The 55761-nt window shown below is 62.3% G+C and carries 54 protein-coding genes (1 of these 54 only partly in view); 29 read left to right on the top strand and 25 right to left on the bottom strand.

What is annotated here, in order from left to right; all coding sequences use genetic code 11:
- Positions 1-394 precede the first annotated feature (394 nt).
- The 3 genes from ACVWVP_RS28400 (at position 395) to ACVWVP_RS28410 (ending at position 2841) form a co-directional block, all read left to right on the top strand.
- Positions 395-529: a hypothetical protein gene (locus ACVWVP_RS28400; protein ID WP_457409322.1), complete on the top strand. Its 135-nt coding sequence runs from the start codon at positions 395-397 to the stop codon at positions 527-529.
- Between the two features lie 61 nt (positions 530-590).
- Positions 591-1208: a ParB-like protein gene (locus ACVWVP_RS28405; RefSeq protein ID WP_457409324.1), complete on the top strand. Its 618-nt coding sequence runs from the start codon at positions 591-593 to the stop codon at positions 1206-1208.
- Complete coding sequence (locus ACVWVP_RS28410; RefSeq protein ID WP_457409326.1) at positions 1198-2841, top strand: SulP family inorganic anion transporter; 1644 nt, start codon at positions 1198-1200, stop codon at positions 2839-2841. The genes ACVWVP_RS28405 and ACVWVP_RS28410 overlap by 11 nt, the downstream gene beginning before the upstream one ends.
- A gap of 51 nt (positions 2842-2892) precedes the next feature.
- Here ACVWVP_RS28410 and acnB read toward each other — a convergent pair whose 3' ends face one another.
- Positions 2893-5502: a bifunctional aconitate hydratase 2/2-methylisocitrate dehydratase gene (gene acnB / locus ACVWVP_RS28415; protein WP_259171710.1), complete on the bottom strand. Its 2610-nt coding sequence runs from the start codon at positions 5500-5502 to the stop codon at positions 2893-2895.
- 394 nt (positions 5503-5896) lie between these two features.
- Between acnB and ACVWVP_RS28420 the strand changes: the two genes are divergently transcribed.
- Positions 5897-6367 carry a DUF1289 domain-containing protein gene (locus ACVWVP_RS28420; protein WP_457409328.1) on the top strand — a complete coding sequence of 157 codons (471 nt, stop codon included), beginning with the start codon at positions 5897-5899 and terminating at the stop codon, positions 6365-6367.
- Positions 6368-6414: 47 nt separating this feature from the next.
- Here the strand turns inward: ACVWVP_RS28420 and ACVWVP_RS28425 are convergent, their stop codons facing one another.
- Positions 6415-7278 carry a universal stress protein gene (locus ACVWVP_RS28425; protein WP_178924743.1) on the bottom strand — a complete coding sequence of 288 codons (864 nt, stop codon included), beginning with the start codon at positions 7276-7278 and terminating at the stop codon, positions 6415-6417.
- 153 nt (positions 7279-7431) lie between these two features.
- Here ACVWVP_RS28425 and miaE point away from each other — a divergent pair, with 153 nt between their 5' ends.
- Positions 7432-8034, top strand: coding sequence for a tRNA-(ms[2]io[6]A)-hydroxylase (miaE, locus tag ACVWVP_RS28430; protein WP_105697059.1), 603 nt, complete (start codon positions 7432-7434; stop codon positions 8032-8034).
- Here the strand turns inward: miaE and ACVWVP_RS28435 are convergent.
- On the bottom strand, positions 7990-9189 hold the full coding sequence (locus ACVWVP_RS28435) for an MFS transporter (protein ID WP_457409331.1): 1200 nt from the start codon (positions 9187-9189) through the stop codon (positions 7990-7992). The genes miaE and ACVWVP_RS28435 overlap by 45 nt on opposite strands.
- A gap of 157 nt (positions 9190-9346) precedes the next feature.
- On the opposite strand from ACVWVP_RS28435, the gene ACVWVP_RS28440 reads away from it, so the two are divergent.
- Both ACVWVP_RS28440 and ACVWVP_RS28445 read left to right on the top strand, forming a co-directional pair.
- The gene (locus tag ACVWVP_RS28440; RefSeq protein WP_178924747.1) at positions 9347-10054 is read left to right on the top strand and encodes a response regulator; all 708 of its coding nucleotides are present in this window, start codon (positions 9347-9349) and stop codon (positions 10052-10054) included.
- A complete protein-coding gene (locus tag ACVWVP_RS28445) occupies positions 10055-11332 on the top strand; it encodes an ATP-binding protein (protein ID WP_178924749.1) in 1278 nt (425 codons plus the stop codon).
- A 112-nt stretch (positions 11333-11444) separates the two neighbouring features.
- On the opposite strand, the gene ACVWVP_RS28450 is transcribed toward ACVWVP_RS28445, so the two are convergent.
- The 4 genes from ACVWVP_RS28450 to ACVWVP_RS28465 form a co-directional block, all read right to left on the bottom strand.
- Positions 11445-12236 carry a MipA/OmpV family protein gene (locus ACVWVP_RS28450; protein WP_178924751.1) on the bottom strand — a complete coding sequence of 264 codons (792 nt, stop codon included), beginning with the start codon at positions 12234-12236 and terminating at the stop codon, positions 11445-11447.
- A gap of 17 nt (positions 12237-12253) precedes the next feature.
- Positions 12254-14077 (bottom strand): serine hydrolase domain-containing protein, encoded by a 1824-nt coding sequence (locus tag ACVWVP_RS28455; protein ID WP_457409334.1) that lies wholly within the window; start codon positions 14075-14077, stop codon positions 12254-12256.
- Between the two features lie 94 nt (positions 14078-14171).
- Positions 14172-14660, bottom strand: coding sequence for a GFA family protein (locus tag ACVWVP_RS28460; RefSeq protein WP_178924755.1), 489 nt, complete (start codon positions 14658-14660; stop codon positions 14172-14174).
- Between the two features lie 32 nt (positions 14661-14692).
- Positions 14693-15583, bottom strand: coding sequence for a LysR family transcriptional regulator (locus ACVWVP_RS28465; RefSeq protein ID WP_176995816.1), 891 nt, complete (start codon positions 15581-15583; stop codon positions 14693-14695).
- Between the two features lie 266 nt (positions 15584-15849).
- On the opposite strand from ACVWVP_RS28465, the gene ACVWVP_RS28470 reads away from it, so the two are divergent.
- The 8 genes from ACVWVP_RS28470 to dctM all read left to right on the top strand — a co-directional run bounded on the left by ACVWVP_RS28470 (position 15850) and on the right by dctM (position 24532).
- Positions 15850-16668 carry an FAS1-like dehydratase domain-containing protein gene (locus ACVWVP_RS28470; RefSeq protein ID WP_178924757.1) on the top strand — a complete coding sequence of 273 codons (819 nt, stop codon included), beginning with the start codon at positions 15850-15852 and terminating at the stop codon, positions 16666-16668.
- Between the two features lie 28 nt (positions 16669-16696).
- On the top strand, positions 16697-17860 hold the full coding sequence (locus ACVWVP_RS28475) for an acyl-CoA dehydrogenase family protein (RefSeq protein WP_176995818.1): 1164 nt from the start codon (positions 16697-16699) through the stop codon (positions 17858-17860).
- A 10-nt stretch (positions 17861-17870) separates the two neighbouring features.
- The gene (locus ACVWVP_RS28480; protein WP_457409338.1) at positions 17871-19220 is read left to right on the top strand and encodes an MmgE/PrpD family protein; all 1350 of its coding nucleotides are present in this window, start codon (positions 17871-17873) and stop codon (positions 19218-19220) included.
- 9 nt (positions 19221-19229) lie between these two features.
- Positions 19230-20423, top strand: a complete 1194-nt coding sequence (locus ACVWVP_RS28485; protein WP_259171613.1) for a CaiB/BaiF CoA transferase family protein — start codon at positions 19230-19232, stop codon at positions 20421-20423.
- 69 nt (positions 20424-20492) lie between these two features.
- Positions 20493-21308, top strand: coding sequence for an HpcH/HpaI aldolase/citrate lyase family protein (locus ACVWVP_RS28490; RefSeq protein WP_259171612.1), 816 nt, complete (start codon positions 20493-20495; stop codon positions 21306-21308).
- A 153-nt stretch (positions 21309-21461) separates the two neighbouring features.
- Positions 21462-22445, top strand: a complete 984-nt coding sequence (locus ACVWVP_RS28495) for a TRAP transporter substrate-binding protein (RefSeq protein ID WP_457409340.1) — start codon at positions 21462-21464, stop codon at positions 22443-22445.
- A gap of 174 nt (positions 22446-22619) precedes the next feature.
- Positions 22620-23252: a TRAP transporter small permease gene (locus tag ACVWVP_RS28500; RefSeq protein WP_259171608.1), complete on the top strand. Its 633-nt coding sequence runs from the start codon at positions 22620-22622 to the stop codon at positions 23250-23252.
- Positions 23252-24532, top strand: coding sequence for a C4-dicarboxylate TRAP transporter large permease protein DctM (dctM, locus tag ACVWVP_RS28505; RefSeq protein ID WP_178924767.1), 1281 nt, complete (start codon positions 23252-23254; stop codon positions 24530-24532). Before ACVWVP_RS28500 ends, dctM begins: the two co-directional genes overlap by 1 nt.
- A gap of 64 nt (positions 24533-24596) precedes the next feature.
- Here the strand turns inward: dctM and ampC are convergent, their stop codons facing one another.
- Entirely contained in the window at positions 24597-25739 is a 1143-nt protein-coding gene (gene ampC, locus ACVWVP_RS28510; protein ID WP_457409343.1) for a class C beta-lactamase, read from the bottom strand.
- A 129-nt stretch (positions 25740-25868) separates the two neighbouring features.
- On the opposite strand from ampC, the gene ACVWVP_RS28515 reads away from it, so the two are divergent.
- Both ACVWVP_RS28515 and ACVWVP_RS28520 read left to right on the top strand, forming a co-directional pair.
- Entirely contained in the window at positions 25869-26747 is an 879-nt protein-coding gene (locus tag ACVWVP_RS28515) for a LysR family transcriptional regulator (RefSeq protein WP_178924771.1), read from the top strand.
- Between the two features lie 73 nt (positions 26748-26820).
- On the top strand, positions 26821-28005 hold the full coding sequence (locus ACVWVP_RS28520) for a DUF2252 family protein (protein ID WP_457409345.1): 1185 nt from the start codon (positions 26821-26823) through the stop codon (positions 28003-28005).
- Positions 28006-28130: 125 nt separating this feature from the next.
- Here the strand turns inward: ACVWVP_RS28520 and yghX are convergent, their stop codons facing one another.
- Together yghX and ACVWVP_RS28530 are read right to left on the bottom strand one after the other, a co-directional pair.
- Positions 28131-29018: a YghX family hydrolase gene (gene yghX, locus ACVWVP_RS28525; RefSeq protein ID WP_457409346.1), complete on the bottom strand. Its 888-nt coding sequence runs from the start codon at positions 29016-29018 to the stop codon at positions 28131-28133.
- A gap of 44 nt (positions 29019-29062) precedes the next feature.
- On the bottom strand, positions 29063-29557 hold the full coding sequence (locus ACVWVP_RS28530) for a PaaI family thioesterase (protein WP_259171605.1): 495 nt from the start codon (positions 29555-29557) through the stop codon (positions 29063-29065).
- A gap of 134 nt (positions 29558-29691) precedes the next feature.
- Here ACVWVP_RS28530 and ACVWVP_RS28535 point away from each other — a divergent pair, with 134 nt between their 5' ends.
- Entirely contained in the window at positions 29692-30246 is a 555-nt protein-coding gene (locus ACVWVP_RS28535; protein WP_178924779.1) for a YceI family protein, read from the top strand.
- Here ACVWVP_RS28535 and ACVWVP_RS28540 read toward each other — a convergent pair.
- Positions 30243-31133 (bottom strand): DMT family transporter, encoded by an 891-nt coding sequence (locus tag ACVWVP_RS28540; protein WP_259171604.1) that lies wholly within the window; start codon positions 31131-31133, stop codon positions 30243-30245. The genes ACVWVP_RS28535 and ACVWVP_RS28540 overlap by 4 nt on opposite strands.
- A gap of 91 nt (positions 31134-31224) precedes the next feature.
- On the opposite strand from ACVWVP_RS28540, the gene ACVWVP_RS28545 reads away from it, so the two are divergent.
- Positions 31225-32550: an aminotransferase-like domain-containing protein gene (locus tag ACVWVP_RS28545; RefSeq protein ID WP_457409349.1), complete on the top strand. Its 1326-nt coding sequence runs from the start codon at positions 31225-31227 to the stop codon at positions 32548-32550.
- 28 nt (positions 32551-32578) lie between these two features.
- Here ACVWVP_RS28545 and ACVWVP_RS28550 read toward each other — a convergent pair whose 3' ends face one another.
- Positions 32579-33010 (bottom strand): nuclear transport factor 2 family protein, encoded by a 432-nt coding sequence (locus ACVWVP_RS28550; protein ID WP_176995833.1) that lies wholly within the window; start codon positions 33008-33010, stop codon positions 32579-32581.
- A gap of 260 nt (positions 33011-33270) precedes the next feature.
- On the opposite strand from ACVWVP_RS28550, the gene ACVWVP_RS28555 reads away from it, so the two are divergent.
- Genes ACVWVP_RS28555 through ACVWVP_RS28565 form a run of 3 tightly spaced genes read left to right on the top strand, consistent with a single transcriptional unit; the run spans position 33271 to position 34713 of the window.
- Complete coding sequence (locus ACVWVP_RS28555; RefSeq protein WP_178924785.1) at positions 33271-33489, top strand: DUF6434 domain-containing protein; 219 nt, start codon at positions 33271-33273, stop codon at positions 33487-33489.
- On the top strand, positions 33486-33956 hold the full coding sequence (locus tag ACVWVP_RS28560) for a RidA family protein (RefSeq protein WP_457409352.1): 471 nt from the start codon (positions 33486-33488) through the stop codon (positions 33954-33956). Before ACVWVP_RS28555 ends, ACVWVP_RS28560 begins: the two co-directional genes overlap by 4 nt.
- A gap of 19 nt (positions 33957-33975) precedes the next feature.
- Positions 33976-34713, top strand: a complete 738-nt coding sequence (locus ACVWVP_RS28565; RefSeq protein WP_457409354.1) for a CPBP family intramembrane glutamic endopeptidase — start codon at positions 33976-33978, stop codon at positions 34711-34713.
- Positions 34714-34811: 98 nt separating this feature from the next.
- Here ACVWVP_RS28565 and ACVWVP_RS28570 read toward each other — a convergent pair whose 3' ends face one another.
- On the bottom strand, positions 34812-36521 hold the full coding sequence (locus ACVWVP_RS28570; protein ID WP_457409356.1) for an amidase: 1710 nt from the start codon (positions 36519-36521) through the stop codon (positions 34812-34814).
- 55 nt (positions 36522-36576) lie between these two features.
- A complete protein-coding gene (locus ACVWVP_RS28575; RefSeq protein WP_457409358.1) occupies positions 36577-37365 on the bottom strand; it encodes an MmyB family transcriptional regulator in 789 nt (262 codons plus the stop codon).
- A gap of 83 nt (positions 37366-37448) precedes the next feature.
- Between ACVWVP_RS28575 and ACVWVP_RS28580 the strand changes: the two genes are divergently transcribed.
- Positions 37449-37754 carry a DUF2834 domain-containing protein gene (locus ACVWVP_RS28580; RefSeq protein WP_259171599.1) on the top strand — a complete coding sequence of 102 codons (306 nt, stop codon included), beginning with the start codon at positions 37449-37451 and terminating at the stop codon, positions 37752-37754.
- Entirely contained in the window at positions 37747-38169 is a 423-nt protein-coding gene (locus ACVWVP_RS28585) for an MAPEG family protein (protein ID WP_457409360.1), read from the top strand. Before ACVWVP_RS28580 ends, ACVWVP_RS28585 begins: the two co-directional genes overlap by 8 nt.
- Positions 38170-38278: 109 nt before the next feature.
- Here ACVWVP_RS28585 and ACVWVP_RS28590 read toward each other — a convergent pair whose 3' ends face one another.
- Genes ACVWVP_RS28590 through ACVWVP_RS28600 form a run of 3 tightly spaced genes read right to left on the bottom strand, consistent with a single transcriptional unit; the run spans position 38279 to position 41224 of the window.
- A complete protein-coding gene (locus ACVWVP_RS28590) occupies positions 38279-39202 on the bottom strand; it encodes a sugar ABC transporter substrate-binding protein (RefSeq protein ID WP_259171597.1) in 924 nt (307 codons plus the stop codon).
- Positions 39203-39245: 43 nt separating this feature from the next.
- Positions 39246-40379 (bottom strand): phytanoyl-CoA dioxygenase family protein, encoded by a 1134-nt coding sequence (locus tag ACVWVP_RS28595; protein ID WP_457409362.1) that lies wholly within the window; start codon positions 40377-40379, stop codon positions 39246-39248.
- Entirely contained in the window at positions 40379-41224 is an 846-nt protein-coding gene (locus tag ACVWVP_RS28600; protein WP_457409364.1) for an SDR family oxidoreductase, read from the bottom strand. Before ACVWVP_RS28600 ends, ACVWVP_RS28595 begins: the two co-directional genes overlap by 1 nt.
- 124 nt (positions 41225-41348) lie before the next feature.
- On the opposite strand from ACVWVP_RS28600, the gene ACVWVP_RS28605 reads away from it, so the two are divergent.
- Positions 41349-42374, top strand: coding sequence for a LacI family DNA-binding transcriptional regulator (locus ACVWVP_RS28605; protein ID WP_178924804.1), 1026 nt, complete (start codon positions 41349-41351; stop codon positions 42372-42374).
- A gap of 34 nt (positions 42375-42408) precedes the next feature.
- Positions 42409-43413 (top strand): inositol 2-dehydrogenase, encoded by a 1005-nt coding sequence (gene iolG / locus ACVWVP_RS28610; RefSeq protein WP_457409366.1) that lies wholly within the window; start codon positions 42409-42411, stop codon positions 43411-43413.
- A gap of 860 nt (positions 43414-44273) precedes the next feature.
- On the opposite strand, the gene ACVWVP_RS28615 is transcribed toward iolG, so the two are convergent.
- From ACVWVP_RS28615 to ACVWVP_RS28625, 3 genes are all read right to left on the bottom strand, one after another.
- Positions 44274-44993 carry a M12 family metallopeptidase gene (locus tag ACVWVP_RS28615; RefSeq protein ID WP_457409367.1) on the bottom strand — a complete coding sequence of 240 codons (720 nt, stop codon included), beginning with the start codon at positions 44991-44993 and terminating at the stop codon, positions 44274-44276.
- A 160-nt stretch (positions 44994-45153) separates the two neighbouring features.
- A complete protein-coding gene (locus ACVWVP_RS28620) occupies positions 45154-46323 on the bottom strand; it encodes a GGDEF domain-containing protein (RefSeq protein ID WP_178924810.1) in 1170 nt (389 codons plus the stop codon).
- Positions 46324-46431: 108 nt separating this feature from the next.
- A complete protein-coding gene (locus ACVWVP_RS28625) occupies positions 46432-47643 on the bottom strand; it encodes an MFS transporter (RefSeq protein WP_178924812.1) in 1212 nt (403 codons plus the stop codon).
- Between the two features lie 98 nt (positions 47644-47741).
- On the opposite strand from ACVWVP_RS28625, the gene ACVWVP_RS28630 reads away from it, so the two are divergent.
- Positions 47742-48563, top strand: a complete 822-nt coding sequence (locus ACVWVP_RS28630) for an AraC family transcriptional regulator (RefSeq protein WP_176995848.1) — start codon at positions 47742-47744, stop codon at positions 48561-48563.
- Positions 48564-48566: 3 nt separating this feature from the next.
- Here ACVWVP_RS28630 and ACVWVP_RS28635 read toward each other — a convergent pair whose 3' ends face one another.
- Entirely contained in the window at positions 48567-49070 is a 504-nt protein-coding gene (locus ACVWVP_RS28635) for a GAF domain-containing protein (protein WP_178924814.1), read from the bottom strand.
- Between the two features lie 150 nt (positions 49071-49220).
- A complete protein-coding gene (gene proP, locus ACVWVP_RS28640; RefSeq protein ID WP_178924816.1) occupies positions 49221-50723 on the bottom strand; it encodes a glycine betaine/L-proline transporter ProP in 1503 nt (500 codons plus the stop codon).
- 244 nt (positions 50724-50967) lie between these two features.
- On the opposite strand from proP, the gene ACVWVP_RS28645 reads away from it, so the two are divergent.
- Together ACVWVP_RS28645 and ACVWVP_RS28650 are read left to right on the top strand one after the other, a co-directional pair.
- Complete coding sequence (locus ACVWVP_RS28645; RefSeq protein WP_457409372.1) at positions 50968-51498, top strand: GNAT family N-acetyltransferase; 531 nt, start codon at positions 50968-50970, stop codon at positions 51496-51498.
- A 143-nt stretch (positions 51499-51641) separates the two neighbouring features.
- Complete coding sequence (locus ACVWVP_RS28650) at positions 51642-53045, top strand: MFS transporter (RefSeq protein ID WP_176995852.1); 1404 nt, start codon at positions 51642-51644, stop codon at positions 53043-53045.
- Positions 53046-53082: 37 nt separating this feature from the next.
- Here the strand turns inward: ACVWVP_RS28650 and ACVWVP_RS28655 are convergent, their stop codons facing one another.
- The 3 genes from ACVWVP_RS28655 to ACVWVP_RS28665 form a co-directional block, all read right to left on the bottom strand.
- On the bottom strand, positions 53083-54003 hold the full coding sequence (locus ACVWVP_RS28655) for a bifunctional helix-turn-helix transcriptional regulator/GNAT family N-acetyltransferase (protein WP_457409376.1): 921 nt from the start codon (positions 54001-54003) through the stop codon (positions 53083-53085).
- A 70-nt stretch (positions 54004-54073) separates the two neighbouring features.
- Complete coding sequence (locus ACVWVP_RS28660; RefSeq protein ID WP_259171588.1) at positions 54074-55366, bottom strand: PQQ-dependent sugar dehydrogenase; 1293 nt, start codon at positions 55364-55366, stop codon at positions 54074-54076.
- Positions 55363-55761 carry the 3' portion of a DUF2231 domain-containing protein gene (locus ACVWVP_RS28665; RefSeq protein ID WP_218172601.1) on the bottom strand. The gene runs 15 nt beyond the window's last position, so only the last 399 of its 414 coding nucleotides appear in the window; its start codon lies off the right edge, out of view; its stop codon occupies positions 55363-55365. Before ACVWVP_RS28665 ends, ACVWVP_RS28660 begins: the two co-directional genes overlap by 4 nt.

Below are 55761 nucleotides of genomic sequence, written 5' to 3' on the forward strand. Positions count from 1 at the left end.
CTGACACCCCACATTCCAACTGTGGGAGCGGGCTTGCTCGCGAAGGCGGCCTATCAGGCGATTTAGTGTTATTGGATGTACACGGTTCTAATGTGGGAGCTGGCTTGCCTGCGATGACTGTGGGCTGGGCGCTATAGATTTTTGGTCGGAGTACATATCCGTTGCTGCGGTCACGGCGGCTTAGGGTTCCGCCCTTACGGCGGGTCACTTTTGGCAAACGCCCCAAAAGTAACCAAAAGGTCTTTGCCCCACCACTCGGCACCTCGCCTAGGCTCGGTGTGCCCGAACGAAGGCTTGAATCCGTGGGCCGCCGTCATGGGCCATCCCTGGCCCAGGACGGCTAACCCGGCGTCCTGCCGGGTTACCCACGGATTCAAGCCTGCGTTCGGCCAGCGTGGTTAACGGGGCGCCTCAGATCAAGATCAAGATCAAGATCAAGATCAAGATCAAGATCAAGATCAAGATCAAGATCAAGATCAAGATCAAGATCAAAAGCCAAAGCCAATGGCTGGGGCCGGAGTGTCTGTAGATACCTGCGTTGCAATGAGGGCTAAGCTTGTCGGCTTACAGGTTCCTTTTTGGAGTTGTCCATGGCTCGGCCCCGCCCGCAACTGGTCACCGGCAAGCTGGAAAAGCTGCACCCCACGCAACTCACTGTCGGCCTGGCTGAGGTCGCCGCCAAGCGCGAAGCCTGGACCAAGCTCAAGCGCAAGGAGCGCGCCGCTGCGCTGGATAAACACTGGTTCCCCTGCGTGTTGGGGCCGGACGAGCGTTATTACATCACCGATCACCACCACTTTGGCCTGGCCCTGCTGCTGGAAGAGGTCAAGAGCGTGTCGTTGCTGATGCTCAAGGACTTGTCGTTCGTCGAGCGCAGCACGTTCTGGAATGTCATGGCGTTCAACCAGTGGGTTCACCCTTATGATGCCCGGGGGCTGCGTCGTTCCTACGAGGCTATCCCCCGAAAGATTACCGACTTGCAGGATGATCCCTATCGCAGCCTGGCGGGCCTGCTGCGTACGGCGGGCGGTTACGCCAAGGACGCTACGCCGTTCAGCGAGTTTCTCTGGGCTGATTTTTTCCGCTCCCGTATCGGTAGCGATGTGGTCAGCCAGCCGAGTGCCAAGGTGTTGGCCAAGGCTATGGTCCTGGCGCGCAGCCAGGAAGCACGTTATTTGCCGGGATGGGTAGGGCCGATTGAAAACTGAAACCAATGCCCCGTTTGTTGCATCACCCAACCGTATCCAGGACCTGCTTGCCGGGTTGTCCATTGCCGGGTTGTTGCTGCCCGAAGCGGTGGCGTATTCCAGCATCGCCGCATTGCCACCCCAGGCTGGGGTGATTGCCCTGTTTGCAGGGCTGCTGTGTTACGGCCTGTTCGGCACCAGTCGCTTTGCGATTGTTTCGGCCACCTCGTCTTCGGCGGCGGTATTGGCGGCGGCTACGGCCAGCCTGGCCGGTGGTGATCCGGCGTTGAGGCTGTCCCTGGCGTTCGGCCTGGTGCTGATCACTGCGGTGCTGTTCCTGCTGGCGGGGTTGTTCAAGCTGGGGGGTGTGACGTCGTTCATCGCCAAACCGGTGTTGCGCGGCTTTGCCTTCGGATTGGCGCTGACCATCATCCTCAAGCAGTTGGCCAGCGTGGTCGGCGTGCACCTGACCGACAACAACCTGATCCGCTTCCTGCCGCAATTGCTCGAGCAGTTGCCTCGCTGGAACTGGCCGGCCGCGACGGTGGCCGGGGTGGCGTTGCTGGTGCTGTGGGTGTGTGCGCGGATTCCTCGCTTGCCGGGCGGGCTGTTGGTGGTGGTGCTGGGCATCGTTGCCGGGCAGTACCTGGACTTGCAGGCCCACGGCGTTGCCCTGATCGGTTTGATCGATCTGCGCCTGGCGTTGGGGCACTTCCCGGATTTGCCGTTCGCCGACTGGCTGCGGTTGGGCGAACTGGCGTTTGCCTTGGTGATGATCCTGTATGCAGAGTCGTACGGCTCCATCAGCTCGTTTGCGCTTAAACACGGCGATCATGTGTCATCCAACCGCGACCTGCTGGCCTTGGGCGCGGCCAACCTGGTATCCGGGTTGTTCCACGGCATGCCGGCCGGTGCCGGGTATTCGGCCACCTCGGCCAATGAAGCGGCGGGGGCCAGCTCGCGTCTGTCGGGCATTGTCGCGGCCTTGGTGGTGCTGCTGATCGTGCTGACCGTGCTGCCGTATGTGGCGCTGACCCCGGAGCCTGTGCTGGCGGCCATCGTCGTGTATGCCTTGGCGCGGGGCTTGAGTCTGCAGCCCCTGGGGCGTTATTTTCTGTGGCGGCGCGACCGTTTGCTGGTGGTCTGTGCTGTGGCGGCGGTGCTGGTGTTGGGCGTGCTGGATGGTTTGCTGCTGGCGGTAGCGATCAGCGTGGTGTTGATGCTGCGGCAGATGTCGTCGGCCGACATACAAGTGCTGGGCCGCCTGGGCGATAGCCATGACTTTGTCGACTGCCAGCACCACGCCGATGCGGTGGCAGTGCCCGGTGTGTTGATCGTGCGGCCCAGCGAGGCGCTGTTCTTCGCCAATGCTGAACGTATCCTCGGCGCCGCCTTGCGCTTGATGCGCCAGTCGCCGGTGGACGCAGTGGTGTTGAGCCTGGAAGAGTCGCCGGACCTGGATGGCACCAGTATTGAAGCTCTGGCGGCGTTCTTTGCCCAAGTGCGCGGGGAGGGCAAGCGCCTGGTGCTGGCGCGTGTGCGGCATCCGGCGATGGACGTGTTGCAGGCATTGCCCGAAGCGCAGGCGCCGCAGGTTCAGCTCTGCGCCCTGAGTGTCGATGGTGCCGTGCAACTGGCCAAATCCCAGGCATAAAAAAACGCCGCGTATCGTGGAATACGCGGCGTCCTTTTACGTCAACACACCTTAGGCTTGAATCACCGGGATGTTGGCGCTTGCTGCGATTTTACGGAACTCGGCGATCTGGTCGAAGTTCAGGTAGCGGTAGACGTCACTGGCCATGGTGTCCAGTTTCGCTGCGTAGCCCATGTACTCTTCGACGGTCGGCAGGCGACCCAGAGTGGAAGCAACAGCCGCCAGCTCAGCCGAGGCCAGGTAGACGTTCGCGCCGTCACCCAGGCGGTTCGGGAAGTTACGGGTGGAAGTCGACACAACGGTCGAGTTCGGCTCTACACGTGCCTGGTTACCCATGCACAGCGAGCAGCCCGGCATTTCCATGCGCGCGCCAGCCTTGCCGTAGATGCCGTAGTAGCCTTCTTCGGTCAGTTGGTGAGCGTCCATCTTCGTCGGCGGCGACAGCCACAGACGGGTTGGCAGCTGACCCTTGACCTGCTCCAGCAGCTTACCGGCAGCGCGGAAGTGACCGATGTTGGTCATGCACGAACCGATGAACACTTCGTCGATCTTCTCGCCTGCAACGCTCGACAGCAGACGGGCATCGTCCGGGTCGTTCGGTGCGCAGAGGATAGGCTCGTTGATTTCCGCCAGATCGATCTCGATGATTTCGGCGTATTCCGCGTCGGCATCGGCTTCCATCAGCTCAGGGTTCTTGACCCAGGCTTCCATCGCTTGAGCACGACGTTCCAGGGTACGTGCATCGCCGTAGCCTTCACCGATCATCCAGCGCAGCAGGGTGATGTTGGAGTTCAGGTACTCGGTGATGGACTCTTTGGACAGCTTGATGGTGCAACCGGCAGCCGAACGTTCCGCCGAGGCGTCGGACAGTTCGAACGCTTGCTCCAGCGTCAGGTCGTTCAGGCCTTCGATCTCCAGGATGCGGCCGGAGAAGGCGTTCTTCTTGCCTTTCTTCTCTACGGTCAGCAGGCCCGACTGGATCGCGTAGTAAGGAATGGCATGAACCAGGTCACGCAGGGTGATGCCAGGTTTCATCTTGCCTTTGAAGCGCACCAGGATCGATTCCGGCATGTCCAGTGGCATCACGCCAGTGGCTGCGGCGAACGCGACCAGGCCAGAACCGGCCGGGAACGAGATGCCCATCGGGAAACGGGTGTGGGAGTCACCACCGGTACCCACGGTGTCCGGCAGCAGCATGCGGTTCAGCCAGCTGTGGATGATGCCGTCGCCTGGACGCAGCGATACACCGCCACGGGTCATGATGAAGTCAGGCAGGGTGTGGTGGGTGGTCACGTCGATCGGCTTTGGATAGGCCGCGGTGTGGCAGAAGGACTGCATCACCAGGTCGGTCGAGAAGCCCAGGCACGCCAAGTCTTTCAGTTCGTCACGGGTCATCGGACCGGTGGTGTCCTGGGAACCCACGGTGGTCATCTTCGGCTCGCAGTAGGTGCCAGGACGAACGCCTTTGCCTTCCGGCAGGCCGCACGCCTTGCCCACCATTTTCTGTGCCAGGGTGTAGCCCTTGCCAGTGTCGACAGGTGCTTCAGGCAGCTTGAACAGGTCGGTTGGGCCCAGGCCCAGTTCGGCACGTGCCTTGTCGGTCAGGCCGCGACCGATGATCAGCGGGATACGGCCGCCGGCACGGACTTCGTCCAACAGCACCGGGGTCTTCATTTCGAAGGTGGTGATGACTTCGTCGGTGCCGTGTTTGCAGACTTTGCCAGCATGTGGGTACAGGTCGATCACGTCGCCCATGTTCATGTTGGTAACGTCGAATTCGATTGGCAGTGCGCCGGCATCTTCCATGGTGTTGTAGAAGATTGGAGCGATCTTGCTGCCGAAGCAGAAGCCGCCGGCGCGCTTGTTCGGCACGTATGGCACGTCGTCGCCGAAGAACCACAGCACGGAGTTGGTGGCCGATTTACGCGACGAACCGGTACCGACCACGTCGCCCACGTAGGCGATCGGGAAGCCTTGGCCGCGCATTTCTTCGATCTGCTTCATCGGGCCGGTCTTGCCTTGCTCGTCCGGCACGATGCCTTCGCGCGCCATTTTCAGCATGGCCAGGGCGTGCAGCGGGATGTCCGGGCGGGACCAGGCGTCAGGCGCAGGGGACAGGTCGTCGGTGTTGGTTTCGCCGGTGACCTTGAAGACGCGCAGGCTGATCTTGTCGGCCAGGGTAGGGCGGTTGCGGAACCACTCGCCGTCAGCCCAGGACTGGATCACGGCTTTGGCGTGTTCGTTGCCGTTACGGGCTTTTTCAGCCACGTCGTGGAACGCATCGAACATCAGCAGGGTGTGCTTGAGTTGGGCGGCGGCGACAGGAGCCAGGGTGGCGTCGTCCAGCAGCTCGACCAGGGTCACGATGTTGTAGCCGCCTTGCATGGTGCCAAGCAGTTCAACGGCGCGCTGTTTGCTGATCAGGGGGGAAGTGGCTTCGCCCTTGGCCAGGGCAGACAGGAAACCGGCCTTGACGTAGGCAGCTTCGTCAACACCTGGTGGAATGCGGTTGGTGATCAGGTCAACGAGGAATTCTTCTTCGCCAGCCGGAGGATTTTTCAGCAGCTCGACCAGGCCTGCGGTTTGTTCGGCGTTAAGCGGCTGGGGAACGATACCCAGTGCTGCACGCTCTTCGATATGTTTGCGGTAGGCTTCAAGCACAGTTATTACCCTCATCAGTGGTCCCACGGGACGCTCATCCAGAAATGAACGGCACGCATGCGCTCGGGGGCTTTTTGGGCCGCAAAGCCAGCGCTGCCGGCATTCCTCACAGAAGCTGCTTTCAAAGTTTTACGCCTGCAGAGCGGAGCTGATGAGGGTTGGCGCTGGCTATTTACCGCGTAAATAACCGTCGCCAACACCGCTCTGAAGGAACGACTGTGCTCGTGACGCTTTGAAAACAGCTTCCAATGGACTATTGGCGCCTTACAAGGCCGGATGATTCTACGGCAAAAAATTTCTAAAGGTAAGTTGCCTAACCAAGTTTGCGGGGTGATAGCCGTTAGACAAAGGGCTAACATGGCGCATTGTTTCGCTGATCGGCGTGTTGTTGCCCATGTCCAACCAAACCATCAAGACCCCCTGCGTCGGCCTGTGCTCCACGGTTTACGGCGATCTGGTGTGCCGTGGCTGCAAGCGCTTCCATCACGAGGTGATCCAGTGGAATGGCTATAACGAGGAAGAAAAACGAGCGGTCTGGCTGCGCCTGGAGCAACTGCTGGTGCAGGTGATGGCCGGCAAACTGGAGGTGTTCGACCCCAAGGCCCTGCGCGGGCAGTTGGAGCAACGCAAGATCCGCTTTGTGCCGCACCAGTCCGAGTACTGCTGGGCCTACCAGTTGATCGCCCGGGGCGCGCGGGTGATTTCCAACCTGGAGGCCTATGGCATGGTGCTATTGCCGGAGTTTCGCGGGTGGGCGTTGCCGGATTTGCGCGATGCCATTGATCGAGAGTTCTTCATCCTCTCCGAGGCGCATTACCAGCGCTACATCGCCCCCGGGTTTCTCAAGGATGTATTTTCCACCTGACACCACACAAAACACCTGTGAGAGCTTCACGGTTTGAAAGGGCAGTGTCAGGGCTTGCTGGCCAGTTCTTCCAGATGATCCATCAACTCCTGCGGCTTGAGCACCAATACATCGCTTTCCAGCGTATCCAGCACGACCTCTGCGGTGTTGCCGATCAATGCCCCGGAAATACCCGTGCGGCCCACGGTGCCGATGATAGTGACCGCCGCCTGCAGCGTGTGGGCGAGATGCGGTATCAACACGTCCGCCGGCCCTTCCTCGATATGCAGATGTTTGTCATCCACATCGAACTCCGCCTGAAACGCCCTGCATTGCTCGCGATAACGCGCCTCGATGGTCTCCTTGAGCTGGAAGGTCGGGTCGGCCGCTGACAGCATCGGTGACGGGTGGGCGCTGATCACATGCAGCTGCGCCTTGGCCAAATGCGCGATATCGAAACCGTGATCGATGATCGAATTATGCAGTGAGCGGTGCTCACCGTCGTTGTTGCCCACGTCGATGGCCGCCAGGATCACCCGGCCCGCCCACGGTGTGGCGGTCTTGACCAACAGCACCGCAGTCGGGCAATAACGCAGCAACTTCCAATCCGCAGGCGTCAGCAGGGCCTTTTTCAGCGCGCTGTCAGGGAAGTGCTGCTTGATCACCAGCCCGCAGCCCTCGGCCTGCTGCACATCGATGATGGTTTCATGCAGGCTGTCATTCCAGGCCTGCTCGGTGGTGACGCTGTAGCCGTCCTCCTGCAAACCGGCCTTGAGCAGGCTCAGCAGCGCCGAGTGCTCGTGTTTCTTGTCGCACACCAGTAAATGCAAGTGCGCGCCGGTGACCCCGGCGATCAGCTTGGCACGCTTGAGGGCCAGGCTTTCCGAATGCTCGGGCTCGATGACCACCAGGAGGCTGCGGATGGCTTGCATGGTCGGGAACTCCAGGAAGAGGGTGGGCGTGCAACAACTATAGTTGCTGCCACGCTGCCGTCATGTTGATGCACATCAAGGGCGGTGGCTGGTGGTCTGCGGCGTGGTCGGTATAATCGGCGCCCTTTTGTGATCCTTTTGCCCGTGAGCCCGATGAACCTGCCCGAAATCCACGAATTCCTCGGCTGCCGCACCCCCGACGCCTGGGTCCAGGCCGCACTGGCCGATCAGGAAACCCTGCTGATCGACCATAAGAACTGCGAATTCAAAGCGGCCAGCACCGCCCTGAGCCTGATTGCCAAGTACTACAGCCATGTCGACCTGATCAACATGATGTCGCGCCTGGCCCGGGAAGAACTGGTGCACCACGAACAGGTCATGCGCCTGATGAAAAAACGCAAAATCGAGCTGCGCCAACTGAATGCCGGGCGTTATGCCTCGGGTTTGCGCAAAGTGGTGCGCACCCATGAGCCGGTCAAGCTGGTGGACACGCTGGTGGTAGGCGCGTTCATCGAAGCGCGCAGTTGCGAGCGTTTCGAAGCACTGGTGCCGCATTTGGACGAAGAACTCGGCAAGTTCTACTTCGGCTTGCTGAAAAGCGAAGCCCGGCATTTCCAGGGCTACCTGAAACTGGCCTACCAGTACGGTGACGCCAAGGATGTCGCCCAAGTGATCGAGCGGGTGAGGGCGGCCGAGCAGGAGCTGATCGAGTCACCCGACGTCGAGTTCCGCTTTCACAGTGGCGTGCCAGCCTGACGCCACGGCCACGCCGATCAGCGCGGTGATTCCGGTCAGCAGCAGGATCACCGTCTGCGTGCCCAGGGGCGCCGCCGCCACGGCGATCAGCAAACCGGCCAAGGGCTGGGCCAGGTTGTTGAACAGGGTGATCACGCCCACCGTCTTGCCAAAATCCTGCACCGGGATCACCCGCTGCCGGGTGCTGCGCATGTACACGTTGAACATCTTGTCGAAGCCGGTCACCAGCAGGAACCCCAGGGTGTAGGCCCAGAGATTGGGGCTGATCGCCATGATCAGCGCGCCCACGGCAATCATCGAATACGACAGGCCGCCCAGCACCTTCAGGGGCAATGTGGCACGCGCCAGGTAAAACAGGATGGCGATGGTCACCCCGGCACCGGCCGCCTGCAGCACGGCATAGCCATCCTTGCCCGCGCCAAACTGGCCGGTGACCATCGCCGCCGAAGTCGCCAGGGTCACGCCGATGATCAGGTTCACGCCCACCGCCAGGATGATCACGCGTTTCAACTCCGCCAGGTTGCGGATATGCCCCAGCGCCGTGCGCAGCGGCTGCAGCCAGATATCCCGATGCTGCACAAAGACTTGCAGGTTCACCGTGCTGTTGCGTTGCCACACGCGCATCGCCACGTCGGCCATCACAAACAACCCGGCCACCCCCAGTACCACGAGGTGCCAAGGCCACACCTCCAGCATCAGCGCCGCCACCAGCGGGCCCAGCACCAGCCCGCTCTGGTCGGCGATTTGCGAGTAGGACAGGGTCTTGGCATAGCTGTATTGCGGGAATACATGGGGCATCAGCACTTCTCGGGCCATGATGCCCTGGGTGGTCAACACCCCGCACAGCGCCGAGAGCAGCACGATCCAGTGGATCCCCTCGAACAGGCCGTACAGCGTCACCGCCATCACGCAGGCCAGTGCCCGATACACCTGGCTGATATGCAGGATGCGCGCGGGCGGGTACTTGTCGCACAATGCCCCGCACACCGGAAATGCCAGGTAGCGCGGCAGCGACTCGACAAAAAATGCCAGGCCGGCCCAGGAAACGCTCCCGGTACTCTGGAACACGATCAACGGCACGATAAACAGCAGAATCTGGTCTGCCAGTCGCGACAAAAACAGCGAAACAAAGAACGCCAGGTAATCCTTGCGCATACAACTCCCTGTGAATGGCGTTAAAGAGTGCGGGGTATTTGTTAAAAACTCTTAAAAGCATGAAGCTTCGTCGGCGCGTAATGGCCAACCGCTTCAGTGCACCGGCTTGCCACCTATAATGCGCACACTTCAATTCGCGCATCCACACTGAGAATTTATGGAAAACCTGGGTCTGGGCAAGGTTCTGCTCGTCGAGGACGATGAAAAGCTGGCGGGGCTGATCGCGCACTTTCTGTCGCAACACGGTTTCGAGGTGCGTGTGGTGCACCGGGGCGATGAAGCCTTGGCAGCCTTTCTCGATTTCAAGCCGAAAATCGTCGTGCTCGACTTGATGTTGCCGGGCCAGAGCGGCCTGCACGTGTGCCGCGAAATCCGCAATGTGTCCGACACGCCCATCGTGATCCTCACCGCCAAGGAAGATGACCTGGACCACATCCTGGGCCTGGAGTCCGGTGCCGACGACTATGTGATCAAACCCATCAAGCCACCCGTGCTGCTCGCCCGTTTACGTGCCTTGCAGCGTCGCCAAGTGCCCGAGCCCACCGTGCGCGGCTTCCTGGAGTTCGGCCGTTTGTCGATTGACCGCAGCTGCCGGGTGGTCAGCCTGGGCGACGAGAAGGTCGACCTCACCACCATGGAGTTCGAGCTGCTGTGGTTGCTGGCCAGCCACTCCGGCACCATCCTGTCGCGCGACGACATCCTCAACCGCATGCGTGGCATCGCCTTCGACGGCCTCAACCGCAGCGTCGACGTTTACATCAGCAAGCTGCGCGGCAAGCTCAACGACAACCCACGGGAACCGGTGTGCATCAAGACCATCTGGGGCAAGGGCTACCTGTTCAATCCGTTTGCGTGGGAGGCCTAGATGCTACGGCTGTTTTTGCGCCTGTACGTCATCCTCGCGCTGGGGTTGGCCGGGGCGATCTGGCTGGTCAACTACACCTTCGACGAGCTGCTGCCCGAAGCCAACGAAGTCTATAACCGCGAAGCGCTGCGCGGCCCGGCTTATGGCGTGGTGGAGCAACTGCGCCCGGTGCAGGGCGCGGCCCGCGAGGCGCGCCTGGCCGAGCTGCAACCCCATTACGGCTTGCACCTCAAGCTGGTGGAGCGCGATGCCATGGCCCTCAACGAGCGCGAGCAAAAGCTGCTTGCCGACGGCCAGTTGGTGGTGCGTGGCGACTTCATGGAGTTCATCACCAATATCGACGGTGGCCCGCAACTGCTGGACATCAAGTTGCCGGAAGAACCCAAGTGGTTGTACCTCTGGGCCTATAGCTTCCTCGGGGTGAGCCTGGCGATCGTGTTGTATTTCTGGGTACGCCCCCATTGGCGCGACCTGGAGCATATCCGCCTGGCCGCGCAGCGGTTTGGCGATAACGACCTGGGTTCACGCATCCTGCTGCCGCGCCGCTCCACCGTGCGCGAACTGGCCGGGCACTTCAACCAGATGGCCGAGCGCATTGAAAGCCTGATCGCCAACCAGCGTGAGCTGACCAATGCTGTCTCCCACGAGCTGCGCACGCCGATTGCGCGGTTGTCGTTCGAGCTGGACCAGCTCAAGCAACAGGCCGACCCGCGCCAGAGCCGCGAGCTGATTTCCGATATGTATGCCGACCTCGGCGAGCTGGAGGAAATGGTCTCGGAACTGTTGACCTACGCCAGCCTGGAGCGCGGCGCCACCCAGGTCACCCGCGAAAGTATCGAGGCCCACAGCTGGCTCGACAGCGTGATCGGCAGCGTGGCGCTGGAGGCCGAGGCGGCCGGTGTGCAGTTGTCGTTACGCACCTGCGAGGTGGATTTCATCCAGATCGAGCCGCGCTTCATGGCCCGTGCGGTGATCAACCTGCTGCGCAATGCCATCCGCTATGCCGAGCGCCGCGTGGAGGTGTCGCTGGTCAAGTTCGGCAGCGGCTACGAAGTGCGGGTCAACGACGATGGCCCGGGCGTACCGCTGGACGGCCGGGCCAAGATCTTCGAACCCTTCATGCGCCTGGACGCCAGCCGCGACCGCCGCACCGGCGGCTTCGGCCTGGGCCTGGCGCTGGTGCAGCGTGTCAGCCAGTGGCACGGCGGGCAGGTGGAAGTGCTGGATTCGGAGTGGGGCGGGGCATCGTTCCGCATGACCTGGGCATATGCCGAGTGAATGTGTAGACGTTCTAATGTGGGGCGGGCTTGCTCGCGAATGCGGCCGATCAGTCGAAATATCTTTGCCTGACCCACCGCCTTCGCGAGCAAGCCCGCTCCCACCTATCAGGTCAGAAGGTGTACTCGACCATCCCCATCACCGACGTCTGCAACCGCCGCTCCACAATCGGGCTCTTGCCCGCTTCATCTGCCAGGTACTGCACGTCCAGCAAGGTCGAGAACTGGGTGTGTTCGCTGATTGGCACGCTCCAGGTCAGGTTCATGCCGTTGCTGATGTTGCCCGCGCCAGCCTTGTAGGCCTTGAAGCGGCTTTGCGCGGCCTGGCCGGTGGTCACGCCGTACCAGGTCTGCAAGTACTCACGGTCGCCGAAGTGGCTGCTCAGGCCTGCATCGACTGAACCATAGCGGCCTTCATACAGGTTGGTACCCAGGCTCAGCTCCAGGTGGGTATAGGCCTTGCCGGTGTCCTTGTGATCGTTTTCCTTGAGCGCATGCTCCAGAGTCGCCCCCGCGATCACGCCGCCCAGGTTGTAGCTGGCACTGACGCCCAACTGCGGGCGTGACTTGATCTCGCCCATGCCCTTGAGGCGTTTGGAGCCTGCATGCAGGCTGTCATTTTTATCTTTGCGTGAACCGCTGGCGCCCACGTAGGCGCTGAAGCTAAGGGCATTACCTTCATAACCCCAACCCAGGCCTTTGTCGGTGTCGAGGAAGATGCCCCAGGGGCTGACGACTTTGCCGCCCAGCACTGGCGCGGTCATGCGTTCATCGCTGCCGCTGTAGCGCGGCGCATTCGCCACGCCCGCCTTGAGGCTGTATTCCCAGTCGTCGGCGAATGCCGTGTTGGCGCCCGCAAGCAGGCACAGCGAGGTCATCGACAGGCAAAGGTTTCTTGAGCGCATCAGGGTGGTCTTCCGTATTAAAAAATCAGAGGGTTATTGGGGGAGTGCGTGCGTTTGAAGGAGTAGCCCGAAGCGCTCAAGCCGTTGACCTGGCGGCTCACGGTGTCGCCCAGGCCATAGCCGTTCCCGGCCAATACCGCGTGGGCGTTGTCGACGGGGAGCAGGATGTAGTCGGTCAGTGGCTCGTCATGCAGTTGGCCGCGAATCACCAGGAAACCTTCTTCCAGGCGCACGCTGATCCCGCTCAAGGGCGCGTCGGGCTCATGGGTATTGAGCACTTGATAGGTGCCGATGGTGTCGGCCCAGGCCAGGGGCAGGGGCGGCGGGTCGATGCGTTCGCCAATGGCAATGCGCTGGCCGTGGCTGCGGGCGGTAAGCATCTGGCGGCCCTGTACCGTCACCACATCCAGCTGCACGCGGCCCAGTTCGCCGAGGTCCTTGAGCCAGAAGCCGAGGATTTTCTTCTGCGCACGCAGCCAACCGTGATCGTCACGCAGCAGTTCGAAATCGTACCCGGCCAACTCGCCGGTCAAGCGATCAGGCTCATCCTTGATCCGGAACACCCCCCAAGCCGTCGCATAAAACCCGGCCAGGCGCTTGCGGTCGACGGCGGCCGGCACATGGCGCAGCTTGAGGCCGTGGGTGGGCGCCTGGCAGTCGTCGGCGCACACCGGGTCGCCGGTCTGGGCCTGGAGCATCAGGCGCAGGGCGTCGGTGGACAACGACACCACCATGTCCTCAGCGTTGCTGTCGTTGGCCATGATGATCACGGCCAGTTGCTGGTCGGGCAGCAGGGTCAGTTGCGCGGCAAAGTCATCGCCACCGCCGCTGTGCTGGTAGGTGCGTACGCCTGCGCCAATAGGCTCGTCACCGCAGGGCGCAAGGAACCAGGCCAGGCCCACCTGGCAATCGAAATCCAGGGCGTTGCCGGTGTTTTGCTGGGTGAACATGTCGTCGATCGAGGCGCGGCTCAGCACGCGATTGCCCTTGTAGGTGCCCTGGGCGAACAGCATCTGCACGTAGTGGGCGAGGTCTTTGGGGCTGGTCCACAAACCGCCCGCAGCGAGGTCGCGCACTTGGGCGTCGGTACTGGCGACGCCATCCTCGTAACCCAACGCGCGATAGCCGAGTTCGGCGCGGGTGCCGACAAAACTCGACTGCTTCATCTCCAGCGGCTTGAGCAGGCTGTTTTGCAATTGGGCCTCAAAGCTTTTGCCGCTGCTGCGCTCGATGGCGGCGCCGACCAGCGAGTACCCGAGGTTGGAATAGGCTACCTGGGAGCCGGGTGGGCTGCTCAGCCACACCCCTGATATGCGCGCCGGCATCTGGCCCATGGCAAAGCTGCTGCGCAGGTCACGCAGGTGTTCGCTGGGCAAGCCGGATTGGTGGCTGAGCAATCGGCGCAGGGTGATATCGCGGTCAGCGGCAGCCTGGTCGGTGTGAAAGCGCGAACGCACGTAAAACTCGCGTAGGGTTTGCTGGATCGGCGCGTCCAGCGCCAGGCGTTGCTGCTCCACCAGTTGCAGGGCCGCCGTGGCGGTCAGCAGCTTGGAGATGCCCCCGGCACGAAACGCCGTATTGGGCGTGACCGGTACACCCTGGCTTTTGTCAGCCAGGCCAAAGCCACGGGCCCAGATCAGCTCCTGGCCATTGACCAGGGCAATGGACAGCCCGGGCACATTCTCCCGGGCCATGTCCCGGGGAATGCGGGTTTGCAGGTAACGGATGATCGCGCTGTAGTCACCCTTGGGAATCGGCGGCGGGGCAGGCGGTTGCCCATGGCACCCGATACTGCCCAGCAGGCAACCCAGCAGTGGAATACCGCGCAATGTGCGAAACATGAAGAGCACCCGGATGGTGATGTGGATGCTCGAATGCTAGGGCCGTGCCCGCCCACAATCTTTGAGAGCTTTGTCGGGAAACTGTCAAAGACTGTTAACGGGCCAATCCCAATCGCGCATGCCACTGGGCGATGGACTCCTCGGGGTATTCGTCGAATTGCAGGTCGCCCTTGCGCACGCTCACTTCAACCCAGGGTGCCTTGGAGCCCAGCATCAAGTGGGTGTGCTCCGGCGGCACCGGCAACGGCGTGTCGATGGCCGAGGCAAACGGGTGGATCAGCTCCGGCCACTCGGGGCTGAACAACCACAAGGCACTGGCGCACTGCGAGCAGAAGTGTCGCTCGGCCGTGCTCGCATGGGCGCGGCTGGCGCCGTCTGGCTTGAGCTTGGCGTGGTAGATCGAAATGTATTTGCGTCCGCGTACTTTCAGGCTTGAGGCGTCGCCGCCCAGGTTGATCGCGTAGCCGCCACCGCCCCCGGTCTTGCGACAGATCGAGCAATAGCAACGCTGGTAAGGGTAGGGGTGGGCGCTGGTGAGGCTGAACGTCACGGCGCCGCAATGGCAGGATCCTTCTAAATGCATGGCTGTCTCCTTTGGCAAGGTGACTGTTGAGCTTAGGCGCTCTCGGGCATCAAGGTGGCGATCAACGCGCGGATCGTCCCCGGCAAGGCTTCCAGCTCGCGCACCAGGATGCTGCGCTCGCGAATCGCCCAGGGCTCATCCAGCTTGACCGCCACCAGTTGCATGGTCCGGCTGTGCCGCACGGCGGCAGACTCCGGAATGATCCCGATGCCTACACCGGCCTCGACCATCCGGCAGATCGCCTCGAAGCTCGACACCTGGATACGCAGCGACAAATGCTTGCCGATACGCTCCACGTGTTCACGCAAAAAACTCAACAGCGTGCTGCCTTCATGCAGGCCGATGTGCTGGTAGGCGAGGGTCTGTTCCAGGGTGACTTTAGCGTGGCCAGCCAAGGGATGGTCCACGGGTACCATCAGCACCAGTTCGTCGGTGCTGAAATGCAACACCTGCAAACCTGCCGCTTCCACGGGGCCGGCGATGATGCCCATGTCGCTGGTGCCGTCCAGCACGCCGCGCACGATATCTCGGGACAGGCGCTCCTGCAGGTCCACTGTCACCCCGGGGCGCTTGGACAAGAAACCCGCCAGCACTTCCGGCAGGAACTCGGTGACGGCCGTGGTGTTGGCGAAGATGCGGATGTGCCCGGCCGAATCCACGCCGTACTGGGTGAACTCGCTTTTGAGGTAATCCACCTGGCGCATGATCAACCGCGCATGGTGCAGCAGCCGCTCGCCGGCCGGGGTGATCTCCACGCCCCGGCTGTCACGGTAGAGCAGGCGCGTGTCCAGCTGGCCTTCCAACGCCTTGATCCGCGCACTCGCGGCGGCCGGTGAAAGAAACGCCCGCTTGGCGCCCTGGGTGAGGCTGGGGGATTCGGCGATATGGATAAACAGGCGCAGGTCAGCAAGATCGAAGTGCATGGCGGCTCCAGGTTGAACATGACTCTCATCACAATGGAGATCTCATTGTGGGAGCGGGCTTGCTCGCGAAGGCGGTGTCTCAGTCAATGAATGTGTATCGGGCAAACCGCTTTCGCGAGCAAGCCCGCTCCCACAGGGAATCGCCCCGTACATAAGAGTGGCGTTCAGCATAACCGAACGCTGGTTTATTGAAATGCAAATTCTCAGAACGGGCACGCGCTTGCATGATCCGGGGCAGACACCCACTGCCAGAGGACCTGCACCCGATGAGCGCCACAGACTGGATCGGCCGAAGCGAAACCGCCCACGACCATTTGAGCCATAACCTGCTCAAACGCATTGCCGCCACGTTCGGTGAGCCAGTGCCTGAAGACGGTGCGCCCGTGCCCCCGCTGTGGCAGTGGTGTTTTTTCCAGGATCCAGTGCCAGAAGCAGCGCTGGGCAGCGACGGCCATCCGGCCCGAGGCGGCTTCCTGCCACCGGCTGACAACCGCAACCGTATGTGGGCCGGTGGGCGCCTCGAATTCCTGCACCCCCTGCGTGCCGGCGAAGCGGCCACCCGCGTATCCACCATCACCCAGGTCGAAGAAAAGGCCGGTCGCAGCGGTTCACTGTTGTTCGTCACCGTGCGCCACGACTACTCCCAGCAAGGTCGCCTGGCCATCCGCGAAGAACAGGACATCGTCTATCGCGAGCCCACGCCACCCAAGCAGGGCAGCGGTGAGGCGCTGGCGGCCGGCGAATGGCGTGAAGCCGTCGAGCCCACCCCCACCTTGCTGTTTCGCTACAGCGCCGTGACCTTCAACGGCCACCGCATTCACTACGACTACCCCTATGTCACCGGCACCGAAGGCTACGCCGGGCTGGTGGTGCACGGGCCGCTGATCGCTACCTTGAACCTGCGTGCCTTCTGCCGTGCCCACCCCGACAAGACCTTGCGCCGTTTCGCCTATCGCGGTGTGCGCCCGCTGATCGCGCCGCAGGCTTTTGAAGTGGGTGGGCGCCTCACTGAAACCGGCGTTGCCGAGCTGTGGGCCGGTAACGGCGATGGCCTGGCGCAGACCGCACACGTGCATTTCGAATAATCAAAGAACAACAGGCGGAGAGCCGTTAATGAACCCCCATGACAATGAAGAACTCAACGCCATCCGAGAAGGCGTGCGCGCCTTGTGCGCCGAATTCGATGCCGCCTACTGGCGTAAGATCGATGAAGAAAAAGGCTTCCCGGAAGCCTTCGTCAAGGCCCTGACCGATGCGGGCTGGCTGTCGGCGATGATCCCCGAAGCGTACGGCGGTTCCGGCCTGGGCTTGGCCGAAGCCTCGGTGATCCTTGAAGAGGTCAACCGTTGCGGCGGCAACTCCGGCACCGTGCATGGCCAGATGTACAACATGTTCACCCTGTTGCGTCATGGCAGCGAAGCGCAAAAAAGCTTCTACCTGCCCAAGCTGGCCAGCGGCGAACTGCGCCTGCAATCGATGGGCGTCACCGAGCCTACCACCGGCACCGACACCACCAAGATCAAGACCACCGCGATCAAGCGCGGCGACAAGTACGTGATCAATGGCCAGAAGGTGTGGATCTCACGCATCCAGCATTCCGACCTGATGATCCTGCTGGCGCGCACCACGCCGTTGGCCGAGGTGAAGAAAAAGTCCGAAGGCATGTCGATCTTCCTGGTGGACCTGCGCGAGGCCATCGGCAACGGCCTCACCGTGCAACCCATCGCCAACATGGTCAACCATGAAACCAACGAGCTGTTCTTCGACAACCTGGAGCTGCCCGCCGACAGCCTGATTGGCGAGGAGGGCAAGGGCTTCAAGTACATCCTTGACGGCCTCAATGCCGAGCGCACGCTGATCGCTGCCGAATGCATCGGTGACGGCCGCTGGTTCATCGAAAAAGCCAGCGCCTATGCCCGCGACCGCGTGGTGTTTGGCCGGCCCATCGGGCAGAACCAAGGCGTGCAGTTCCCAATTGCCGAAGCCCATATCGAAATCGAGGCGGCCGACCTGATGCGCTGGCGTGCCTGCGAGGAATACGACAGCGGCCGCAATGCCGGAGCCAGCGCCAATATGGCCAAGTACCTGGCGGCCAAGGCGTCGTGGGAAGCGGCCAACGCCTGCCTGCAAACCCACGGCGGCTTCGGGTTTGCCTGCGAGTACGACGTGGAGCGCAAATTCCGCGAGACCCGCCTGTACCAGGTGGCGCCGATCTCCACCAACCTGATCCTGTCCTACGTGGCCGAGCACCTGCTCGAACTGCCACGCAGTTTCTGAGGGCCCGACCATGAGCCATACCCAAGCGCTGTGCCGGTTCCTCGCCGCATTGAATTATGAGCAATTGCCTGACGCCGTGCTGGCGCGCACCGAAGACCTGTACCTGGACTGGTTGGCCTCGGCCCTGGCCAGTAAAGGTGCGCACCCGATCCCGTTGTTCGAACGTTATGCGCAGAAGATGGGCCCTGCCAGTGGCCCAGCCCAAGTGATCGTCAGTGGCGGCAGCAGCAGCGCCTATTTCGCTGCGCTGGTCAACGGTGCGTCGTCCCACCTGGTGGAGCAGGACGACCTGCACAACAGCTCGGTGCTGCACCCGGCCACCGTGGTGTTTCCGGCGGCGTTGGCCGCAGCACAAGACCTCGGCAAATCCGGCCGCGACCTGCTGCTGGCATCGGTAGCCGGCTATGAAGCGGGCATTCGCATCGGCGAATTCATGGGGCGTTCCCATTACCGCATCTTCCACACCACGGCCACCGTCGGCACGCTCGCAGCTGCCGTGGCCGTGGGCAAGCTGCTGGGTTTCAACGAAGAACAATTCATCAACCTGCTCGGCAGCGCCGGCACCCAGGCCGCAGGGCTGTGGGAGTTCCTGCGCGATGCCGCCGACTCCAAGCAACTGCACACGGCCAAGGCGGCGGCGGATGGGTTGCTGGCCGCTTACCTGACGGCCGACGGGCTGACCGGTGCGCGCAATATCCTCGAAGGTGACCAGGGCTTGGCGGCGGGCATGTCCACGGATGCCGAACCCGCCAAGCTGTCCGCCGACCTCGGTAGCCGTTGGGCGCTGCTGGAAACCTCGTTCAAGTTCCACGCCTCGTGCCGCCACACCCACCCGGCCGCCGATGCCTTGCTCGGCCTGATGCAACGCGAAGGCCTGCACGCCGAGCAGATTGCACGCGTGCAAACCCATGTGCACCAAGGCGCCATCGACGTGCTGGGCCGCGTGAAGGTGCCGGCCTCGGTGCACCAGGCCAAGTTCTCCATGGGCACCGTGCTCGGCCTGATCGCTGTGCATGGCAAGGCGGGCCTCACTGAGTTTCACGAACTGGCGTTGAACGACCCGGCTGTCGCTACCTTTCGCGACAAGGTCAGTATGACCCTCGACCCCGAAGTCGATGGCGCCTACCCGCAGCGCTGGCTCGGCCGCGTCACCGTCACCACCACGGATGGCCGCACGCTGCGTGGTGCCATCGACGAGCCCAAGGGCGACCCGGGCAACACCCTGAGCCGGGCAGAGCTGGCGGACAAATTCCAGCGACTCATCCACTTCAGCGCTGCCCGCACCCCGGCCCAAGCCAACGCCCTGATCGAGAAGGTCTGGGACTTGCGCAACGCCGCGTCCATGGCCCACTGGCTTTGAGGGATCATCATGACTAACCAACGACCACTGGACGGCATCACCGTCATCAGCCTGGAACATGCGATTGCCGCGCCATTCTGTACCCGCCAATTGGCCGACCTGGGGGCTCGGGTGATCAAGGTGGAGCGCCCGGGCGCCGGCGATTTTGCCCGAGGCTACGACGAGCGCGTGCGCGGCCTGGCCTCGCATTTCGTGTGGACCAACCGCTCCAAGGAAAGCCTGACCCTTGACCTCAAGCAGGACGAGGCGGGCGCGATTCTCGAGACCCTGCTGGCCGACGCCGACGTGCTGGTGCAGAACCTGGCGCCCGGCGCAGCGGCGCGCATGGGCCTGTCGTTCGAGGCGCTGCATGAGCGTTTTCCACGGTTGATCGTCTGCGACATTTCCGGCTATGGCGAAGGCGGGCCGTATGAAAAGAAGAAGGCCTACGACCTGCTGATCCAGAGCGAAGGCGGCTTTCTGTCGGTGACGGGCGGGCCGGGCGAAGACCAGATGGCCAAGGCCGGCTGCTCCATCGCCGACATCTCGGCGGGCATGTACGCCTACAGCGGCATCCTCTCGGCCTTGCTGTTGCGCGGCAAAACCGGCAAGGGGAGTCGTATCGACGTGAGCATGCTGGAAAGCCTGGTGGAGTGGATGGGCTACCCGATGTACTACGCGTTCGACGGCGCGCCCCAGCCACCGCGTGCGGGCGCCGCGCATTCGACGATCTACCCCTATGGGCCGTTTCCTACCGGTGACGGTGGCACGGTGATGCTCGGTTTGCAGAATGAACGCGAGTGGGCGGCGTTCTGCGACAAGGTGCTGCTCACGCCGGAACTGGCGACGGATGAGCGTTTTTCGGCGAACTTCAAGCGCTCGGCCAACCGCGAGGTGCTGCGCCAGATCATCGTCGACCGCTTTGCGCAGCTCGATGCCGAGGCCGTGATCCAGCGCCTGGAGGAGGCGCAGATTGCCAGTGCACGGGTCAACGACATGCAGGGCGTGTGGGAGCACCCGCAGCTCAAGGCCCGCGACAGCTGGCGTGAGGTTGATAGCCCGGCCGGGCCGTTGCCTTCGCTGCTGCCGCCGGCACGCAACGCGGCGTTCACCCCGCGCATGGACGCCGTACCGGCACTGGGGCAACACAGCCAGGCCATCCTCGACAGGCTCGGTTACAGCGCCGACGCCATCGAAACCCTGAAAACCCGCGGCGTCATCTGACCCGCATCCCCTTTGTAGGCGCCGGCAAGCCGGCTCCTACGGGGGCTGTGATAACAAGGAAATTCTGTGATGCCCAAGCCATTAGTGCGCTCTGCGCTGTTTGTACCCGGCAGCCGCCCGGAACGATTTTCCAAAGCCTTGGCCAGTGGTGCCGATGCGGTGATCGTGGATTTCGAAGACGCGGTGGAAGAACCCCTCAAGCGCCAGGCACGGGACAATCTCGGGGCCTTTCTCAGCGCCAACCCGGCGGCCCAGGTCTGGGTGCGCATCAACGCGCCGGAACATGCCGAGCACTTTGAGGACGTGGCGTTCTGTAAAGCCCACCCGAATGTGGCGGGTGTGCTGTTGCCGAAGGTCGAAAGCGCAGCCCAGGTGGCGGTGGTGGCCGCCACCGGCAAAGTGATCTGGCCGATCATCGAAAGTGCACGGGGCTTGCTGGCCGTGGCCGAGATCGCCCACGCCCCTCAGGTGGAACGCCTGTCGTTCGGCGGCCTGGACCTGGCGCTGGACCTGAACCTGAGCAGCCATTCACCGGCCGCCCAGTTCGCCCTGGACCAGGCGCGCCTGGCGCTGATCGTACATTCCCGCGCAGCCGGGTTAGTGGCGCCGCTGGACGGCGTGCACCCGGCCATCGACGACCCCGAGGGCCTGCGCCGCTCGATCCGGCATGCCTATGAAATGGGCTTCGCCGGGGCGCTGTGTATTCATCCCAAGCAGGTGGCGGTGATTCATGAGGCGCTGGCGCCCAGTGCCGAGGATCTGGCCTGGGCTAAGCGCGTGGTGGAAGGCGGCGCCAGCGGGGCAGGCGCCTACCAGATCGATGGGCAGATGGTGGATGCACCGGTGTTGCTGCGTGCCCAAAGATTGCTGGCCGCCCAGATCTGACTGACACCACCTACTCAAAAACTGTGGGATCTCCATTGTTCTTTGGATTGGTGTTCGGCCAGGCCGAACGCAGGTATCAAAAAATCGAAATTCACTACACGCGCCACATCAGGCACCTTGCCCTACAACACAACAATAAGAAGGTGATTTCCCATGCTCAAGCTTTCCCGGGCGCTGCTGTGCGCCGCCACCTTGTTTGCCGCGGGCCTGTCCCAGGCGGCGGACCCGATTGTCATCAAGTTTGCCCACGTCGTCGCCGAAAACACCCCTAAAGGCCAAGGTGCGCTGCTGTTCAAAAAGCTGGCGGAAGAACGCCTGCCGGGCCGAGTGAAAGTCGAGGTGTACCCCAACTCGTCGCTGTTCGGCGATGGCAAGGAAATGGAAGCGCTGCTGCTGGGGGATGTGCAGATGCTGGCGCCGTCCCTGGCCAAGTTCGAGCAATACACCAAGCAAGTGCAGATCTACGATTTGCCGTTCCTGTTCAACGACCTGGCGGCCGTCGACCGCTTCCAGGCGGCCCAGGGCAAGGCGCTGCTGACCTCCATGCAGGACAAGAACATCCTCGGCCTGGCCTATTGGCACAACGGCCTCAAGCAATTGTCGTCGAACAAGGCCCTGCATGAACCCAAGGATGCCCGGGGCCTGAAATTCCGCGTGCAGGCGTCCAGCGTGCTCGAAGAACAGTTCAAGGCGATCCGCGCCAACCCGCGCAAGATGAGCTTTGCCGAGGTGTACCAAGGCTTGCAGACCGGCACCGTGAATGGCACCGAGAACACCTGGTCGAACTATGAAAGCCAGAAGGTCAACGAAGTGCAGAAGTACTTCACCGAGTCCAACCATGGCTTGATCGACTACATGGTGATCACCAACGCCAAGTTCTGGAACGGCCTGCCACCGGATATCCGCACCACCCTGGAGCAGATCATGGCCGAGGTCACCGTCGAGGTGAACAAACAGGCCGAAGCGCTGAACCAGTCGGCCAAGCAAAAGATCATCGACGCCAAGACCAGCGAAATCATCGAGCTGACCCCCGAGCAACGCCAACTCTGGCGCGAAGCCATGCGCCCGGTGTGGCAGAAGTTCGAGGGTGAGATCGGCGCTGACCTGATCAAGGCGGCGGACGCCTCCAACCAGTGATTCCGGGTTGTACCGAGATCCCATGTGGGAGCGGGCTTGCTCGCGAATGCAGTCTGTCAGTTGATAGAACTGGTGACTGACACACCGCTTTCGCGAGCAAGCCCGCTCCCACATTTAGCTCCGGCTTACACCCTGAGCCTTGCACAACCCATCTCTTTTACGCGAGGTTTTGCCATGCAAACGCTAAGGCGCGTCTGGGAGCACCTGGAGGAAGGTTTTATCGCTTTCCTGCTGGCCGCCATGACTCTGGTGACGTTCGTCTACGTCATGCTCAACAACATCTACACGCTGTTCTTTGCCCTGGCTGACAAGTGGGCGTTCAGCAGCGGCTTCTTCAACGCCCTGGGCGACGGCACCATGACCTGGGCCCAGGACATGACCTGGAGCGTGGCACTGACCAAGGCCATGTTCGGCTGGCTGATTTTCTTTGGCATTTCCTACGGCGTGCGCACCGCTGGCCACCTGGGGGTGGACGCGCTGGTCAAGCTGACCAAGCGCCCGGTGCAGCGCATCCTCGGCATGCTCGCCTGCCTGTGCTGCCTGGCCTATGCCGGGCTGTTCATGCTCGCCAGTTACAAGTGGGTGAGCGCCGTGATGACCGCCCACATCGGCGCCGAAGACCTCGACCAATACGGCATCGACGTCGGCGACATCGTGGTGATCGTGCCCATCGGTTTTGCCATGGTGTTCATCCGCTACCTGGAAATTTTCTACCGCATCTTCACCCACCGTCAGGTCGGGTTGGGGCTGGCCGATGAAGCCGGTGAGGCCAGCAAGTTGGCCGGCAGCCATGAGGAGCGTCACTGATGGCCGTGCTCTGTCTGTTTCTGCTGTTGTTCGTGTTCATGTTCCTCGGCGTGCCGATCGCGATTTCCCTCGGCTTGTCCGGCGCGGTGTCGATCTTGATGTTCAGCCAGGACTCGGTGAGTTCCCTGGCGATCAAGCTGTTTGAAACCTCTGACGCCTACACCTTCCTGGCGATTCCGTTCTTCCTGCTGTCCGGTGCGTTCATGACCACTGGCGGCGTGGCGCAGCGGCTGATCGACTTTGCCAACGCCTGCGTCGGGCATATTCGCGGCGGCCTGGCGATTGCCGCGGTGCTGGCGTGCATGCTGTTTGCGGCGCTGTCCGGTTCGTCACCGGCGACGGTAGCGGCGGTGGGCTCGATTGCCGTGGCGGGCATGGTGCGTTCCGGTTACCCGAAGGAGTTCGGCGCGGGGATCATCTGTAACGCCGGTACTTTAGGCATCCTGATTCCGCCGTCGATTGTGATGGTGGTGTATTCGGCGGCCACCGAGACCTCGGTGGGCAAGCTGTTCATGGCGGGTGTCATCCCGGGGCTGTTGCTGGGCTTGATGCTGATGGTGGCGATCTACATCGTCGCGCGCATCAAGAAATTGCCGGCCCAGCCACGGGCGACCTTCCGCGAGTGGCTGACCTGCGCACGACGGGCGTTCTGGGGCTTGCTGCTGCTGGTGATTATCCTCGGCGGTATCTACAGCGGCATGTTCACCCCGACCGAAGCAGCGGCGGTGGCGGCGGTGTACTCGGCGTTCGTGGCCTTGTTCATCTACAAGGACATGAAGTTCCGTGACTGTCCCAAGGTGCTGTTGGAGTCCGGGCGCCTGGCGATCATGCTGATGTTCATCATCGCCAATGCCATGCTGTTTGCCCACGTACTGACCACCGAGCAGATCCCTCAGGAAATCACCGCGTGGGTGATCTCCGAAGGGCTGACGCCGATCGGCTTCCTGATCATGGTCAACGTGGTGCTGCTGGTGGCGGGCAGCTTCATGGAACCGTCCGCCATCGTGCTGATCCTGGCACCGATCTTCTTCCCGATTGCCATGAAGCTGGGCATTGACCCGATTCACCTGGGCATCGTGATGGTGGTGAACATGGAGATTGGCCTGGTACACCCACCGGTGGGGTTGAACCTGTTCGTGACATCCGCCGTGACCGGGCTGAGCCTGGGGCAGACCATCCGTGCGGCGCTGCCGTGGCTGATGATTTTGCTGGTGTTCCTGATCATGGTCACCTACCTGCCGTTCATCTCGCTGGCGTTGCCGCACTGGCTCGGCATGTAACTCGCGCCCCAAACAATGTGGGAGCCGGGCAAGCCCGGCTCCCACATTTAGTTGTTGTTCGACGTTAGTGGTCGAGCGCGCTCAAGATCGCATGGGCCAACTTCACCCGCTCCGCATTCGGGTAGTTCTTGTTCGCCAGGATCACCACACCTATATCCTTGCTCGGCACAAACGCCACGTACGCACCAAAGCCTGAGGTGGAACCGGTTTTGTTGTACAGCACGTTGGCGGGTTGCACCTGCGGTGTCGCGAGCCAATTGGCCTTGTGCGGCTCCATGGCCATCGGCGTGGAGTTGCCATCGATCAATGCCTGCAGCGTGATCGGATAGGCGTAGTACTCCCAGCCGAGACCCTGGGTCATGTCGTTGACGGTGTAGTAACCGGTATGCGTGGTGGCGATGGCTTGTTGCAGAGGTTTTGCCAGCGTCTCAGTGTGCATGTTGACCATCACGTAGCGCGCCATGTCTTGGGTGCTGGTCTTGATGCCATAGGCTTCACTGTCCAGCGCACCGGGCCCGACACGTACAGGTTTGTGCTGCTTGTCGTAGCCCTGGGCATACTGGCCGGCCTTTTCGGCGGGGACGCTGACATGGGTGTTCTTCAGGCCCAGCTTCGGCAACAGGGTGCGTTCCATGGCCACGTTGAATGGCTGATGAAGGCTTTGCGCGGCAAGGTAGCCGAACAAGCCGATGCTCGGGTTGGAGTACAGCCGCTGGACGCCGGGTGCGTAAGTGGGTTTCCAGTGCTGGAAGTAGCCGAGCATGGCGCCCGCATTGTCGGCGGCATCCGGAAACTGCAGTGGCAGGCCCCCGGGCGTGTAGGTGGCCAGTTGCAGCAGGCTGATACGGTCAAATGCGCTGCCATAGAGGGTGGGCAGGTACTGGCTGGCGTTGTCGGTCAATTTGAGTTTGCCCGTGGCCTGGGCATAGCCGCCGAGGGTGGCGGTAAAGGTTTTGCTGACGGAACCGATTTCAAACAGGGTGTTCTCGGTGACAGGCTGTTGGGTGCTTTTAGAGGCCACGCCGTAGTTAAAGTATTGCGCCTGCCCATTTTTCACCACCGCCACCGACAGGCCGGCAATGCCTTGTTGCTGCATCAGCGGTTCAACGCGGCTGTCGACGACCTGGCGCAGGCCCGTGTCCGCCATGCAGCTGCCGCTTGCGAGCAATAACGCCGAAATCATTAAGGCGTGTACGTTACGATTCATGCTGATTCGCTTCCCTATAAAAACGCAATGAGAGGATGGCCTGCGCAGGCGCCGCAAATCTAGGTAGATTTCAGCCGTGGGGCAAACGATGATATCTCGCACCAGCCATTAGATAAATTTGGGTCAGACATGCTGCGTTCCCATCTTCCCCTCAACGCCCTGCGTGCCTTTGAGGCTTCCGCCCGGCATTTGAGCTTCACCCGGGCCGCCATCGAGTTGTGCGTCACCCAGGCCGCGGTCAGCCATCAGGTCAAGAGCTTGGAGGCCCAGTTGAACGTCACCCTGTTCAAGCGCCTGCCCCGAGGCTTGATGCTGACCAGCGAAGGCGAAACCTTGCTGCCGGTGGTGCGCGAGTCCTTCGACCGCATTGCCCAGACCCTCAGCCAGTTCGAAGGCGGCCACTACCGCGAAGTGCTCACCGTGGGGGCGGTCGGCACCTTTACCGTGGGCTGGCTGCTGCCGCGCCTGGCGGATTTCCAGGCGCGCTACCCCTTTATCGACCTGCGCCTGTCCACCCACAACAACCGCGTCGACGTCGCCGCCGAAGGGCTCGACTACGCCATCCGTTTCGGCGCCGGTGCCTGGCACGGCACAGACGCCTGCCAACTGCTCGAAGCCCCGCTGACCGTGCTGTGCGTCCCTCAATTGGCCGAGCAGCTGCACACGCCCGCCGACCTGTTGAAGCATACGCTGCTGCGCTCCTACCGTGCCGATGAGTGGACCCAATGGTTCCACGCCGCCGGCTTGCCCGCCGACACGCCTGTGCCGCGCAGCATCATGTTCGACTCCTCCCTGGCGATGATGGAAGCCGCGCTGCAAGGCATCGGCGTGGCCCTGGCCCCGGCGATGATGTTTTCGCGGCAGTTGGAAAACGATGCGATCCGCCAGCCGTTCGACGTGGGCATCACCACCGGCAGTTACTGGCTGACGCGTTTGCAGTCACGGGCAGAGACGCCGGCGATGTCGGCCTTCAAGGGCTGGCTGACGGAAGTCATCGGGCAGGCATGAAATTTTATTCGTGAAACAAAATGAAACATTTGTGCCGGGCTAACCTCTACCGTACCCCGACCTGAGTGCATTCATGAAAAGTCCGCGTCCCTCCGCCCGCATCCCTCACCTCACTCAACTGCGTAACCTGAAAATGGCGCGTTCCGCCCACGCCTACGTGCGTGGCAGCACCGTGCAGTTCTACGAGTGGCTGCACAGCCAGCGCGGCCGGCGCTTGCCCCATGGCCCGGCGATCTGGATCTGCGGCGATTGCCACGCGGGCAACCTGGGGCCGACCGGGGACACCAAGGGTCGTATCGACATGCATATCCGTGACCTTGACCAGACCGTGATCGGTAACCCGGCCCATGACCTGGTGCGCCTGGCGCTCTCATTGGCCACGGCGGCGCGTGGCTCGGACCTGCCCGGCGTGACCACCGCACGCATGCTTGAAGAAATGATGGTGGGTTACGAACAGGCTTTCAAAGACAAGCCTGATGAAGTGCCACCGCGCCCGTCCCAGGTCAAGGCGGGTATGCGCAGTGCGGTAGAGCGCACCTGGAAAAACCTGGCGCGTGAACGCATCGAAAATGCCCGGCCGACGATTCCGTTGGGCAAGCATTTCTGGTCGTTGTCGCGGGCAGAAAAAAGCGCGCTGGCCAGCGTCTGCGCTTCGGACGAGATCCACCAGTTGGTCACCTCTCTCAAGGGCCGCCCCAAGGACGCCAAGGTCGAACTGCTGGACTCGGCCTATTGGGTCAAGGGCTGCAGCTCCCTGGGCCTGTTGCGGTATGCCGTGCTGTTGGGCGTGGGCGACAAGGACGATCAAGAATACTGCCTGATCGACATCAAGGAAGCCGTCGGCGCCGCTGCGCCCCGTGCCCCGCGCGCGAAGATGCCACGGGACAATGGCCGTCGCGTGGTGGAGGGCGCCTGCCAGCTGTCCCCCGGACTTGGCGAGCGCATGGTAGCCACGCGGTTCCTGGACCACGGTTTTTTCATCCGCGAACTGCTGCCCCAGGACATGAAGTTGGAGCTCGATGAGCTGAGTGAAATCGATGCCATGCACGCGGCCGGTTACCTGGCGCGTGTGGTGGGGATTGCCCATGCCCGGCAGATGGACCGCGACACACGCAAGGACTGGATGGCAGTGCTGCAGGAAAACCGCTCCAAACAGCTGGATGCGCCGTCGTGGTTATGGACCAGCGTGGTGCAGTTGGTGGGCAGCCATGAGCAGGGGTATCTCAACCATTGCCGGCGGTATGCCCTGGAACACTAATCTTGAGGACAACGACGTTCAAATGTGGGAGCGGGCTTGCTCGCGAATGCGGTTCGTCAGTCACTGAAGATGCAGCTGATCCACCGCATTCGCGAGCAAGCCCGCTCCCACATGTTTGATTGCAACTAGGCCAGGTATTTGCGAAACCAGCCCAAAGTGCGTTCCCACGCCAGGTTTGCCGCCGCTTCGTCATAACGCGGCGTCGAGTCGTTATGGAAACCGTGGTTGGCCCCCTTGTAGATAAACGCCTCGTACGTGGTGCCTGCCGCCTTCAAGGCCTTTTCATAGGCCGGCCAACCTTCATTGATCCGTGTATCCAACTCGCCGTAGTGCAGCATGATCGGCGCTTTGATGCGTGGCGCGTCCTTGGCCGCTGGCTGGCGCCCGTAGAACGACACCGCGGCGCCCAGTTCCGGGTAGGCCACCGCCGCCGCATTGGTCACGCCGCCGCCATAGCAAAAGCCGGTGATGCCGACTTTGCCGGTGCTGCTGTCGTGGTGCATCAGCCATTCGATGGCGGCGAAAAAGTCGTTCATCAGCTTTTCGGGGTCGACTTTCTGTTGCAGTTCCACGCCTTTTTCATCGTTGCCAGGGTAGCTGCCCACCGAGGTCAGCCCATCCGGCGCCAGGGCGATGAACCCGGCCTTGGCCAGGCGCCGCGCCACGTCTTCGATATAGGGATTCAGGCCACGGTTTTCATGCACCACCACCACGGCCGGCAGCTTGCCGCTGGCCTTGGCCGGGCGCACCAGGTAGCCGCGCACCGTGCCGTTGCCCTTGGGCGAGGGGTAGGTGATGTAGTCGGCGACGATGTCCGGGTCGGTGAACTTCACCTGTTCGGCCAGGGCGTAGTTGGGGCTCAGGGCGGCGAGCAGGGCCGAGGCGGTGAGGCCGCCAAAGGTGAACAGCGCAGCGCGGTCGAGAAATTCACGGCGGTTGATCTTGCCGTGGGCGTAGCCGTCGTAGAGTTCCAGCAATTCGGGGGCAAAGTCTTTCGCGGTAAGACGAGTCATCGGTGCAATCCTCGATTAGCGGTGGCCGTCAATGTAGACCAGGTTCAACCCTCGCGGCCATGGGCAGCGGCGGCCAACTGCGCGGTGTCGACGCGCACGAACACCGAATCGCCAATGGCCGTCAGCACGTCACCGGCGTACACCTCGCAGACCACGCGGCTCTTGCGCCCCACATCGCCTTCGACGCGGGCGCGCAAGGTCAGCGTAATGCCCATGGGTGTCGGCTTGATGAATTTGATGCCGAGGTTGCCGGTCACGCAGTCGATGCGCGGCGCACTGCCGGGCTCGCGCCCTTCGGCGCGATAGTGGTAGGCCATCGCGGTCCAGTTGGAATGGCAGTCCACCAGCATGGCGATCAGGCCGCCGTAGACCAGGTCGGGCCAGCCGGTGAATTGAGCGTCGGGCAGATGCTCGGCGATCACGTGAACGCCGTCGGCATCCCAACGGCTCTTGATGTGCAGGCCGTGCGGGTTGCTGCCGCCGCAGCCGTAGCAGATGCCTTCGGGTGCGGTGGTGTCCTGCAGGGAAGGGGCGTGCATGAGAGGTCCTTATCTTTCTGGGGCGACTACTCTGTTTAGCAGGACACGCGCCGGATGGGAATAAATCCATGACATGGGGTGTTAGCTCAGCACGTGTGTCCTTTTCTCTTGTGGAGTGCTCCCTGATGCGTCGAATGGCCCCAGTCGTCCTGCTGGCTCTTGTCTTCGGCTGGTTGTCCAGTGCCCAGGCCGTGGAGTACCAGGACGTCAACCGCACCGCCAGCCAGATCAGCTTCACCTTCCAGCAGTTTGGCCAGCGGGTGTACGGCACCTTCAGCCAGTTCGAAGGCACGTTGACGTTTGACACGCAAAAGCCCGAGGCGGGGCATGCCTTGCTCAAGATCCAGCTGGCCAGCATCGACGCCGGCAGCCCCGATGCCAATGACGAGTTGCAACGCGCCTCATGGTTCGACACCGCGACCTATCCGGTGGGGGTCTACGAGTCCACCGGCGTCAAGGCCTTGGGCGACAACCGCTTCAAGATCAGCGGCAACCTGACGATCAAGGGCATCACCCAGCCGGTGGATATCGATGTGCTGCTCAAGGAGCAGAGCGGCATCGGCGTGTTCGACGGTGAGTTTGTGCTCAAGCGCGGCGACTTCAAGATCGGCGAGGGTGAATGGGCGGGGAACAGCGTGGTGTCCGACGCCATCAACATCAAGTTCAAGATGGTTGCGCCTCAGCGCTAGCGCGCAAACTTCTTGGCCCCGGCCACGCAGCCGATCACCGCAACGGTCACCAGCACCATGCCCAGGCTGACCTGCTCATGCAGCAGGCCGGCGGCCAGCGCCAGGCCAAAGAAGGGTTGCAGCAACTGCAACTGGCCAACGGCGGCAATGCCACCCTGGGCCAGGCCGCGGTACCAGAACACAAAGCCGATCAGCATGCTGAACAGCGACACGTAGCCCAGGCTGAGCCAGGCGGGCAGGCTGATGCCGGTGAGGCTGTGCGGCGCCAGCACCAGGCTGAACGGCACCACTATCGGCAGCGACACCACCAGTGCCCAGCAGATCACCTGCCAGCCACCCAGGCTGCGCGACAGCTTGGCGCCTTCGGCGTAACCCAGGCCGCACACCAGCACGGCCAGCAGCATCAACAGGTCGCCGGCCGGTGCCGCGCTCAGGCCCTGGGCCAAGGCGTAGCCCATCACCAACAGGCTGCCGAGGACTGAAAACAGCCAGAACACCGGGCGCGGGCGTTCGCCACCGCGCAGCACGCCGAACACGGCGGTGGCCAACGGCAGCAGGCCGATAAACACGATGGAGTGCGCCGAGGTCACGTATTGCAGCGCCAAGGCGGTGAGCAGTGGAAAACCGATCACCACGCCCAGGGCTACCACTGCCAGGGGTACCCACTGGTGGCGTGCGGGGCGTTTTTCCTTGAAGGCCTTCAACAGCAGCAGTCCCAGCACAGCGGCGAGTGTGGCGCGGATCATGGTCAGGAACACCGGGTCGAACTCCATCACCGCCAGGCGCGTGGCCGGCAATGAGCCGCTGAAAATCACCACGCCGATAAAGCCGTTGATCCAACCCTGGGTGCGGGTGTCCAGGGTGCTGAGTCGTGAAGTACGTTCCATGGGGAGAGGCCCGAAAAAAGAAAGGTTGCGTGGCGCTCATCCTAGGATTGAAGATAAAGACAATCAAAGAATTGTCATGGATACATCGCCCATGCCTCGCGCTCGCTACAAGTCCTTGGTCGACGCCTTTGCCCAGAGCATTCGCTCCGGCGAAATGCCCCCCGGCACGCGCTTGCCCACCCATCGCCAATTGGCTGCCGACCACGGCCTGGCGCTGGTCACCGCGAGCCGGGTGTACACGGAATTGGAAGCCATGGGCCTGGTCAGCGGTGAAACCGGGCGCGGCACTTTCGTGCGCGAAATCGCCTTGCCGCCAGGGCAGGGCAGTGGGCAGATGACCTTGGCCACCGGCATGCTTGACCTCAACTTCAACTACCCCTCGCTGCCAGGCCAGGCGGATCTGCTGCGCAGCGCCTTGCGCCAATTGGCGTTGTCCGGCGACCTGGAAGCGCTGTTGCGATACCAGCCCCACGCCGGCCGCTTGCATGAGCGCGCAGCGGTGGCGCGTCATCTGGTGAGTCGGGGGTTGGTGGTGGAGGCCGAGCAGGTGCTGGTGGTCAGTGGCGCCCAGCATGGCTTGGCAGTCACGATGATGACGTTGCTCAAGCCTGGGGACGTAATCGCGGTCGATGCCTTGACGTATTCGGGGTTCAAGGTGCTGGCCGAAACCTTGCACCTGGAAATCGTCGCCGTCGCGGTGACGCCCCACGGCCCGGACCTGGACCATCTGCACAGCCTGTGTCGCAAGCGCCCGGTGCGGGCGATCTACAGCATTCCCACCCTGCATAACCCGCTGGGCTGGGTGATGAGCCTGGAACAGCGCGAGCGGTTGGCGGCAATTGCTCGTGAACATAACGTGACGATCATCGAAGACGCGGCTTACGCCTTCCTGGCGGAGGATGCGCCGCCGCCGATGGCGACGCTGGCACCTGAGCGCACGGTCTATATCGGTGGGTTTTCCAAAAGCGTTGCCACCGGTTTGCGGGTCGGTTTTATCGCCGCGCCTTCAGCCTTGGTGAAGGGCCTGGAACGCACCATCATGGCCACCACCTGGAACGTGCCGGGGGTGATGAGTGCGATTGCCGTAGGCTGGATCGAAGACGGCACCGTCGCGCAGTTGGAAGCCCAAAAGCGCCAGGACGCTCAGGCTCGGCAAGCGCTGGCGGCGCAGGTGTTGAAGGGGGTGGATTACATCAGCCATCCGTCGTCGTACTTTTTATGGCTGCCGCTGGCGGAAGACATGCGTGCCGATCAGATCACCATGGCGCTACAACGGGAAAACATTTCGGTGTCCACTGCCGAGCCGTTTGCGGTGTCGGCGACGGTGCCTCATGCGCTGCGCTTGGCATTGGGGTCGGTCACGATGCCGGCGCTGCGCGAGGCACTGCTGGCGGTGCGCAAGGTCGTGGTGTGGTGAGCCGACGGGCGCGGCTCACCCACAGGCCTCAGTACTTGTAAGCCTGACGGCCGATCAGCAGCCATTTGCCTTTCTGTTTCTGCCAGACCTGGAAGTTGTCGATGTCAGTCGGCACTTCGACGCCGCTGTTCACCGCCAGGGCGTGGAAGTGATTGCGCACCAGGGCGGTGTCGCCATCCAGGGTGATGGTCTGGTTCTGCATCTCAAGGGTCTTGAATGCGCTGGTGTGGGTTTCCAGGTCGGCGATGAATTGCGCCTTGTTCTGCACCTTGCCGCTGGAGTGGCCATAGGTGAGTTTGTCGGAGGTCAGCGCGTGCAGTTGCTTGAGGTCCAGGTGCAGCATGGCTTGGGTCAGTTGGTCGACCGCTTGGGCCACATCCTTTTCGGCAGGGGCAGGCGCTGCTGCGACGTAGCCGGTGAACAGGCACAGAAAACCGATCAGCACTTTGACATTTTGCATGGGTGTTTCCTTATTGTTGTGGGGGGGCGACACGACGGCTTAAGTCGTCGTACAACCATGCAATATTTACCGGCGATAAGGAAAGTGAAATTTTGAAATATCTCGAAAATATTCAGCGATAAGCTGTTCTAAGCGAAGTTTGATCTTGTACGACGTCCCAACACATTGAGTTTTTCAGACGTGCAGTGTGTGCGGCTTCCTGCGCCAGTAGCACATCGCTATGCTATGGCCGAAATAACAAACCACCTCCGAGGGACAGAATGGATTTTGACTGGCACAGCGGTTCCATCACCCGCGCCACCCCCGTGACCCCGCGCTATAAAAACACCCAGAATGTTCGCCGCTTCATGCTCGAACACTGCGGCCCCGGGTTCAAATTCGACCGGCCATTCATGGCCTGGATTCGCAACGGCCAGCCCAAGACACTGGGCGATGTGGTGCAAGAATGGCAACGACGAAACCCGGAGATACGCCCATGACACGCGACGAAAAATACCAGGCCGCCCAGCAACGTATCGGCTATTTGCTGGAGGCGTTCAAGGTCGGTGGCAACTACACGCCGTTGGTGCGCGACGGCAACCACCTGTACATCAGCGGCCAGATCCCCCGCGTCGGCGACACGATTGTGCTGCCGGGCAAGGTCGGCGAAAGCCTGACTCTGGCCCAGGCCCAGGTGGCTGCCGGTATCAGCGCGTTGCGCTGCCTGGGGCTGCTCAAGCAGGCGCTGGGTTCGCTCGACCGGGTCAAGGCGATTCCGCGCATCGGCGTGTATGTGCGCAGTGCCGAGGACTTCGACCAGCAAAGCGAAGTGGCCAATGGCGCCTCGGACCTGCTGCATGAAATCCTTGGCGAGGCCGGGGTGCATACGCGTACCTCGGTCGGTGTGTTCCAGTTGCCGAAATCGGCCGCCGTCGAAATCGAAATGCTCGCCATCGCCCACGCCTGACCCCAAGGATTGATAACCGATGATCACCGAAGGAATGGTGGTGCTGGTGCGGTACGCGGCTCATCTGGCCCCGGGGCTTGCGCTGTTTGGCCTGTGGTTCGCGCTCACGCCCAGGGCGCTGACCGCGATGCGCATCCTGATTGTGCTGGCGGCGTTTGTGCTGATGCGCGACGCGATGACACCTTTGGGCATGTGGCGGCTGGGCAGCGAGGTGCAGATCGCGTTCACCGCCAATGCGTTTGTGTTGGCGGCGCTGGGTGGTTTGTCGGTGCTGTTGATCCTGCTGCTGTCACGTGTGGCGCCGGAGCTGTGGCGGCTGATTCGCTGGTCCATTGGCAACCCGGTTGCCGGTCTGGCGGTCGGGTTGGCGGTGGGTGGCTTGATTGGCGTGCCGTTGCGGATTTACCAGGGGATCGACGCTGCCGATTTCCACGGTTACTGGGTGTGGTTGCCGGGCATGGTGGTGTTGGCCTATGGCGCCAATGCATTGGAAGAAGTGCTGTTTCGTGGGTGCCTGCAGGGCTATCTGGAACAACAGGTCTCACCCCTGCGGGCGGCGTTGATCAGTGGTGTGGCCTTTGCGGCCTGCCATGCATTCCTGGCGTTGAGCGTGACCCAGTTGGGCTGGCCGATATTGGCCTTCACCCTGATCGAAGGCCTGGCCTGCGCACTGGTACGCCTGCGCTACGGCGTGCTACCCGCCACCGTGGCCCATGGCACGGCAATCCTGCTGATCGCCGTGCCGTACATGGCTTGAGGTGAAACCCGACCCAACTGTAGGCGCTGGCTTGCCAGCGATGGCGGTGAATCAGACAGACCGCAATCGCCGGCAAGCCGGCTCCTACAGGGACCGTGTTAGTCCGTGGTCAGCGCCGGGGTGCGGGGTGGGATCTGGCGTTTGCTGCCGGTGGCTTCATAGGCGGCCGCGAGGCGCAGCAAGGTGGAGTCGTCATAGGCACGCCCCGCAAACGTCAGGCCTACCGGCATGCCAATGTCCGCCATCACGCCCATCGGCACGGTCACAGTCGGCACGCCCAGGTGGCGAATGGCGAGGTTGCCGTTGGCCACCCAGATGCCGTTGCTCCAGGCGATGTCGGCGGAGGCTTCGTTGACGTCGGCGTCGGCCGGGCCCACGTCGGCCACGGTGGGGAACAACACGGCGTCCAGCCCCAGGGTGTCCATCCAGTCTTCCAGGTCCAGGCGGCGGGTTTGTTCCAGGCCGCGCAAACCGTCCGGCACGGAGCTGATTTCATTCCAGGGGGTGATGCCGCGCTGGGCCATGCGTACGTATTCGTCCATGCCCGCGGCCAGGTCGTCTTCACGGTTGGGTAGGGTGCCCGGGTCGTGGGGGAAGATCTTCGGCCCGTCCACATCCGCCAGGCGGTTCAAGGTCGGGTCGCCGTTGGCCCGCAGGAAATCATCGAACGCCCAGGCCGACAGTTCCCACAGCTCATCGTGCAGGAACTCCTTGGACACCAGGCCACGGGTGAACACCGTCGGCGCGCCGGGGCGGTCGCCTTCGCAGTTGGACACCAGCGGGAAATCCACCTCGATCACTTCGGCACCGGCCGCTTCCAGTGCCTGGCGTGCGCCTTGCCACAACGCGATCACCGATGCGCGGGTGTTGATCTTTTGCCCGGTCGGCCCGCCGATACCCGGCTTTTCGCTGGTGCCGGCTTCGGGGTCGGCATTGATGTACATGCGCGGCACGCCGAAACGCTTGCCGGCCAGGGCGGCGCTGCCAACGGCCAGTTCGGCGTAGGACGCCGGGCGTACCGAGGCCACGCTCGGGATCGGTACCCAGGGTTGCAGGCGCCACAGGTCGCCACGGGTGTCGGGGTCTTCGGCGACCACCACGTCGAGCACTTCCAGCAGGTCGGCCATGGTGCGAGCGTAGGGCACCACCACGTCCATGGTCGGCGTCAGTGGCCAGTTGCCGCGTACCGAAATCACCCCACGGGACGGGGTGTAGGCGCACAGGCCATTGTTGGAGGCCGGGCCGCGACCGCTGGACCAGGTTTCTTCAGCCAGGCCGAACGCCGCAAAGCTGGCGGCGGTGGCGGTGCCGGCGCCATTCGAGGAACCGGAGGCAAATGGTGCGGTGAGGTAATCGGCGTTGTACGGGCTTTCGGCGCGGCCATAGACGCCACGCTGCATGCCGCCATTGGCCATCGGCGGCATGTTGGTCTTGCCCAGGCAGATGGCGCCACCGGCGCGCAGGCGTTCAATGGTGAAGGCGTCACGATGGGCGGTGAGCTTGGCAAATGCTGGGCTGCCCGAAGCGGCCGTGAGGCCCTTGACCAGGTAGCTGTCCTTGGCGGTATACGGGATACCATCCAATGGCCCGAGGGTTTCGCCCTTGGCCCGGCGCGCGTCGGAAGCCTGGGCCTCTTCCAGGGCCTTGGGGTTGCGCACCACCACGGCGTTCAGTGCGGTCGCGGTCTGCGGGCCATCGTAGGCATCGATCCGCGCCAGGTACGCCTGGACCAGTTCAACGGCAGTGGTCTGGCCGGTTTCCAGCGCAGTGCGCAATTGGGCAATGGAGACTTCGGTAACTTGCATCACGTTTTTTTCGCCGCCTTCAAGTGGGAGGTATGGCGGCAGTCTACGTACAGATATTTCACAAAACCAGCGCCGCATGGTCGGCATACGCCGCACGCATGACCTGCCAGGTGTGCTCGTTGGCGGGAATCAGGTGTTCGATTCGCAGCGAGGTCAGCGTGATGTCCTGGGGCATGCCGAAGGTGGTAAAGGTCGACAGGAAGTTCAGCTCGCCCTGGGTTGAGAGGATGCGCGTCAGCACCAACGGCGGCATTTGTGCGGGCAGCTCGGTGCTGTCGGGCACGGGCAAGGTTGCCAGCAAGGCAGCCAGTTCGGGGTTGCCCAGTGCTTCGCGGGTTGCCCGTTGCCAGGCGAGGGTGCGGACCTCTTCGGCATTGATCAGGTGGTCGCCCAGGCCGCCCGTTTGCAGCAGGGTGGTGAGCAGGTTCAAGCCATCGGCCGCGTCTGGCTGCAGGCCGACCAGCGCGAACAGCACGCCAGCGCTGGCATTTGCCGCCAGCACTTCCCAGTGGTTGCCCAGCAAAATCGCCGGAGCGGGGTTGTTGGCATGCAGCACGTGGTGGACCGCTTCGCGCACTGCCGCCATGGCGGGCGAGGCGAGCGGGGTGGCGGCGTAGCGCGGGGCGTAGCCGGCGGCGAGAAACACCCGATTGGCTTGTTCCAGCGGCGCATCCAGAGCCGTCAACACCCGGTGCAGCGTGCCAGGGCTTGGCGTGGCACGGCCGGTTTCGATGCAACTGAGGTGGCGCTGGGAAACACCGGTGATCAGGGCCAGGTCCAGCTGGCTCAATTTGGCGTCGCGGCGCAACTGGCGCAGCAGTTCGCCGGCAGGCGTGGGCGTGTCCATGAGGGTTTCATGACCTCCGAGGTCATTGCGAGGGTCGCCACCTTATCACTAGGGTGGGCCTCGATCACTTCAAGGACGACACCATGCGCAGACCTTATCTCGCCCTCGCTGCATTGCTCGGCTTTTCGATGTACACCCTGGCCACGATGCTGACGGCGCAGCAATCGTTGTGGGCGTTCGGGCTGGAACTGATGTCACGGCCCGACACCGCGCAGGTGGTTATCGACCTTTACCTGATGGCGGTGCTGGCCTGTGTGTGGATGTACCGGGATGCCCGCCGGCGTGGGCGTTCGGTGGCGTCGTTGGTGCCGTACGTTGTGCTGACGGCGGTGTTCGTCTCGGTGGGGCCGCTGCTGTATCTGGTGATGAATGGAGGCCGGGATGAATGACCTGCTGAAGGTGTATGCGCTGTGTGTGCTGGTGCTGTGCCTGAAGATGTTTGTGATTTCCTGCTACCAGGGGTTCTTCCGGCTACGGGGCTTGGCGTTTACTCATCGGGAAGATGCGGCGTTTTTCAAGCGTGCGGCCCAGCCAGAAGAATTGCCGCAGGTCGCCCGGGCGGCGAGGGCTTGGGCGAATGATCTGGAGAATATCCCGCTGTTTTTTGTGTTGGGTGGGTTATGTGTGGTGTTGAACGTCCCAGACGTTGCCGGTGCCGGGTTGTTCAGCGGTTTCACCCTGGCGCGGTTACTGCACACGTTGGCGTTCCTGGCGGGATGGCAACCCTGGCGCACGCTGGCCTACATGGCCGGCGTGGCGTGCCTGTTCGGCCTGGGCACCCTGGTGACGGCTGGGGTGTTGTAGTGAGCGGGCTTGCCCCGCGCCGGCACCCCCGAGATCCCGATTTGCCCGCTTAATGGCGGTGGCCGGGTTGACGCGGGCGCGGGGCAAGCCCGCTCACTACAGGACGCGATTATGGGTTGAGGAAGGCTTGGTAGTTGTCCTTGGTGATCTGCTGGTAAGGGATGGTCAGTTCAGCGGTGTAGGGTTGTTTTTTCACCATCTTTATCGCCAGGTCGATGGCGCCCACGGCCTGGCCCTTGTTGTCCTGGTACGCCGTCACCAGCAACTGGCCTTTTTTCACGGCATCCAACCCGGCGGCGCCGCCGTCGCTGCCGGCGACCAGAATGTCCTTGCCCGGTTGCATGCCCGCCTGGCTGATCGCCATGGCGGCGCCAATCGCCATTTCATCGGCGTTGGCGGCCACCGCATCGATCTTGGTGCCCGAGACGATCCAGTTGTTCATCAGGTCGATCGCCTTGCTGCGCTGCCATTCGGCGCTTTGTTCCTCGACGATCTTGATGCCCGGATATTCCTTGAGCACGTTCTTCACGCCCTGGGTGCGGTTGTGGGTGGCGTTGTTGGACAGCAGGCCGAGCATGATCGCGAGGTTGCCCTTGCCGCCCATTTTTTCCGCCAGGTAGCGCATCTGGATCTCACCGGCCTTGATCTCGTCGGAGCCGACATACCCCACGCCCGCCGGCACCTCCTTGAACTCAGGGCGACGGTTGACGTACACCAGTGGCGTCTTGGCCTGCTGGGCATTGACGGTCATCTTCTGCGTGGCGGCGGTGTCCACGGCGTTGACGATAATCGCGTCCATGCCTTGGGCGGTGAAGTTTTGCACCTGGTTGAGCTGGCGCACCACATCGCCCTGGGCGTCTTCGAATTGCAGGGTCACGCCGGGCAGTTCCTTGGCGTGGGCGGCCATGTAGTCACGCATCTGCGCGAGGAACACATCGTCGACCTGGGCGATGCTCACGCCGATCCGGATATCCGCCAGCGCCCACGGGGTGATCGCCAGGGTAAAGAGTGCCGCAAGGAGTTGCTTCTTCATGGAGGTGCTCCGTTATTTTTTGTTGTTGTTCAAACAGAGTGATTCACGCCTGGCGTTTGGCGCGCAGCTGCTCCACGGCAGCGGCGAAGTGCGCCAGTGACCAGCGTTCGTTGAGAGCCTGCACCATCAGTTGCTGCCCGGTTTGCGGTGCCAACCCGTGCAGGGGTGGGTCGGTGTCGAGGTTGGTGGGGAAGGAATAGCCGTCGGCGGTGCAGGCGATCACGGCCTTTACGGCGCTGGCATCCAGCGCGGTGTTTGCCAGCAGCACCGGGTACACCGCCAGCATCATGCGGTCGCGGTCGAGGGCTTCCATGGGTTTGCCGAACGCCGAGGAAATCTGCAGCAGGTTGGCCATGCGCTGGCGGTCGGGTGTGCGGTTAGTGCCGGCCGCGTGAAACAGCGCCGGGTTGAAGAACAGCAGGTCGCCCTTGTTCAGCGGCAGTTGCACGGCGTGTTGCTGGAAGTAGTCGATGAATTCCGCACGGCGCCACGCCAGGTAGCCCAGGGCGTACTGTTGGGAAAATGGCAGCAACTGGGTAGGGCCGGTTTCCAGCGGCATGTCCGAATGGGCCACCGCGCCTTGCAACGTCAGGTACTGGGACAGCACGTGCAGGGGCAGGGGGAAGCGCTCCACCACGTCGGTGGTCTGGAAGCCCAGGTGATAATCGCGATGGGGCTGCTGCGCCTGGCCGCCGGGGTGCACCACGTTGACCTGCGCGGTGACCTGAAAGCTCGGGCCCAGCCATGCCTCGGCGATCAGTCCCAGCAACGGGTTGGCGTAGTACTCGACAAACGATTCAGGCGATTGCAACGCGGCCTTTTGCAGGGAATTCCAGATACGCCCGTTGCTGCCAGCCTTGGCGAAGTGGTCGGCGGCCACACCTTGTGCGGCTTCGTTGGCAAAGATCGCCTCGAACACCTGGCTATGGCGGTCGACCACCTCAAGGTCTTCGTAGGCGCCGCGTACCACCATCACGCCCGGGCCATCGCGGAACAGGCGGTGCAGTTCATTCATCACGCTCAGGCGGTCGGTGTGACGCAGGGTGTGCGCCTGATAGATCGGCACATTGCTCAGCACCTCAGCGCACAGCGGGTAATGCTCCTTGACGGCGCGTTGCGCGCAGAGGCGGCTGAAGTCCGCCAGTTGCACGGCGTCGCCCGTGACAAACGCCGACATCACACACCTCCCGACAGGCTCAGGGCCTGGTGCGGTTGCGGGGTGCTGCTGTCGGTGCAACCGACCACGCCTTGCTCCAGGTCGATCACCGCGCCGGTCATCATGCCCGACTCCCGGGACAGCAAAAACGCCACGCTTTGCGCCACTTCCTCGGGCTTGAGCAGGCGGCCGAAGGGCTGTGCGCTTTCGGCCTTTTCCAGCCAGCCGTCCTCGGCACCGTGGTACTGGCGCTGTATCTCATCCTCGTGGGGCGTGTCCATCCAGCCGATGTTCAGGCCGTTGACCCGGATACGGTTGCGCAGGGCACTGAACGCGACGTTCTTGGTCAGGATCGCCAGCGCGCCCTTGGACGCCGCATACGCGCTCAAGAACGACTGGCCACCATGGCCGGTGACACTCTGGATATTCACCACGGCGCCTTCCACGCCGGTGCTGATCATCAGCTTCAACGCTTCCTGCATCAGGAAAAACGGCGCGCGCACGTTCACCGCAAACAGGCGCTCTAACAGTTCGGGCGAAGTGTCGAGGATGGTGCCGCGGTCGGACATGCCGGCGCAGTTCACCAGGCCATGCAGGGTGCCGAAGTGGGTGCGTGCGGCCTTGATGATCGCGCGGCAGTCCTCGACGTTTTCCAGGTCGGCCTCGACAAAAAACGCCTGGCAATCGAGCTGCGCCAGTTGCCGCACCTGCTCTTCACCCTGGGCGCGGCGGCGACCGCACAGGATCAGCCCGGCGGCGCCGCGCTGTGCCAGGGTATGGGCCACCGCAGCGCCGAGGCCCTGGGTGCTGCCGGTGACGACAAAGTATTGGCCGCTGAACGAGGTGGCGAGATCGGTGTGGGGCATGGGGTTCTCCTGAAATTTTTGTTGTTGTGCATCGCCCGGCTCGACGGCGGGCAAAACTGAGACTAGCATTGCGAAACCTCAGTAACGCCCAAAAAAGACCTCAAAAACACCTCAGGCAAACCCCATGCTCGAACGCGCCAAACACTTCTCCATCAAGCAACTCGCCACCCAGGCGGGTGTGAGCAAAGCCACGGTCGACCGTGTGCTTCACCAGCGCGGCAGCGTGCACGGACAGACGCGGCGGCGTATCGAGCAGGCGTTGGATGAGTTGGAGGCCCAGGAGAAAAACGGCCTGGCGGTGGGGCGCACGTTCCATGTCGACGTGATCATGCACACGCCCCAGCGTTTCAGCGCGGCGGTGCAGGCGGCCATCGTGGCGCAATTGGCCAGCCTGGCGCCGTTTCGCATCGCGCCGCGTTTTCACCTGTTCGAAGAGATCGAACCCCAGGCCATGCATGACCAGTTGCTGCGTTGCCTCGACACCGGCAGCCAGGGTGTGGTGCTCAAGGCCGCCGATGAGCCGGCGGTGAACCAGGCGGTCAAGCAATTGATCGCGGCGGGCATTCCGGTGGTGACGCTGGTCACCGACCTGCCGCAAAGCGAGCGCATCGGCTACGTGGGCATGGACAACCGCACGGCAGGGCAGACCGCTGCCTACCTGATGTCGCGCTGGTTGCCGGTGCAACCTCAAGACGTGGCGGTGGTGATCGGCAGCGAGTTGTTCCGGGGTGAAGAAGAGCGCGAGATGGGCTTTCGCGCCTGGCTGCGCGGTCGTGCTGCGCACTTACGGGTGATGGATATCAGCGGTGGTTACGGCGTGTATGACCGCACGTTCGAGCGCGTCACCCAGGCCTTGAAACTCAACCCTGAGCTGAAAGCGGTGTACAGCGTGGGCGGTGGGAACCGGGCGATTGTCGACGCGTTCGCCGCGCTGGAACGGCCGTTGGAGGTGTTCATCGGCCACGACCTCGACGAAGAAAACCGCCAGTTGCTGCTCGAAGAAAAAGTCGCCGCGATCATCGACCACAACCTGCAGATCGATGCCCGCAGTGTGTTCCTGCACATCCTGCAATACCACCGGCTGTGGAAGGCCGGGCCGATTGCGCCGTCCCAGGTGCAGATCGTCACGCCGTTCAATCTGCCGGACTAAGCACTCCCTCAATAACAACACCAGGAGTTCGACCATGCTGAGAATCGCCGTTCTGGGTGCCGGGCGCATCGCCAAGATCCACGCCGCCAACGTCGCCGCCCACCCGAATGCCACGCTGGTACTGGTGGCCGACCCCTGGCGCGAAGGCGTCGATGCGCTGAGCACACAGTTGGGCTGTGAAGCCGTTTACGATTGTGCGGCGGTGCTGACCCGCAAGGACATCGACGCGGTGGTGATCGGCACGCCCACCGACACCCATATCGACCTGTTGCTGGCAGCGGTGGCCGAAGGCAAGGCGGTGCTCTGTGAAAAACCCATCGACCTGGACATTGCCAAGGCCCGCAGCGCCGCCCAGGCTGTCGAGCGCCAGGGTGGGCGGGTGATGCTCGGCTTCAACCGGCGTTTCGATCCCGACATGCTGCGCCTGCGCCAGGCCCTGGATGCCGGGCAGATCGGCGCGGTTCGCCAGGTGATCATCACCAGCCGCGACCCCGGGCTGGCCCCGCGTGACTACCTGGCACACTCCGGTGGCATCCTGCGGGACATGACCATCCACGACTTCGACACCGCCCGCCACCTGCTCGGCGAAGAACCTGTGGAAGTCAGCGCCATCGCCAGCCGCCTGGTGGACCCGAGCCTGGCCGAGATCGACGATTACGACAGCGTGATGGTGCTGCTGCGCACCGCCTCCGGCAAGCAATGCCACATCAACTGCTGCCGCCAGGCGGTGTATGGCTATGACCAGCGGGTGGAAGTGTCGGGGACCAGCGGCGTACTGCTCACCGACAACCACCGGCCCAGCACCTTGCGCCACTGGAGTGCCAAACACACCGAAGCGCTGGAGCCGTTACAGCACTTTTTTCTGGAGCGGTACGCCGATGCCTACCGCAATGAGCTGACGCAGTTCATCGACGCGCTGAACAGCGGCAACCCGCTGCCCACAAGCGTGCGCGACGGCCTGTACGCGTTGCATCTGGCCGATTGCGCGCTCGAATCGGTGAAAACCGGGCGCAGTGTGGCGGTCAACTACGACCTCTGACTGTACGCCGCTCCCCCTGTGGGAGCGGGCTTGCCCGCGAAGGCGGTGGCCCAGCCAAAGAAGATGTCGCCCACACCACCGCCTTCGCAGCCTCGCTAAAGCTCGACAGCTCCCACAGGGAAAATGCTGGCACGCTTAAAACACTGTGGAGATCAAAGGTGGGAGCCGTCGAGCCTTAGCGAGGCCGCGAAGGCGGCGGCACAGTCGATACATTTGCTGACTGACCCGCCGCTTTCGCAGCCTCGCTGAAGCTCGAGTTGCTCCCACAGGGATTTGTGCAACGACGAAGAGCCACTGTGGGAGCGGGCTTGCCTGCGATAGCGGCGGCACAGCTAATAGAGATGTCACCTGACCCGCCGCCTTCGCAGCCTCGCTAAAGCTCGACAGCTCCCACAGGGATTTGTGCAACGACGAAGATCCACTGTGGGAGCGGGCTTGCCTGCGATAGCGGCGGCACAGCCAATAGAGATGCCACCTGACCCACCGCCTTCGCAGCCTCGCTAAAGCTCGACAGCTCCCACAGGGAATTGTGCAACGACGAAGAGCCACTGTGGGAGCTGGCTTGCCTGCGATAGCGGCGGCACAGCCAATAGAGATGCCACCTGACCCACCGCCTTCGCAGCCTCGCTAAAGCTCGACAGCTCCCACAGGGATTTGTGCAACGACGAAGAGCCACTGTGGGAGCGGGCTTGCCCGCGATAGCGGTAGGTCAGGCAAAGGATATTCAACTGACGGGGCGCCGTCGCTGTTGGCGACCAGGATGTCCTCTCCTGGTTGCATGCCCGCCTGGCTGATTGCAGTTTCGTCAGCATTCACCGCAACCGCAACGATTTCGCATGCGGACACGATCCAACCTTTGTCTAAGCCTCGCGGGCCGGTGGATACAGTGAGGCCAGAAAATCCTTATCGCCTTGTGACAGTTCCTCATTGACGGGGATGGCCTCGTTGTTGGAGGTAGAACTGGCGGAAAACGGGTAGTGCATCACTGATGTCTGATCATAGTCAGACGTTGTCACGCTGGCACGGTTGAGAGAGGTGAGTATGTTTGGGCCGACGTATGCTCTGGAGGTGCCACCATAGCTTCTGTACACCTCAGCGGGGTTGAAAGAAAAAGGCCGGTCCGGATGTTGATGTTCATGTTCCAAGCCCAAGGCGTGCCCAAACTCATGAAGTATTTTGCGTTTAATCGCTTTCTCGTCAAAACCCAGCGTGTCCACGTTCAAGGTCGCCTCATCGGGCGCACTATGGAGGGCTGCAACGCCTCCCTCTGACCAATCGCCTTGGTTTTTTTCAGTGGCAATGCGTATTTCACCGTCGTTCCCGTCAACAAACTCGAACTTCAGGTTCACGTGCGGGGCGAATGACTCAATGGCCTTTTTGAAAATGCCTTTATCTTTGTCCGACACATCCATGAAGGAAATCGTGATGGTTTTGTTTTGAGGCCATAGCTTGCGAGTACTGGCGACACCGCGTTTATGACGTACGACGGTTTGCGCCTCGGACGTTTCAGAATTGCGCAGTATGCTGGCTGAGTCAGTCGGATAGAAAGTGTGATTCACCGCAGGGGAGATCGTAGTCATGCAATATTCTCCTCAGGTAGCGAGTGACTTCAGTCACTGTCGATTAGCCTCGAATAGGTGGCACGGCAGGTGATCAAGTTCCTTTGCAAAGCAGGAGATCATCCAGCAGCAAGGACGAAAGTCGAAGCGCATTCCGGGGAGGGCTGAAGGAGTCATACGGTTATGGGCGGTAATGGCCGACGCCGGTACGGTCCACCAATCGAATGCTGTCACGCCCGCCGCGCTTGCTCTCGTAGAGTGTGGTGTCGCCTTGCTCGATCAGTTGCGCGAGGGTGGCAGGTGGCTGGTCGAACAAATGGGCACCGATACTCAAGGTAACCGGCGCCGGGGTGGCGAAGGTGTGCGCGGCCAGGTGCTGGAACTGCTCGCGCAAGCGGCTGCCCAGGTCGACGATTTGCGTGGTCGATGCATTGTTGAGCAATATCACGAACTCGTCGCCGCCCAAACGCGCCGTCAGCGCGCCGTGGGGCACCTTGCTACGAATCATCTCGCTCAGGGCGATCAGTAAACGGTCGCCGGCGGTGTGACCGTAAAGGTCGTTGACCCCTTTAAAATTGTCGATATCAATCAGTAGCAAGGCGCCCGGCTCAGCCGCCGAGACCTGCGCCAGCAGACGTGGCGCATGCACGTCCAGAGCACGACGGTTGTACAGCGCCGTGAGCGGGTCGCGGGCGGCGAGTTGAGCGATCTGCTGTTCGCGGCGGTAGCGTTCGGAGCCGGTCATCGACAGCGCGATCAGCATGATTGCCATTGCGCCTTCCACCAGGGAAATCTGGATGATCTCGCCCTTGAACGCGGCCAGGTCAATCAAAGTGCCCGGGATCAATACCGACAGCGCCTTGGCCACATAAAACGCGCCGTGAATCAGCAAGACGAAGCGCAACTGCACCGCGCCGATGCTCAGGGACTTGCCGTGGGGACGCAGCAGGAAACTGGCGCGCAGGGTGGGCAGCGCCACCAGCAGCGACTGCACCCCCAGCATGACCTTGGACCACGACGGGTCGGCTGGCAGCATCAGCATGCCCAGCCACACCGCCAGCATCAGCAGCCACAGGGGCGACAGGCGCGTCTGGGTAAAGCGCGCCACGCCGAGCAAAAACAGGAAGTGTGCGGTCACCAGCAAGCCGTTGGCGAACCAGATGCCAATCATCAGGTAGCCATTGAGGCGCAAGAGGGCGAGGGTGGAGCCGACGGTGATGGTGGCGAACCCGGCGCTCCAGTAGAGCAACGAAGGTTCGCGCACACTGCGCCATTCAACGGCCAGGTACAGCGCGGCAGCGGCGGCCAGGGCCACGGTGAGGGCCAAAATCGTAGGGGGGTCGAGCGTCATGTCTTGCCGGATCTGCCTGGTGTGCGTTTAAACCGGGATTGTAAGCGCACACGCAGGTTTTTCAGAGCAACTTTCGTGATGGCATACAGCCATCCGATAATCGGCCGGTCAGGCGCCCTTGGTCGAGGGCAGCAAGACCGTCAGGATGCCCACCAACGGCAGGAACGAGCACAGTTTATAGACGTACTCGATACCGTGGGTATCGGCGAGCAAACCGAGTAGCGCGGCACCAATCCCGCTGAAGCCGAACATCAGGCCGAAGAAGATCCCGGCGATCATGCCCACGTTGCCCGGCACCAGTTCCTGGGCGTACACCACGATGGCTGAGAAGGCCGAGGCGATGATAAAGCCGATCACCACGCTCAACACCGCCGTCCAGAAGAGGTCGACGTAGGGCAGGGCCAGGGTGAACGGCGCGGCGCCGAGGATCGAGAACCAGATGACTTTCTTGCGCCCGATCTTGTCGCCAATCGGGCCGCCCGCGAACGTGCCGACGGCCACGGCGCCGAGGAACAGGAACAGGTACATCTGCGAGCTGGCGACCGACAGCTGGAATTTTTCGATCAGGTAGAACGTGAAGTAGCTGGTCAGGCTGGTCATGTACCAGTATTTGGAGAACACCAGCATGGCCAGCACGATGAGTGCAAAGGTCACCCGGCCCTTGGACAAACCATGGGTCGCTTTGCCGCCGGTCTTGAGCTTGAACAGGTTGAGGTGGTTGCGGTACCAGCGGCTCAGGCCGTACAGCACCAGGATCGCGAACACGGCAAACAAGCCGAACCAGGCGATATGGCTTTGGCCGTAGGGGATGATGATCGCCGCTGCCAGTAACGGGCCGAAGGCGCTGCCGGCGTTGCCGCCGACCTGGAAGGTCGATTGCGCCAGGCCATAGCGACCGCCGGACGCCAGGCGTGCGACACGGGAGGTTTCCGGGTGGAAGGTCGACGAGCCGACACCCACCAGGCCCGCGGCCAGCAAAATCGCCGGGAAGGTGCCGACAAACGCCAGCATCAGGATGCCAATCAGCGTGCAGACCATGCCCGCTGGCAGCAGCCACGGCTTGGGATGGCGGTCGGTGTGGTAGCCGATCCACGGTTGCAGCAGGGACGCGGTCAGCTGGAAGGTCAGGGTGATCAGGCCCACCTGGGTAAATGTCAGGCCGTAGTTGGCCTTGAGCATCGGGTAGATCGACGGCAGCACGGCCTGGATCAGGTCATTGATCAAGTGCGCCAGGGCGCAGGCGCCGAGGATGCGCATGACCAAGGGGCTGGCTTGGGGTGTCGTGGTTGCGGCGGCGGGTGACGCAGTGAGGGTCGACATGCGGGCATTCCATACAAGGCAGCTAATCAAAGGCGGCGACTGCTTACGGTCGCCATCCATTACAAAATGATTCGGCGTTCATGCTAGATTCGTCAGGAATGCCTGTCTCGCGTAATTCGGGCGACAACCATCGCAAAAAGGGCGAAATGATCAAACCACTCAACGAATTCCTCCAGGAAATCAACGAAGGCGACTGGGCCGTCATCAGCTCCGCCACGGACTACCCGGAAAACTGGGTGATCCCCGACCACAGCCACGAGAAGCACCAGTTGCTCTACGCCATCGAAGGCGTGATGGTGGTGTACTCGGCGTTGAACCAGTGGACGGTGCCGCCCAATCGCGGCATCTGGATGCCGGCTGGGCAAGTGCATTCCCTGCGTTGCGTAGGCACGTTGAAGATGCGCAGCGTGTTTGTGCGCCCGGATCGTTTCCCGAACATGCCGGGCGAGCCGAAGACGGTGAGCATCTCGCCGCTGCTCAGCGAGCTGATCAAGGCCTCGGTGAGCTTGAAACCGCCGTATGCCGAGGATTCGCGAGACGCGCGGATCATGCACCTGATCCTCGACGAACTCGCCATGTTGCCGGCCTTGCCGCTGTCCTTGCCGCAACCGGCGGACCCGCGCCTGCAGCGTATTTGCGTGGCGCTGCAAGAAGAGCCGGGCGACGCCTCCACGGTGGCGCACTGGAGCGAGCGCCTGAACCTGGACCAGAAAACCATCCAGCGCCTGTTCCGCAAGGAAACCGGCATGACCTTTGGCCAGTGGCGCCAACAGGCCAGGTTACTGCTGGCGCTGGAGCGCATTGCGGTGGGGGAAAAGGTGATCGATATCGCCTTGGAGCTGGGCTACGAAAGCCCCAGCGCGTTTACCAGCATGTTCAAGAAACAGTTTGGCAAGACGCCGAGCCATTTCTTCCGGTAGCGCCTAGCGGCCGTCCGCCAGGTTGGCGAAGAAGATGCAGCCCACCAGCCGTGCGAACAGGCTCAAGGTTTCCGGCAGGTTGGGGTCGTCAAACAGCATCGCCCGCGAGTCCAGGGCGCACAGTGCACCGTACAGTCGGCCATCGGGCAGGAAGATTGGCGCCCCGGCGTAGCTTTCGATTTCAAACTGCTTGACCACCGGGCGCGTAGCGAAGCGGCCGTTTTTGCTGATCTCGGGAATGAACAGGGCCTGTGGATTGATACAGAACTCACTGCACAGGGTGGTTTCCAGGTCGAGCACGTCGTGCACGTTGATGCCCATCTGCAACGGGTCGTAGACCGAGCACACCACCCATTCCAGATCGGTGAACTTGGCGATCCCGGCAAAGCGCATTCCGGTCAGGCGCGTGACCAGATGAAGAATATTGGTGGTGGCTTCGATTTCGGCGATGGCGGCGCGTTCGTCTGCGCTGAGTAGCGCGTGTGCTGAGGTGACGCTTGGAACCATGCGGAATACTCCAGGGTGAACGGTCGGGCAACCTTCGTAATGAACGGGCTTGCCCCGCGCCGGCGTCAACGAGACCGCGATTTGGCAGATTCACTGCGGTGGCCGGGTTGACGCAGGCGCGGGGCAAGCCCGCTCACTACACGTTATGGGTCAGTTGATGCGGGGGTGCTGTTGCACAAGGTTTTGGCGCTTGGCCTCCAGCGCGGCAATTTCGGCATCGATGTCTTCGATCTTTTGCTCGATGTTGTCGTGGTGCTCTTGCAGCAATTCCTTGGCTTCTTCCATGTCCGAGGCGGCCGGTGCGGCGCCGCGCAGGGGGCGGTTGGCGGTTTCCTTCATGGTCAGGCCGGTGATCAGGCCGACCACGGCAAACACCATCAGGTAGTAGGCCGGCATGTACAGGTCGTTGGTGCTTTCCACCAGCCAGGCCACGGCCGTGGGTGTAAGGCCGGCGATCAGCACCGAGACGTTGAACGCACTGGCCAGGGCGCTGTAGCGGATGTGGGTAGGGAACATCGCCGGCAGCGTCGAGGCCATCACGCCGATGAAGAAGTTCAACACCACGGCCAGGATCAGCAAACCTGCGAAGATCAGGCCGATCTTGCCGCTGGTGATCAGCATGAACGCCGGAATGGACAGCACCAGCAGGCCGATGCTACCGCCGATGATGAAAGGCTTGCGGCCGATCTTATCGCTGACAAACCCAATGAACGGCTGCACGAACAGCATGCCCACCATGATCGCGATGATGATCAGCACGCCGCTGTTTTCTTTGTAGTGCAGGTTGTGCGACAGGTAGCTCGGCATGTAGGTGAGCAGCATGTAGTACGTCACGTTGGTGGCCGCAACGATCCCGATGCAGGTCAGCAGGCTGCGCCAGTGCTTGGTGGCGACTTCCTTGAAGGACACCTTGGGGCCGTGGGTCAGGCCTTGGCGGTCGCCTGTTTCGAGCTTGTCCATGTGTTGCTGGAACGCCGGGGTTTCTTCCAGGGCGTGGCGCAGGTACAGGCCGATGATGCCCAGGGGCAGGGCGAGGAAGAACGGCAGGCGCCAGCCCCAGGCTTCGAACTGCTCGTCGCCCAGCACGCTGGAGATCAACACCACCACGCCCGCGCCCAGCACGAAACCGGCGATGGAGCCGAAGTCCAGCCAGCTGCCGAGGAACCCGCGCTTGCGATCCGGGGCGTATTCGGCGACGAAGATTGACGCGCCGGTGTATTCGCCGCCCACCGAGAAACCCTGGGCCATTTTGCACAGCAGCAACAGGATCGGGGCCCAGATGCCGATGGCGTCATAGCCGGGGATCAAGCCGATGGCGAAGGTGCTCAGTGACATGATCACGATGGTGGCGGCGAGGACTTTTTGTCGTCCGTATTTGTCACCCAGGGCGCCGAAGAACAGGCCACCCAGCGGGCGGATCAGGAAGGGCACGGAGAAGGTTGCCAGGGCGGCGATCATTTGTACGCTGGGGGAAGCGTCCGGGAAGAACACCTTGCCCAGTACGTAGGCGACGAACCCGTAGACGCCGAAGTCGAACCATTCCATGGCGTTACCCAGCGCAGCGGCGGTGATCGCCTTGCGCACTTTGGTATCGTCGACAATCGTGATGTCTTTCAATCCGATGGGTTTGACGCTTTTCTTACGTAATTTCATGCGGGACACTCTAAAACAGAACAGGGGAGGTGCCATCGTTGCGATGGCACCGCTCTGTCAGTTCAGATACAAGCCGACACGAAAAAATTCACCGCTAATTTGTTTTTTTACCTTATGGGCACGCTTTTGTAGTGAGCGGGCTTGCCCCGCGCCTGCGCAAACCCGGCCACCCTGGTTAAATTGTCAAATTGCGATCTCGGCGGCGCCGGCGCGGGGCAAGCCCGCTCACTACAGGAATATTCGTATGGCTACAGCTGTTGCACGACTGATCTACCGCCAGCCACAACCGAGTGACGTGCAGCGATTGTTCGCGATCTTCGGTGATCCACAAACCAACCAGTTCAACCCCGCCGGCCCGATGGCGAGCCTGGAGGTTGCACAACGCCTGCTCAATCACTGGCTCCAGCAGTGGGCCACCGAGGGCTATGGCTGGTGGGCGATTGCGCGCAGTGAAGCGCCGGATCACCTCATCGGCTTTGGGGGTGTCGCGCCACTCGATTACTTGACCGTCCGACGTATCAACCTCGGATATCGGTTTGCAGTGGAAGCCTGGGGGCAGGGCTACGCCACCGAGTTGGGCCGTGATGGGCTGACGCTGGCATTTGAAACACTCGGCATACCTGAAGTGTTCGGCCTGGTGCGGCCAGACCACGCCGCCTCAATCCGCGTGCTGGAAAAGATCGGCATGCAGCCCTATGGCCTGCTCGACGACGTACCCGGCAAGGCGCCCAGCCGGGTTTTTCACATTCGTCGTCCTACAACTGATTTTGCCTGACCTTTCACATCGCCGCGTAATACCTGAATAACAGCGATCTTTCAGATTGACAGCCCGTAGGCGGCCCGATATAAAAGTCACAGTTGTACGACGACATATGACGTTATGTATGTCTTACCTAACAAAAATAAAAAAGTGATGCCATGAACTTGAACGAGCCCATCAACGCCCAGCGCGTTGGCCAAGCTGTAGGCAACTATCGCTGGACCATCTGCGCGATGTTGTTCTTCGCGACCACCGTCAACTACCTCGACCGGCAGGTGCTCAGCCTGCTGGCGCCGCAGTTGTCGACGCAATTTGGCTGGAGCAACACCGACTACGCCAACATCGCGGCGGTGTTCCAGTTTGTCTATGCCATCTCCATGCTGTTTGCCGGGCGCTTTGTCGACAAGATCGGCACGAAGGCCGCCTACATCGTGGCCATTGGGATATGGTCCACGGGCGCCATCATGCATGCGTTCGCGGTGCCGATGGGCGAGGGCGTCGCAGCGATCAGCGGGGCCATCGGGCTGGCGGTGATTCCGGTGTCGATTGCCGGCTTCATGTTGTCCCGCGCCGTGCTGGCGATTGGCGAGGCGGGTAACTTCCCGATTGCGATCAAGGCCACCGCCGAATACTTCCCCAAGAAAGAACGCTCCCTGGCCACCGGCATTTTCAACTCCGGCGCCAACGTGGGCGCGATTCTGGCGCCGATCTGTGTGCCATTGATCGCCGGCCTGTGGGGCTGGGAAGCGGCATTTATCGTGATCGGCGCCCTGGGCTTTGTGTGGGTGGCGGTGTGGATCGGCCTCTACCAGAAGCCGGAAGAGCAAAAGCGCCTATCGGCCGCCGAACTGGCCTACATCCGCAGCGACCAGACCGTACAGCCGTTCACCCCGGCGCCGGCCGGCGCAGTCGAGAAGAAAGTCTCGTGGTTCAAGCTGCTGACCTACCGCCAGACCTGGGCGTTTGCCTTTGGCAAGTTCATGACCGACGGTGTGTGGTGGTTCTTCCTGTTCTGGCTGCCCACTTACCTGTCGGCGCAGTACGGCATGAAAGGCGCGGACATCGTGATGCCCCTGGCCGTGCTGTACAGCATGACCATGGTCGGCAGTATCGGCGGCGGCTGGTTCCCCAGCTACTTCATGGCGCGTGGCGATGCCCCGTATGACGGCCGCATGAAAGCCATGCTGGTGATCGCGCTGTTCCCGCTGGTGGTGTTGCTGGCGCAGCCGTTCGGTTACCTCAGCTTCTGGGTGCCGGTATTGCTGATCGGCGTGGGCGCTTCCGCGCACCAGGCGTGGTCGTGCAATATCTTCACCACTGTGTCCGACATGTTCCCGCAGAAAACCGTGGCCTCGGTGGTGGGTATCGGCGGCATGGCCGGTGGCCTGGGCGGTGTGGTGATGACCAAGATCGGCGGCTGGGTTTTCGATTACTACAAGTCCATCAACGACATCCACACCGGCTACATGATCATGTTCGCCATCTGCGCATTGGCGTACCTGGTGGCCTGGAGCGTGATGAAAGCGCTGGTGCCACGCCACAAGGAAATCACTGACCTGTAAGACGAGACGTCCCGCGCCGCAACGGCGCGGGACGGCTTCACAGGTCGCGGGCCCAGGTCTGGCTGACCAGGGATTTGCCGAAGGTATCCAGCGTTTCTTCCTCGACCAACGCGAACCCGGCTTTCTGATAGAGCTTGCGGGCATTGGAAAGGATGTCCACGGTCCACAACTGCATGCGCTGGTAGCCGACCTGCCGGGCAAAACGCACGCACTCATCCACCAGCCGCTGGCCGATCCCCATGCCCCGCGCACTGGCGTCCACGTAGAGCATGCGCAGTTGGGCGGTGTTGTCGTCGTGGCGAATCACAAACACCGATCCCACCACTTCACCGTCCTTTTCCGCGATCCAGCAACGCTCGCAGCTCGGATCAAACGCCCTCAAATACTTGGCGACAGTCTCCGCCACCAACGCTTCGAACTCCCAGTTCCAGCCATATTCTCGGGCATACAACGCGGTCTGTTGCTGCACCACTGTACCCATGTCGCCGGGTTGTGGATCGCGCAGCAGGTAGCCTGGCGCCGTGCCTTGCAGCAGGGCCTGGATGCGTTTCATGGCCTCGGTGAGCTGCCGCTGTTGTGTCTCGGGCAGGCTGTCGAGCAGGGCGATGACTTCGCGCTGGGTCTGCTGTTCCAGGGGCGCCAGCACCTCACGGCCGTGATCGCTAAGGTGCAGTTGCAGTGCGCGGGCGTCGGTGGTGGAGCGGACTTTTTCGATCAGGCCTTTCTTTTCCAGGCCGCTGGTCAACCGGCTCAGGTAACCCGCGTCGAGGCTGAGCATCTGGCACAGGTCTGCGCTGGTCAGGTCACCCCGGGTCGACAGCTCGTACATCACGCGGATTTCAGTCAGGGAAAAGTCGCTTTGCAGCAGGTGTTCCTGCAGCACGCCGATCTGGTGGGTATAGAAGCGGTTGAAGCCGCGCACGATGCTGGCGCGTTCGACAAGCGGGGGGGTAGACATAGCGGAATGCTCGAATGGTTGCCTGAAGCAATTATATTGTTGCTTCAGGCAACCATGTCAAACACTTTGCTTATTGGATGCGTGTTACCCGCCAAAGGGTATTGGCCAGGTCATCGGCGATGATCAGCGCGCCTTTGGGGTCCACCGTCACGCCAACCGGCCGCCCACGGGTTTTGCCGTCTTCACCGCGAAAACCCGTGGCAAAGTCGATCGGCTCACCGGACGGCTTGCCGTTGCTGAAGGGCACGAAAATCACTTTGTAGCCCACCGGGTTGTCGCGGTTCCAGCTGCCGTGCTCACCGACGAACACGCCGTCGGCGAATTTCTCGCCCATTTGCGGGATGGAAAAGTCCACGCCCAGCGCCGCCACGTGGGAACCCAAGCTGTAATCTGGCTTGATCGCGGCGGCGACCTTGGCCGGGTTTTGTGGCTGGGCGCGCGGGTCGACGTTCTGGCCCCAGTAACTGTAGGGCCAGCCGTAGAACGCGCCTTCACGCACTGAGGTCAGGTAGTCCGGCACCAGGTCCGGGCCGAGTTCATCGCGTTCGTTGACCACCGTCCACAGTTGCCCGGTGTCTGGTTGAATCGTCAGCGCCGTCGGGTTGCGCAGGCCGGTGGCGTAAGGCTTGTGCGCGCCGGTGGCGGCGTCGATCTGCCAGACCATTGCACGGTCGATCTCCACTTCCATGCCACGCTCGGTGACGTTGCTGTTGGAGCCGATCCCCACATAAAGCTGGCTGCCATCCGCGCTCACCGCCAGGGACTTGGTCCAGTGGTGGTTGATCTGTGCCGGCAGGTCGGTGACGGTACTGGGCGGCCCGCTGGCTTTGGTCTGGCCATCGGCGTAATCGAAACTGACCAGGGCATCCTGGTTGGCCACGTAGAGTTTGCCGTTGGCATACGCCAGGCCATACGGGGCGTTGAGGTTGTCGGCGAAGACGGTCCTGAGTTCGTACGTACCATCACCGTCGGCATCGCGCAGCAGGGTCAGGCGGTTGCCGCCCTTGACCTTGGTGTTGCCCTCGGCCTTGATCACGCTGGCGATCACATCCTTGGGCTTGAGCTTGGCCGCGCTGCCGCCACGGCCTTCGGCGACGAGGATATCGCCGTTGGGCAACACCAGGGTCTGGCGCGGGATGGCGAGGTCGGTGGCGATGGCGGTGACGCGGTAGCCTTCGGGCACGGTGGGTTTCTGCTCGCCCCAGGGCGTGGGTTGGGCAATCTTCATGCTGGGCAACAGGCTGCTTTGCTGTTCCGGCAGCTTGGGGTCGGGGCCGCGGGCCTGGGTCTTGTCGCCTTCACCGCCGCAGGCGCTCAACAACAGGGCGGCGCTCAACAGCGTCAGGGTGCTGGACGTCTTCATTTGACACCTCCGGAACGCAAGCCGGTCCAGGTCGCCGCCAAGGCCAGCAACAACACGATGGCCGACAGAATCAGGCCGCCCGGCATCGAGCCGTAGGCGTCTTTGGCGTGCTGGAAGGCGTTGACCAGCCCCAGTACCCAGGTGGCCAACAGCAGCAGGACATACCGCGTGGGTTGCCCGGCCTTGGGCCTTGCACGAAGCAGGTTGACCAGCGCGAATAAAAACGCGAAACCTGCGAACACCAGCGCCCCGGCAATCAACCAGGAGGCGAAGTTGGCCCATTGAATCTGGTAAGTCTGGGTGTAGGCAATGTCGCTGAGCAGGGCGCCGAGAAACAATGGCACGGTGCCGGCGAGTAAGGTCGCATGCAGCGGCCCGGGGGCGTATCGGTAGGT

Source organism: Pseudomonas sp. TE24901 (genome assembly GCF_054058375.1).

Bases quoted from the DNA above. Each gene is read 5' to 3' on its own strand.
- ACVWVP_RS28630 (WP_176995848.1), top strand. From the start codon at position 47,742: ATGCCTGTCTCGCGTAATTCGGGCGACAACCATCGCAAAAAGGGCGAA.
- ACVWVP_RS28635 (WP_178924814.1), bottom strand. From the start codon at position 49,070: ATGGTTCCAAGCGTCACCTCAGCACACGCGCTACTCAGCGCAGACGAA.
- ACVWVP_RS28470 (WP_178924757.1), top strand. From the start codon at position 15,850: ATGAGCGCCACAGACTGGATCGGCCGAAGCGAAACCGCCCACGACCAT.
- ACVWVP_RS28540 (WP_259171604.1), bottom strand. From the start codon at position 31,133: ATGGAACGTACTTCACGACTCAGCACCCTGGACACCCGCACCCAGGGT.
- ACVWVP_RS28655 (WP_457409376.1), bottom strand. From the start codon at position 54,003: ATGTCTACCCCCCCGCTTGTCGAACGCGCCAGCATCGTGCGCGGCTTC.
- ACVWVP_RS28495 (WP_457409340.1), top strand. From the start codon at position 21,462: ATGCTCAAGCTTTCCCGGGCGCTGCTGTGCGCCGCCACCTTGTTTGCC.
- ACVWVP_RS28500 (WP_259171608.1), top strand. From the start codon at position 22,620: ATGCAAACGCTAAGGCGCGTCTGGGAGCACCTGGAGGAAGGTTTTATC.
- ACVWVP_RS28545 (WP_457409349.1), top strand. From the start codon at position 31,225: ATGCCTCGCGCTCGCTACAAGTCCTTGGTCGACGCCTTTGCCCAGAGC.
- iolG (WP_457409366.1), top strand. From the start codon at position 42,409: ATGCTGAGAATCGCCGTTCTGGGTGCCGGGCGCATCGCCAAGATCCAC.
- ACVWVP_RS28490 (WP_259171612.1), top strand. From the start codon at position 20,493: ATGCCCAAGCCATTAGTGCGCTCTGCGCTGTTTGTACCCGGCAGCCGC.
- ACVWVP_RS28600 (WP_457409364.1), bottom strand. From the start codon at position 41,224: ATGCCCCACACCGATCTCGCCACCTCGTTCAGCGGCCAATACTTTGTC.
- ACVWVP_RS28660 (WP_259171588.1), bottom strand. From the start codon at position 55,366: ATGAAGACGTCCAGCACCCTGACGCTGTTGAGCGCCGCCCTGTTGTTG.
- ACVWVP_RS28585 (WP_457409360.1), top strand. From the start codon at position 37,747: ATGAATGACCTGCTGAAGGTGTATGCGCTGTGTGTGCTGGTGCTGTGC.
- ACVWVP_RS28465 (WP_176995816.1), bottom strand. From the start codon at position 15,583: ATGCACTTCGATCTTGCTGACCTGCGCCTGTTTATCCATATCGCCGAA.
- ACVWVP_RS28550 (WP_176995833.1), bottom strand. From the start codon at position 33,010: ATGCAAAATGTCAAAGTGCTGATCGGTTTTCTGTGCCTGTTCACCGGC.
- ACVWVP_RS28595 (WP_457409362.1), bottom strand. From the start codon at position 40,379: ATGTCGGCGTTTGTCACGGGCGACGCCGTGCAACTGGCGGACTTCAGC.
- ACVWVP_RS28615 (WP_457409367.1), bottom strand. From the start codon at position 44,993: ATGACTACGATCTCCCCTGCGGTGAATCACACTTTCTATCCGACTGAC.
- ACVWVP_RS28580 (WP_259171599.1), top strand. From the start codon at position 37,449: ATGCGCAGACCTTATCTCGCCCTCGCTGCATTGCTCGGCTTTTCGATG.
- ACVWVP_RS28460 (WP_178924755.1), bottom strand. From the start codon at position 14,660: ATGCATTTAGAAGGATCCTGCCATTGCGGCGCCGTGACGTTCAGCCTC.
- ACVWVP_RS28645 (WP_457409372.1), top strand. From the start codon at position 50,968: ATGGCTACAGCTGTTGCACGACTGATCTACCGCCAGCCACAACCGAGT.
- miaE (WP_105697059.1), top strand. From the start codon at position 7,432: ATGAACCTGCCCGAAATCCACGAATTCCTCGGCTGCCGCACCCCCGAC.
- proP (WP_178924816.1), bottom strand. From the start codon at position 50,723: ATGAAATTACGTAAGAAAAGCGTCAAACCCATCGGATTGAAAGACATC.
- ACVWVP_RS28445 (WP_178924749.1), top strand. From the start codon at position 10,055: ATGCTACGGCTGTTTTTGCGCCTGTACGTCATCCTCGCGCTGGGGTTG.
- ACVWVP_RS28625 (WP_178924812.1), bottom strand. From the start codon at position 47,643: ATGTCGACCCTCACTGCGTCACCCGCCGCCGCAACCACGACACCCCAA.
- ACVWVP_RS28480 (WP_457409338.1), top strand. From the start codon at position 17,871: ATGAGCCATACCCAAGCGCTGTGCCGGTTCCTCGCCGCATTGAATTAT.
- yghX (WP_457409346.1), bottom strand. From the start codon at position 29,018: ATGACTCGTCTTACCGCGAAAGACTTTGCCCCCGAATTGCTGGAACTC.
- ACVWVP_RS28485 (WP_259171613.1), top strand. From the start codon at position 19,230: ATGACTAACCAACGACCACTGGACGGCATCACCGTCATCAGCCTGGAA.
- ACVWVP_RS28650 (WP_176995852.1), top strand. From the start codon at position 51,642: ATGAACTTGAACGAGCCCATCAACGCCCAGCGCGTTGGCCAAGCTGTA.
- ACVWVP_RS28425 (WP_178924743.1), bottom strand. From the start codon at position 7,278: ATGCAAGCCATCCGCAGCCTCCTGGTGGTCATCGAGCCCGAGCATTCG.
- ACVWVP_RS28620 (WP_178924810.1), bottom strand. From the start codon at position 46,323: ATGACGCTCGACCCCCCTACGATTTTGGCCCTCACCGTGGCCCTGGCC.
- ACVWVP_RS28535 (WP_178924779.1), top strand. From the start codon at position 29,692: ATGGCCCCAGTCGTCCTGCTGGCTCTTGTCTTCGGCTGGTTGTCCAGT.
- ACVWVP_RS28450 (WP_178924751.1), bottom strand. From the start codon at position 12,236: ATGCGCTCAAGAAACCTTTGCCTGTCGATGACCTCGCTGTGCCTGCTT.
- ACVWVP_RS28560 (WP_457409352.1), top strand. From the start codon at position 33,486: ATGACACGCGACGAAAAATACCAGGCCGCCCAGCAACGTATCGGCTAT.
- ACVWVP_RS28605 (WP_178924804.1), top strand. From the start codon at position 41,349: ATGCTCGAACGCGCCAAACACTTCTCCATCAAGCAACTCGCCACCCAG.
- dctM (WP_178924767.1), top strand. From the start codon at position 23,252: ATGGCCGTGCTCTGTCTGTTTCTGCTGTTGTTCGTGTTCATGTTCCTC.
- ACVWVP_RS28555 (WP_178924785.1), top strand. From the start codon at position 33,271: ATGGATTTTGACTGGCACAGCGGTTCCATCACCCGCGCCACCCCCGTG.
- ACVWVP_RS28435 (WP_457409331.1), bottom strand. From the start codon at position 9,189: ATGCGCAAGGATTACCTGGCGTTCTTTGTTTCGCTGTTTTTGTCGCGA.
- ACVWVP_RS28405 (WP_457409324.1), top strand. From the start codon at position 591: ATGGCTCGGCCCCGCCCGCAACTGGTCACCGGCAAGCTGGAAAAGCTG.
- ACVWVP_RS28515 (WP_178924771.1), top strand. From the start codon at position 25,869: ATGCTGCGTTCCCATCTTCCCCTCAACGCCCTGCGTGCCTTTGAGGCT.
- ACVWVP_RS28455 (WP_457409334.1), bottom strand. From the start codon at position 14,077: ATGTTTCGCACATTGCGCGGTATTCCACTGCTGGGTTGCCTGCTGGGC.
- ACVWVP_RS28590 (WP_259171597.1), bottom strand. From the start codon at position 39,202: ATGAAGAAGCAACTCCTTGCGGCACTCTTTACCCTGGCGATCACCCCG.
- ACVWVP_RS28520 (WP_457409345.1), top strand. From the start codon at position 26,821: ATGAAAAGTCCGCGTCCCTCCGCCCGCATCCCTCACCTCACTCAACTG.
- ACVWVP_RS28575 (WP_457409358.1), bottom strand. From the start codon at position 37,365: ATGGACACGCCCACGCCTGCCGGCGAACTGCTGCGCCAGTTGCGCCGC.
- ampC (WP_457409343.1), bottom strand. From the start codon at position 25,739: ATGAATCGTAACGTACACGCCTTAATGATTTCGGCGTTATTGCTCGCA.
- ACVWVP_RS28475 (WP_176995818.1), top strand. From the start codon at position 16,697: ATGAACCCCCATGACAATGAAGAACTCAACGCCATCCGAGAAGGCGTG.
- ACVWVP_RS28440 (WP_178924747.1), top strand. From the start codon at position 9,347: ATGGAAAACCTGGGTCTGGGCAAGGTTCTGCTCGTCGAGGACGATGAA.
- ACVWVP_RS28420 (WP_457409328.1), top strand. From the start codon at position 5,897: ATGTCCAACCAAACCATCAAGACCCCCTGCGTCGGCCTGTGCTCCACG.
- ACVWVP_RS28565 (WP_457409354.1), top strand. From the start codon at position 33,976: ATGATCACCGAAGGAATGGTGGTGCTGGTGCGGTACGCGGCTCATCTG.
- ACVWVP_RS28530 (WP_259171605.1), bottom strand. From the start codon at position 29,557: ATGCACGCCCCTTCCCTGCAGGACACCACCGCACCCGAAGGCATCTGC.